Genomic DNA, 57,671 nt, shown 5'->3' with positions numbered 1-57,671 from the left:
TTACTCAATATTACTGACCGACCTCAGTGGTACACTATCAAAGGTGGCTCTAGTCAATACATCCCTCCACTCGTTGCACCATTTGAGTCTAAAATTAAGTTATCTACCGCGGTAGTTTCTGTCGCTAAAAGTGATGACATGTGGGAAGTTACCGATTCATCCGGTGCGGTTGCAGCCTTTGATCATGTAGTGTTTGCTTGCCACAGCGACCAAGCGCTAAAAATGATTCATTCCCCTACATCACTACACAAAGATATCCTTGGCAATATTCCTTATGCAGAAAATGATGTAGTGATGCACAAAGACACAAGCCAATTGCCTAAAAGGAAGTTGGCGTGGGCAAGTTGGAACTACAGCTTAAAAGAGGATGTGAGCGAGGAAGCCCGCCCTGCCACTGTTACCTACAATATGAACATTCTGCAACGATTAGAAGCAGAAAATACCTATTGTGTTACGCTGAATAATACGCCTGAAATCAACGAAGACAGTATTTTACGCAGCTATCAATACGCTCACCCTCAGTACAGTGCCGACATGGTTGAAGCACAATCACGAAGAAGCGAGATTTGTGGTGTAGACAACCTACATTTCTGCGGCGCTTATTGGTACAACGGCTTTCATGAAGACGGCGTTACCAGTGCACTAGACGTTTGCGCTCGTTTTGGTGAAGCCCTGTGATAGAAAGCGCGATATATAGAGGCAAGGTATACCATCAACGTTTCAAGCCTACCCAACACAAGTTTGACTACGACATTTATTTGTTTTGGCTAAAACTAGAAAGCGACGAACTGAACGCGCTATCTGGTACGTTGAAGCATTTTAGCGCGCATAACAAAGCCAGAGTTCGCTTCAAACGAGAAGACTATTTAGGCGACGCTTCCATTTCGTTGGAGCAAGCTGTGTTAGAAAGGATGACTGAGCTAAATGATGGTAAAGCCTTAGGCGGCGACGTTTTTATGCTAGGTCAATTACGCATGTGGGGACTCTATTTCAGCCCAGTGAATTTTTATTACCTTCGCAATACTGAGGGTAAATATACTCACATGCTTGCCGAGGTTAGCAATACGCCTTGGAATGAGCGCCATCATTATCTTGTAAATTTGGATACCCAAGCCGATACGCCTAAGGCTTTTCACGTGTCGCCTTTTAACCCCATGGATATGACCTATAAATGGTCGATTTCTCAACCTTCGTCTAGACTTTCTTTAGCGATGGATTGCGTAAGAGAAGATAAAGAGTTCAGCGCAGGAATCAATTTAACTAAATTTACTTTAGATAATGCGAATCTATCTAACGCACTTAAACGTATACCCAATATGACAATAAAAACCGTGGCCGGAATTTATTGGCACGCGCTTAAGCTATTGCTGAAACGAACGCCACTATATACACACCCAGAAAAGAGTCAGGAATAATAACAATGTCTTTCGGTGAATCTGTACTACTGACCACCTCAGAGGTCTCTTTTGTAGATAAAACTTGTAGAACACTATTTTTGAAGTGTTTAAATCAGCTTCCATTTGGCCGCTTAACTATTCAAGAAAACGGCGATGTCGTTGCGCGTTTCGGCTCAGACGAAAGCGACTTACGCGCCACGGTAAATATCAAAGATGTGCAGGCCTACCGTCGATTATTACTAGGTGGTAGCGTGGGTGCTGGCGAGGCCTATATGGATGGCTTATGGGACAGTGACGATGTAACAGCTGTAGTCAGGGTCTTCGCAAGGAACTTACCAACCCTTGATGAGTGGGAAAATAAGTTTAAGTGGCTAACCATGCCCATCAATAAAATTCAGCATTTTGCGCGTCGAAACACTAAAGACCAAGCTAAGAAGAATATTGAGGCGCACTATGACTTAGGCAACAAGCTTTATACCCGCTTTCTTGATCCCACAATGATGTACTCATCAGCAATATACCCTGATTCGAATGCAACGCTAAACGATGCGCAGAATTACAAACTAAAAGCCATTTGTGACAAACTACAGCTGACCGATTCAGACCACCTACTAGAGATAGGCACTGGTTGGGGCGGTCTTGCAGTTTTTGCTGCAAAAAATTATGGCTGTAACGTTACAACTACCACCATTTCGGAAGAACAGCACGCCTGGGCAAAAGAGTGGATTGAACGTGAAGGGCTAGAAAGTAAAATTAGGCTACTTAAAAAAGACTATCGTTTACTTGATGGTAAATACGACAAGTTAGTTTCCATTGAAATGATTGAAGCGGTTGGCAAAGAGTATTTAGGTAACTTTTTCGAAAAATGTGCTTCTCTTTTAAAAGACGACGGTCTTATGTTACTTCAGTCCATAACCATTGACGACAGACGTTATGACAGCTATTCAAACAGCGTAGACTTTATCCAGAAGTACATTTTTCCTGGTGGTTTTTTACCGTCACAATACCAGTTAAATGCTCATCTTAAAAAGTACACGAACATGATGATCCGTGATTTACACGATATTGGCGTAGACTATGCGAAAACCCTAAACCATTGGTATGAAGCGTTTATCTCGGCGAAAGATGAATTATTAAATGATGGTTATGACGAACGCTTTATGCGTATGTGGACCTATTACCTCAAATATTGCGAAGGTGGCTTTCTAGAAAGAACCATTAGCACTGTACAACTTGTTATATCTAAACCTCAGTACAGAGAAGAACTAGCCAGAGTTTGATGAACCTATTTGATTTGTAAACAAGTAAAAACTAGGGTTTTAAAACCAAAAAGCGGTGCTCATTAAGAAGGCACCGCTTTTTTATGCGCACTTAGTTTAAAAAGTTGACGCTTAATCGTCTACCACTGAAATGGGTTTGGATATCATTGGTTTGCCTTGGTTAATATTAATTTCTACTCGGCGATTCTTGGCTCTATCACTCGCTGTCGTGGCATTCTCAACGATAGGATTAGTATCAGCTTTGCCAACCACGGACATACGGCTTTCATCAAAACCAGGCGCTGTCCGCATGGCTTCAGCCACCGCCACGGCGCGTTGTGACGATAAATCCCAGTTTGAGCGATATAATTCGTTTGCAATATGTTGTCCATCACTGTGACCAGAAATTTCAATTTCACCAGGCACATCTGCTAAAAGCACACCAATTTTCCTTAATACGGGCTGAAATTGTGGCTGCAAGAAAGCAGAGCCGGCGGAAAACGAGCCATTTTCTCTAATCCGAATGGTAAGTTGCTGTCCTAGCGACTCCATCTCTACAGACCCATCTAAAATTTGCTTTTCTAATTGTTGGGCTACTTTTTTCATTAATTCGGCCATTTGAGACTGGTCAGTACTTTGCTCAGCGGATGAAGATGACTCAGTAGCCGTTTGTTGAGACTGACCGCCCCGCTGTTCGCCGCGCTGCTTTTGCCTGCCGCCGGCCGAGTCCTCATTTCCCGCCTGAAACTCTAGCATTTGTTGAGTCATTTCGTTGGTTTGCTGCTGGATAGACTCAATTGGCGTTGGGTCAGGTTTACCCGGGCGAAACTCCATGGCAATAACACTGGTACCTTTAGGAATGTCTTTTACTTCAATTTTGTTTTGCACACCGAATGCAAACTTCATTGAGCCCGCTATTTGCTTAAATTTGAGTACGTCCATTTCGGAGAATGAAAGCAAAAGTACAAAGAAGCACATAAGCAGTGACATTAAGTCTGCGAAGGTTCCCATCCAAGCTGGAAGCCCCTCGGGGGGGCATTTTGGGCATTCTTCTTCGGCCATTACTCTTCCTCTGCGCTTCCACGCTTACTTGCAGCAAGGTAGTTTTTCAGTACACCCTCAATAACTCGAGGGTTTTGACCGTCAGCGATACCGACAATACCGTCAAGAACAAGGCTTTGATTGAGCTTTTCTTCCCCTGCTCGCACTGAAAGTTTGAATGCTATAGGCAAACAGATGACGTTAGCGAAAAAAGCGCCATAAAGGGTGGTAAGTAGTGCTACCGCCATTGCAGGGCCAATAGCTTTCGGGTCATCCATGTTTGATAGCATGGCAACCAAACCAATCAAGGTACCGATCATGCCCATGGCGGGTGCTATATCGCCCATACCTTTAAAAAACGACGCACCAAAATCGTGTCGCTCAGACGTCATAGAAATATCTTTAGCAAGTGTCTCTCTGACCACCTCAATATCGTGGCCGTCAACCAGCATATCTACGCCTTTTTGCATAAACTCATTAGAGATTTCTGCTTCTTCTAAAGCTAGAAACCCGCCTTTTCGCGCAGCATCCGCCATCTCTACAATCTTCTCAATAAGCTCTTCTGGCGACTCAATTTTGAACATGAAGGCTTTGCCAGCAATCTTACCAGCACCGAAAAACTGACCTAGCGTAAACTGTGACAAGACAACAAACAAAGTCCCACCAAATACAATTAATATCGACTGGACGTCTATGAACATGCCTAAGCTGCCGCCTAGTATCATAGCCATAACTATGAAACCAATGGCGCCCAACATACCTATGACGGTTGCTAAATCCACTCACTCTTCCCCATTTATGCGCAGTCAGTGCTGTTAATGTACAAATATTCTATCGGCAACGGATAAAAATACTAAAACGACATTATTGAAAAATATCATATTTATTTGTTTTTTATTAAGTGTGAGGCTAAAAATACGTCGTTCGCGGGTTTTCTAAACACTAATATTGCGTAAAGCGTTCGCTTACCTGTCAGAACACGCATACACTCCCTTAATTAGAGTAATGTAGCCACTTATACCGAATATAGCACAATATCTTTTTATTCAACGTGGTCAACTGCATGAAAAAAAAGCTATATTGTTGTGATATAGGCGATATACGGACAAACCATTTGACCCTTGTGCGACCCTCAGTTAATGTGCGCGGTACACGTATTTTGGCCAATATATTGAGTGTTTTTATGACGACAGAAAAAGCATCAGCGTCTTTTGAAGAAGCTTTAACAGAACTAGAAGCTATCGTTAACGAAATGGAAAACGGTGATCTGCCTCTTAATAAAGCACTGGAAAAATTTGAACGAGGCATAGCATTATCTCGTCAAGGCCAACAATCACTCGAAAACGCCGAGCAAAAGGTAAAAATATTGCTTAGTGAACAAGGCGAAGAAACGCTTCAGACTCTTCCTGAAAGTGAACAGCCGTAAAACGTTCATTTTTAAATTACAGGCGACCTATGAATTTTTCTGCATTGCATCAGCAAGTGAAACAGCAAACTGATGCATCTCTTCTTACATTAATTGATGATTTACCCGATTACGCACCGCGCCTTAAAGATGCCATGCGTCACGCATTGCTTGCGGGCGGTAAGCGCATGCGCCCTCTACTAGTGCAGGTTGTAGGAAACACACTAGACGTGCCTAAAAAAGACCAGATGGCTATAAGCATGGCTATTGAGTGCGTACACGCCTACTCGTTGGTTCATGACGATTTGCCAGCCATGGACGACGATGACCTGCGTCGCGGAATGCCAACTTGTCATATCGCCTTTGATGAAGCTACGGCTATTTTAGCGGGAGATGCCCTGCAATCTCTTGCTTTTACTGTACTAGCTGATGCCCCTTTAAGCGTATTTGCCGAAACCAAGCGCGGACAACTGTTGTCTGTACTCGCTAAAAGTGCAGGTTACGTAGGAATGTGTGGTGGACAGGCAATTGACTTGGCCAGTACAGGTAAATCCATCTCGTTAGAAGAACTAAAACAGCTCCATAGATTAAAAACCGGGGCCTTGTTAAAGGCCTGTGTTGAAATGGTCGCTATTGTCAGTGAAGGCTTATTGCCACAAACCAAAACTGACTTAATGGCTTATGCGGCCGATATCGGGCTAGCCTTTCAAGTACAGGACGACATTCTAGACGTTGAAGGCAGCAGCGAGAAATTAGGTAAACCGGCAGGGTCAGACGAAGCATTAGGAAAAAACACGTTTCCCGCCAAGCTTGGAATGGCTGGCGCTAAACAAGAATTAGAAATGCTTCACAATAATGCACTTCAAGCATTGACGCGTTTACCCTACAATACAGACAGTTTAATTGCGTTTAGCGAGCTTTTGGTAAAACGCGACCATTAGCCACGCGCCATGTTGAAAAAGATAATAAGTACATGAGTTTAGATCTCCAACATTACCCAACGCTTGCGCTTGCGCAAACACCTGAAAAATTGAGGCAGCTGCCCCAGGATAAATTACGCGAGCTCGCCGATGAATTGCGTGAGTATTTACTTAATAGTGTCAGCCAAACGAGCGGTCACTTCGCTTCAGGCCTTGGCACGGTAGAGCTTACGGTCGCGTTACATTATGTGTACAACACACCTTTTGACCGCTTATTGTGGGACGTGGGGCACCAGGCTTATCCTCATAAAATCCTTACTGGCCGTGCAGAGCGCATGAGTACCATTCGTCAAAAGAATGGCCTACATCCCTTTCCTTGGCCGCCAGAGAGCGACTATGACACCTTTGCTGTGGGTCATTCTTCCACATCGATTAGCGCCGCGCTGGGTATGGCCGTAGCGGCAGAAAAAGAAGGTGAAGACCGCAAAGTGGTGGCCGTTATCGGCGACGGTGCAATGACCGCAGGTATGGCGTTTGAAGCCCTTAACCATGCAGGTGACATCAAAAAAGACATGGTGGTTGTACTTAACGACAACGAAATGTCCATATCTGAAAACGTTGGGGCGTTAAACAGCCACCTTGCCCGCTTGCTCACAGGTAACTTCTTTAACTCAATACGGGATGGCGGCAAAAAGCTGCTAAGCAATGTACCACCTATTAAAGAGTTCGCTAGCCGTGCAGAAGAGCACCTTAAAGGTATGGTTGTGCCCGGTACTATCTTTGAAGAGTTGGGCTTTAATTACATTGGTCCTATCGACGGTCACGATGTGAATGCTGTAGTAGATACCCTTCGCAATATGCGTAACTTTGAAGGGCCTCAGCTTTTACATGTTGTCACTAAAAAAGGTAAGGGCTACGCCGTTGCTGAAGAAGATCCGATCAAATTTCACGCGGTGCCAAAATTTAATCCGGCGGATAACGCGCTGCCAAAGTCGAAGCCTTCTGCTCCTACCTACTCTGCTATTTTTGGAAAATGGCTATGTGATATGGCCGCGCAAGACCCAAAACTAATGGCCGTAACACCTGCAATGCGTGAAGGTTCTGGCATGGTTGAGTTTTCTCAACGCTTTCCTGAACAATACTTCGATGTTGCCATTGCCGAACAGCATGCCGTGACCTTTGGTGCCGGTCTTGCCAAAGACGGTATGAACGCGGTTGTTGCGATTTATTCGTCGTTCCTTCAGCGAGCTTATGATCAGCTTATTCACGATGTGGCAATTCAAGACTTACCGGTATTATTTGCAATAGACAGAGCGGGTATTGTGGGCGCCGATGGCCCTACTCACCAAGGCGCGTTTGATATTGCTTTCCTTCGCTGCATTCCAAATATGGTCGTTATGGCACCTTCAGACGAAAATGAATGCCGTCAAATGCTCTACACAGGCCATAAGCTACAAAAGCCAGCTGCGGTTCGCTACCCTCGTGGTGCAGGCATGGGGATTACACCAGATGAGGCGATGACGGAACTTGAAATAGGTAAATCGCGTACCTGTCGAGAAACTTCAAAAGATAGAGGTGAAAGCGTTGCTATTTTGAACTTCGGCTGTTTATTGCCCTACGCACTTAAAGCTGCAGAAGCTATCGATGCTACGGTTATCGACATGCGCTTTATAAAACCATTAGATGGCGATGCTGTTTTAAAAGCAGCCAGTGAACACAGCGCACTTATTACGTTAGAAGATGGCTGTATCATGGGCGGCGCTGGTAGTGCCGTACTAGAACACTTGCAGCAAAACGGCGTGTTAAAGGCAGTAAAAATGTTGGGGCTACCTGATAGTTTCATCCTGCAAGGAACACAACAGGAAATGTACAGAGAGCACGGCTTAGATGCTGAAGGTATTATTGCTGCGGCAAATAGTTTTACAGCTGGCTAATTATCTATGCGGACTGGTATAAAACTAGATTTGTAAAAGCAACTATTATGTTTTTCATTTAAACGCAAAGATTAAAAAGCCCGCAAACTGCGGGCTTTTTCGTGATGCTTTTTTGCTTTTGCCTGAATTTTTATTGCCTAATTTTTCTCTGCAGCTAATCTATCAGAGCGGCCTTGAATCTTCCCTTTCAGCTAGAACAACGCCAACGCTGCTGGCCAGAACACCATTAATAAATGTAAACAGCCACAAGCCATAGCTCCAGCGAGAAGATCGTCAAGCATAATGCCTGTACCGCCGTGTAAGCGTTTGTCAATAATACCTATTGGCCACGGCTTTAGGATGTCGAAAAGTCTGAACAGAACAAAGCCCACGAGTAAAGATGACGCTGAGATAGGTACAAGTAGAAAGGTAATATACATGCCCGCTATTTCATCCCACACAATAGAGCCGTGATCGTGAACCTGCATATCGTCTGCAGTCTTGCCGCAAAGATAAACACCTACCACAGAAAATATCAGCGTAAGCGCGATGAAAGAAACCACGGAGAGTTGGCTGCACGCCACAAGTAGCGGTAAAGCAGCAAGAGAGCCAAATGTACCCGGCATAAAAGGAACAAGGCCACTGCCAAAGCCAAGCGCAAGGAAATGAACTGGATTTTTCATACTCACTCTAGCGCGATATTCCGCCTGCATGCTTCTTCCTTTATTTGCTATTGTAAGATGTAGGTTGCCTAAAAGGCATGCTCGTAACCTGATTCATTTGAGGGCGTGTACTTTTCATTGTCTTTCAGCAACGAAAACGTGCCGCTATGACCCGTTAATTGTCCTATACACGTTGCTTTTACATTCGTGCTCGCCAATGAAGTTTCAAGGCTTCCTCGCTGCTCTTCACTTACGGTAAAAATAAGTTCGTAGTCATCGCCAGCGGACAAAGCGTATTCAATGGCTTGCTCAGGTGGGACAGCACTTGTTAACGCTCGAGACAGTGGTAAACGCTCTACATGTACGTTGGCACCGCAATTAGAAGCTTTTAGAATGTGCCCCAAGTCTGAAAGTAAACCATCAGAGATATCAATGCACGATGTTGCGATACGACGTATTGCCGTACCCACAGCAACCCGGGGGGTTGGGAAGTAATGGCGATTGACTAATACGTCTTTCGCTTCGCCACTTACGCGCAGCTTATTTTGCAGAATATCTAAACCGGCACCTGCATCACCTAGTGTTCCGGTAACATAAACCCAGTCTCCCGGATTCGCGCCGCTGCGGGTTAGTTCGGAACCAGGCGGAATAAAACCTTGTGCAGTAATAGTAAACGCCATAGGGCCTTTTACTGTATCGCCACCGATAAGCTGAACAGAATAGTACTGAGTGAGTTCGTATAAACCAGACACAAAGTCGTCTAACCAGGCTTCGTCTACTTCAGGCAGTGACAAAGACAAGCTGATCCATGCGGGCTCAGCCCCCATAGCGGCAAGGTCACTTAAGTTAACAGCAACTGTTTTGTATGCTACAGACTTGGCTGGTGCATCTTTTAAAAAGTGCACTCCTGCAACAAGAGTATCTGTGGTAACGGCGAGCTGTTGGTTTTCAGGAACCGTTGTTATAGCACAGTCATCACCAATACCAATAACAACGTCTTTGCGTTTGTGGCCGCTGTTTGAAAAATAGCGGCCGATAAGATCAAATTCTTTCACGGTAATTTTAAAACCCTTTTAGCGGCAATCCATGCCGCCACGGTAAGGTTAGTCGCGCTCGTCTTTACGCAACGTGCGCACTGCTTTATCCAGTGCACCATTAATGAATTTATGGCTCTCTTCAGCACCAAATGCCTTAGCAAGCTCAATCGCTTCATTAATAATTACGCGGTAAGGTACGTCGATGCGCTCAGTGAGTTCCAGTGTCGCAATGCGCAGAATGGCTTTTTCGATAGCGTCTAACTCTTCTGGCAAACGGCCAAGGTAAGGCTTAATGGTCGCATCAAGGTTGCTTGCGTTGTGTGCAACACCGCGAAGCAAGGCTTGAAAATACGCCATGTCTACCTTTTGCATGTCGTTACTGGTGGCTAGCGCCAGTTCAACCTGCTGAATATCGTTGTGACTCATTTGCCATGAATACACACCTTGAAGGGCGAGTTCACGGGCTTTACGACGAGCTGAAACTTTCACTTAATGTTTACCTTAAAGCTTTTCAACAGCATCGATAACGTTAACCATTTCTAGCGCGCCTAGAGCAGCTTCTGCACCCTTGTTGCCCGCTTTGGTTCCCGAACGCTCGATAGCTTGTTCAATTGAATCTGTTGTAATTACGCCAAATGATACGGGTACGCCGTATTCAAGTGATACTTGCGCAAGACCTTTGTTGCTCTCGCCTGCTACAAAATCAAAGTGTGGCGTGCCGCCACGAATAACAGCACCAAGAGCGATGATGGCGTCAAATGACTTTTTCTCAGCCAATTTCTTAGCAATTACAGGTAACTCGTAAGCACCAGGTACACGTACTACCGTGATATCGTCATCGCTTACTTCACCGTGACGCTCTAGCGTGTCTAACGCACCTTCTAGTAAGCTTTCAACAACAAAGCTATTAAAGCGTGATACAACGATAGCAAACTTCTTACCGGTTGCTCTGATATTGCCTTCAATTACCTGCATGGATTCATTCCTCGAGAAAAAACGGCGCGAAGTATACCACAACTGCGCCCAAACTAAATCGATTGTTTCTTTAACTTCAACTATTCGTAAACGGCCACTTTTACTGTTGCCTAAACCCCAGAGCTAGTCGTGCACGTACTCTACAACTTCGAGGCCGTAGCCTGAAAGTGCATGATATTTAATTGGCTTACTAAGAAGGCGCATTTTATGTACGCCCATAGAGGCAAGAATTTGGCTGCCTACACCGATGGTGCGTGATGAGCCCTGCCAGTCAGCGCCCGCGGGGCGTTCGCCTCTGTCTTCTGCTGCAAAGCGGCGTACCTGGCTTTCAATGTGCTCTTCTTTGCCCAACAGCACCAATACACCGCCTTCTTCTGAAATTTTGCGCATGCCATCTGCTAGCGTCATAGAGCGATGAATACCGCGCGTCGAGCCAAGAAGATCACTAAAGGTATTGTGAAGGTGAACGCGAACAAGTGTCGGATCATCTTCTTTAATTTCGCCTTTTTTAAGCGCATAGTGTAACTGGTTGTCGATGCTGTCTTTGAACGTGTGCAGCTCAAAATCGCCGTATTCTGTCGGCATATTGCACTGGGCGACCTTTTGAATAGTGGTTTCGTTTAAATTGCGATATTCAATTAAATCAGCAATGGTGCCAATTTTAAGGTTATGTTTTTCAGCAAACTTTTCTAGCTCTGGACGACGAGCCATAGTGCCGTCTTCATTAAGAATTTCTACAATAACTCCAGCTGGCTCTAAGCCGGCCAAACGGGGTAAATCTACACCCGCTTCAGTGTGACCTGCGCGGTTCAGTACACCACCGTCTTTAGCAATTAAGGGAAAAATATGCCCTGGCTGAACGATGTCTGTGGCTTTGGCATCTGGGGCCACAGCCGCTTTAATGGTTGTTGCGCGATCTGCCGCTGAGATTCCAGTTGTCACGCCGGTTGCTGCTTCAATAGACACCGTGAAGTTGGTAGAAAACTGCGCTTCGTTTTTATCAACCATTAAGGGAAGATTTAGCGTGCGGCAGCGCTCTTGAGTCATTGGCAAACACACCAAGCCACGAGCGTGAGTAACCATAAAGTTAATGGCTTCTGGTGTGACATGCTCCGCCGCCATGATTAAATCACCTTCGTTTTCCCTATCTTCATCATCCATCAAGATAACCATTTTACCTTGGCGAATGTCTTCAATTATTTCTTGTGTAGTGTTAAATGCCATGTTGTGTGCTTCTTGTAGGGTTATTTTCTTAAAAATCCGTTCTCGGCAAGGAATGCCATGTCGATGCCTTTACTTGTTGGCTCAGCAGCTTTATCGCCTAACATTAATCGCTCTAAATAGCGCGCAATAACATCAACCTCTAGGTTTACCGCTGTGCCCACTTTATAGCTTCCCATAATTGTTTCTTGCAACGTATGAGGAATTATCCAAAGCATGAATTCCGCGCCATTGACTTCGTTCACGGTCAAACTGATACCGTCAACGGTGATGCTGCCTTTGTGCGCAATGTATTTCGCTAGTGCTTCAGGCGCCTTTACCCAGAACTCGACATAATCTGAGTGCTTGATAATTTGCGTAACCTCGCCCACGCCGTCCACGTGACCTGACACGATATGACCGCCTAAACGGTCGCTAGGACGCATCGCTTTTTCAAGATTAACGGTTGAGCCTGCACTGTAATGTGCAAACCCGGTTAGTTTGATAGTTTCGGCAGACACGTCTGCGCAGTAATAATCGGGCCCCATATCAGTTACGGTTAAGCAAACACCATTGGTCGCGATACTGTCGCCAAGGGCGACATCAGACATATCAAGCGTAGGTGACGCAACGGTTAGGCGAATATCGTTGCCACGGTTATCAAGCTTTTTAATAGTACCTAGCGCTTGAATAATTCCAGTAAACATAAAGTTCCTCTTTGATCGCGTTAACCACGAGTGTTGCTAACATCAGGGCGATAGATAAGCTTAATATCGTTCCCCACCTGACGATTTTCAATAAGCGAAAGCGAAATACATGTATTTAAAGACGTAAACGCTGGCAAGTTAACCATACTTATTCCCTTATCACCTAAAAGCTTAGGCGCTTGGTAGCAAATTAGCTCATCCACCAGCCCTTCGCACAACAATGCACCGGCTAAGCCTGGGCCCGCTTCCACCCATACTTCATTATATTGCTTATCGCCTAATGCAGACATTAGTGCATGTAAGTTGAGCTTACCGTCTTTTTCATCCACCACTAGGTAGTGCTGTGTTGCCGTATCTGGGTGAGCTTGCGACGTGGCAGTTAAGGTCAGGTTGCCGTCGTTAAACAATGCGTAGCCTCGACTAAGCGTGCTTTTGCCATCGACAACGACACGGGCAGGTTGACGAATGTGTTCTAGAGGATAATCAGTTAACTGTGCCTCTTGTTCTCTAACTAACAAACTAGGGTTATCGGCTTTTACCGTACCTGAGCCTGTAAGTACAACGCAACTTTGCGCGCGATACTGTTGCACATCCCGTCTTGCCTCTGCACCAGTAATCCACTGACTTACGCCGTTTTGAAGGGCTATTTTCCCGTCCAGGCTAATGCCTAATTTTACGCGAACAAAGGGCTTACCGGTAAGCATACGCTTGATAAACCCCGGGTTTAGCGCTGCGGCCTCCGCAGCCATCACGTCGCTAACCACCTCAATACCGGCTTCCTGCAAGATACTAATACCGTTACCACAGACGTTTGGATTAGGGTCGGTCATAGCAATAACAACACGCGCCACCTTCGCTTCGACTAAAGCCGCCGCACATGGCGGAGTGCGTCCAAAATGACTGCATGGCTCAAGGGTAACGTAAGCTGTTCCGCCTTTTGCGCCTTGCGCTCGTGCGTTAGATGCTTGTCTTAATGCGTGTACTTCGGCGTGAGGAGTGCCTGCTTGGATATGGTACCCTTGACCTAATAGCTGATTGTTTTCATCAACAATTACGCAACCAACGCGAGGGTTAGGAGAAGTGGTATAGCGCCCTTGTTGGGCAAGTTGAATGGCTTTTGCCATCCAATGATAATCGTTTTTAACCGTTTCGTGGTTCACTTGGATTCCTGTTGTAGCCCTAAGTGCCTGAGATTTTGGGTATGTCCGACCTAATCCCCTAATCGTGCAATTTCTTCTCCAAATTCACGAATGTCTTCGAAGGAACGATAAACGGAGGCGAACCTGACATAGGCAACTTTGTCGAGTTCTTTTAGGGCTTTCATTATAAGGTTGCCAAGCAGTTCGCTACTCACCTCACGTTCACCCGTTGCACGCAACTGTGACTTCAGTGAAAGGACACACTGTTCAACCTTTTCAGTGCTAACAGGGCGCTTTTCGAGTGCGCGTTGCAAGCCTGCGCGAAGTTTGTCTTCGTTAAACGGTTCACGAGAGCCATCGCGCTTTATCACGCGGGGCATGACAAGTTCGGCACTTTCAAAGGTCGTGAAGCGCTCGTGACACACCATGCATTCGCGGCGTCTACGCACTTGTTGCCCTTCTGCAACCAAACGAGAATCAATGACTTTTGTTTCTTGTTCTGAACAAAAAGGGCAAAACATAAATATTCCTTAAATATTGCGTACTTAGTCTAATCAATCGAACCTAGACTAGTTAGTCCAGCATTAGTACCAAAGTACGCAATAAAACACAATCCTATTTATTTATAAACAGGGAATTGTGCGCAAAGAGCAACCACTTCGTCTTGAACACGCTTAATAACTGACTCATCGCCCATGTTATCTAGAATGTCGCAAATCCAAGTAGCAACTTGCTTAGCTTGTTCTTCTTTAAAACCACGGCGAGTAATCGCTGGGCTACCGATACGAAGACCACTGGTTACAAACGGTGAACGCGGGTCATTTGGAACCGAATTTTTGTTAACGGTGATGTTTGCTGCGCCTAAGGCCGCGTCTGCATCTTTACCCGTAATGTCCTTATCGATGAGGTCAAGAAGGAACAAGTGGTTGTCAGTACCGCCAGAAACGATGTTATAACCGCGCTCTTGCATTACAGAAACCATAGCTTTCGCATTAGCAACAACCTGCTGCTGATACACTTTAAATTCTGGCTGTAATGCTTCTTTGAAAGCAACCGCTTTAGCCGCGATTACGTGGCAAAGAGGGCCACCTTGGTTACCTGGGAATACCGAGCTATTAAGCTTTTTGTAAATTGCTTCGTCGCCACATGCTGACAAGATTAGACCACTACGCGGGCCTGCAAGGGTTTTGTGCGTTGTTGTTGTCACCACATGTGCGTGAGGAAGTGGATTAGGATAAACGCCAGCCGCTACAAGACCTGCTACGTGTGCCATATCTACAAGCAAGTATGCGCCCACGCTATCTGCGATTTCGCGGAATTTGGCCCAGTCTACAACCCCTGAATACGCAGAAAAACCGCCGATAATCATTTTAGGTTTGTGCTCTTTAGCCAGCGCTTCTACCTGCGCGTAATCGATTTCACCGGTTTCTTTGTTCAAACCATACTGTACAGCGTTGTAGGTTTTACCAGAGAAGTTTACATGTGAACCGTGAGTTAGGTGACCACCTTCAGAAAGGCTCATTCCCAATACCGTATCGCCGGCGTCAAGTAGCGCCATGAATACAGCAGAGTTTGCTTGTGAACCAGCGTGTGGCTGAACGTTTGCATAGTCTGCACCAAATAGCGCTTTTGCACGGTCAATGGCGAGTTGTTCAACAACGTCTACATGCTCACAACCACCGTAGTAACGCTTGCCAGGATAACCTTCAGCATACTTATTCGTAAGCTGCGAACCCTGTGCTTCCATTACACGTGGACTACAGTAGTTCTCAGAGGCTATTAGCTCAATGTGATGTTCTTGACGCTCAACCTCTTTAGACATTGCATCGGCTAATTCAGGATCGAAGTCGGCTATATTCATTTCGCGAGAAAACATGGGGGCTCCTTAACTGCGGTTTTTATATGGCGTTACGCACTGATTGCTCAAATTCGAGCCATATTCTAGTCATTTTCGGTTACTTGTATACCGCTTTATGACCAAATTAATATAAATGGCACAGGTTTAACGTAATACCTGCGCCAGAGCGAGATCAGACCTGTTTTTCAAGGGCTTTAACACGGTCAAATAAACTACCAATTTTGGCTAGGCGAACTGTATTTTTACGCCAGTCGCGGTTAGTTTGTGCTGGCTGACCAGAAGAATAAACACCCGGTTCAGTAATATCTTGTACAATCATGGTATAGCCAGTTACCTGAACATTGTCGCAGATGCTGATATGACCGTTGATGCCGACTCCACCGCCAATAATCACGTGTTTGCCAATGTGACAACTGCCGGCAATACCGGTCGCGCCGCAAATGCAAGAATGATCGCCAATAATGCAGTTATGGCCAATTTGTACTTGATTGTCGATAATAACGTTGGTGCCTAACACCGTATCTTCCATAGCACCGCGATCAATACTGCTGCTCGCACCAATTTGACTGTCGTCACCAATACGGACTGATCCAGTTTGCGGAATAGGTATCCAAACACCCTTGTCGTTTGCATAACCAAAACCCGCAGCTCCAATTACCGTTTGACTGTGAATTGTCACGCGCTTACCAATAACTACGTCATGATAGATAGTTACGTTAGGATGAATAGTACAGCCTTCACCAATGTGGGTGCCTCTGCGGATAACGGTATTCGCGCCAACCGTAACTCTATCGCCCAGCACCACGTTATCTTCAATAATCACGTTATGCCCTAGCGATACGTCACTGCCGATACGTGCAGACGGCGCAATAACCGCTGACTCAGCAATGCCTGTCGCAACCGCTGGCGTGGTATCGAATAGTTGAGCGATAAGCGCAAAGGCAGCATGAGGATTTGCTACAACTAATGCTGGAACCGGGCTGTCACCTTTTAGACTCTCGTGCAGAATTACCGCACCAGCATTAGTATCTTTCAACTGTGGTTTATATTTAGGGTTGGTCAGAAACGAAATTTGGTGCGATGCTGCACCAGATAGCGTTCCCACCGCAGAAATAGTGATATTGCCATCGCCCTGCACTTCCCCACCTACATGTTTGGCGAGCTCATCCAGACTGTATATGCGTTTATTCATAGCGGTCATCTTAATTGCCTGTTCAGAAATATGAATAGTATTGAGTCTATCGCTTTGGGTTCTTTTTCACTGCCTGATAGCTCACCCAAAAGCCCATGTTTACTCATGCTTATAAAAACCAAGTTTACCTTAAATCAACTCGCCAACCGATGCATAAATCGATATTTTTAACTTGAGCGTTCAAAATATCACCAAGAGGGACAACGCCTAGCGTTAGTGACAAGGGGCCGTTGACCTTTGCTGTACATCAAAGGTAAACAGCCTCTAGCATAAACTACCCGGTTACGAGTAGAATACGCCACAATGAATTTTTTATTTTTCACCGCTTATTCAGCGAGGATAGAGCATGGCGCAATACGTTTACAGTATGCATCGCGTGGGCAAAATCGTCCCACCTAATAGACACATTCTAAAAAATATCTCACTTAGCTTTTTCCCAGGCGCCAAAATTGGTGTGCTAGGTCTAAACGGTGCAGGTAAATCTACCCTGCTTCGTATTATGGCTGGCGTAGATACCGACATTGAAGGTGAAGCACGGCCACAGCCGGGGCTGAAAGTTGGCTACCTACCCCAGGAACCTCAACTCGATGAAACCAAAGACGTTCGTGGCAATATTGAAGAAGCCGTAGCCGATGTTAAACACGCGCTGACCCGCCTAGATGAAGTCTATGCTGCTTATGCAGAAGCAGACGCTGATTTCGACGCCCTTGCTAAAGAGCAAGGCGAGCTAGAAGCTATCATTCAAGCGAAAGATGGTCACAACTTAGACAATGCCCTAGAGCGTGCTGCAGATGCCCTTCGCTTGCCAGCTTGGGATGCGGACGTAAGCAAACTATCAGGTGGTGAGCGTCGCCGTGTTGCGCTTTGTCGCTTGCTTTTAGAAAAGCCTGAAATGTTGCTTCTTGACGAACCGACCAACCACTTGGACGCAGAATCAGTAGCATGGCTAGAGCGCTTCCTTCACGATTATGAAGGTACAGTGGTCGCTATCACCCACGATAGATACTTCCTTGATAACGTTGCGGGTTGGATTTTAGAACTTGACCGTGGTGAAGGTATTCCATGGGAAGGTAATTACTCTTCTTGGTTGGAGCAAAAAGAAAACAGACTCGAGCAAGAAGAGCGCACCGAGACGGCCCGTATGAAGAGCATGAAACAGGAACTTGAGTGGGTACGCTCAAATCCGAAAGGTCGTCATGCTAAAAGTAAAGCCCGTATGGCGCGTTTTGAAGAGCTATCGACTAGCGATTACCAAAAGCGTAACGAAACTAATGAACTCTTCATCCCACCAGGTGAGCGCTTGGGTGATAAGGTTATTGAAGTAAGCAACCTTAAAAAGTCCTATGGCGATCGCGTACTTATCGATGACTTAACATTTAAAGTGCCAAAAGGTGCAATCGTAGGTATTGTCGGCCCTAACGGCGCGGGTAAATCGACCTTATTCAGAATGCTTACCGGCGCTGAGCAACCTGATTCAGGTACCATAGATTTAGGTGATACCGTTCAGATTGCTGCGGTAGAACAGTTCCGCGACCACATGAATGAAGACAATACCGTGTGGAAAGAAATTTCTGACGAGCAAGATATTATTCGCATTGGTAACTTTGAAATTAACAGCCGCGCCTATTGCAGCCGCTTTAACTTCAAAGGCACCGATCAGCAGAAGTTTATTAAAGACTTGTCGGGTGGTGAACGTAATCGTGTACACCTTGCGAAACTGCTTAAAGCAGGCGGCAACGTGTTGTTGCTGGATGAGCCAACTAACGACCTAGACGTCGAAACCCTTCGCGCACTAGAGAATGCGCTGTTGGAATTCCCTGGCTGCGCCATGGTTATCTCGCACGATCGTTGGTTCCTAGACCGCGTGGCGACGCACATCATGGATTATCGCGATGAAGGTAACATTAACTTCTTCGAAGGCAACTATTCAGACTACGAAAGCTGGTTGAAGCAGGAGTTTGGACAGGATGTGGTTGAACCCCATCGCCTTAAATATAAGCGTATGTCGAAATAAGGGAAATGTAGTGTAGGCATTTCCTTACCTTTAAAGTCCTAGAGCCGCTGTCTTCGATAGCGGCTTTTTTAATTGCCTGCTTTTCGTTGCGAACGGGAGAAAATTAGCCAATACTGAGGTCGTCAATGATAACTAGGTATTTGAGTAATGACAGATAAGCGTCAATTCCAACGAGTCTCGCTGAATGTAAAAGGCAAACTGGCACATAACGACATCAGTATTGATGTGGTAGTTAGCGACGTGTCTCTACAGGGCATAAAACTTCAGGCAGCGGAGACTGCATTATCGAACCTGCCGTTCGACAGCCATGAACCGTATGTTGCAACCTTCCAAGCAAACGAAGATAGTCCAGTCATTACTCTTTCAATTTCGCAGTTGTATCGCCACGCGGACAGCAGACGAGAGCTTGTTTCTTTAGGGTGCAAAGTAGAGCGTATGGATGTAGAGAGTATAAGCGCCTTACGCCGTTTAATTACCCTAAACAGCGATGACGTAAATATTGAAGAAAAAGATCTTAACGCATTGGTTAATGCGGTTTATCAAGCGCCAATTTAGAACCCAAAGATGCAACAAGTACTCAAGACGCTTCAGAAAAACCTGTACGCTTTAAACTGCACAAGAAGAAACATTCGGTAACCCTTCTTGCGCGTTTCAACCCGCTTTAAAATTAACGCCTTTCGCCTTATTCTAAGGCATCTAATGCTTCAGAAAGCCGAGCTACTGGCACCACTTTCATGCCGTTAATGGCTTGCTTGGGCGCGTTGGCTTTGGGCACGATAGCTCGTTTAAAGCCATGTTTCGCCGCTTCAATAATGCGCTCTGTTCCATTGGGAACCGGACGAATTTCACCCGCAAGGCCTACTTCACCAAACACAATTAGTTCTCGCGGTAACGAACGGTTTCTAAAGCTAGAAATCATTGCCAGTAATAACGCCAAGTCAGCACTGGTTTCAGAGACTCGTACACCACCCACCACGTTTACAAACACATCTTGATCATTCATTTGCACGTTACCGTGCCTGTGAAGAACCGCTAATAGCATGGACAAACGGTTTTGATCTAGGCCCACAGCTATCCGTCTAGGGTTAGACATCTGCGAATAATCAACCAGCGCCTGTATTTCCACAAGTAACGGCCGAGTGCCCTCCCAAATGACCATTACACTCGACCCTGGCGTTTCGTTTTCGCCTCGACTTAAGAAAATAGCTGAAGGGTTGCTTACTTCTTTCAAACCTTTTTCTGTCATTGCAAATACACCTAACTCGTTGACGGCTCCGAAACGATTTTTGTGGCTTCGCAGGGTACGGTAGCGACCGTCACTTTCTCCTTCCAGCATCATAGAGCTGTCGATACAGTGCTCAAGTACTTTTGGGCCCGCTAAGTTACCGTCTTTCGTTACATGGCCAACAATAAACATGGCAATGTGATTTTGTTTGGCAAAGCGCGTTAAATACGCCGCGCTTTCTCTCACTTGAGATACGCTGCCCGGCGCAGATTGAACATCGGACACATGCATAACCTGAATAGAGTCGATAACCATAATTTTAGGCTTTTTGGTTAGCGCCAGATCGCAGATGGTTTCCACATTCGTTTCAGCCAGCATCATTAGCTTGTCGTCAGGAAGGTTTAAACGTTTAGCACGCATAGCCACCTGCTGGAGAGATTCCTCCCCTGTAACATAAAGGGCTGTTTCACTTTTTGCCATCTGACACATAACCTGCAGCAAAAGCGTACTTTTGCCCGCGCCGGGTGAACCGCCAATTAACATGGCTGCTCCTGGGACTATACCACCGCCTAATACTCTATCTAGCTCTTTAAACGTTGAGGAAAATCGCGGCAGTGATTCTAAATCTATTGCGTTTAGCGTCTCGATTTTGGCAGCGGTTTGCCCTGCATATCCTGAGGTAGTTTGACGAGCTACGCTTTTAGCACTCGCTACCACAAACTCACTTATCGTGTTCCACGCTTTACACTCAGAGCATTGCCCTTGCCACCGGGGGAACTCTGCCCCGCAGTCAGAACACACATAAGCAGTTTTACGTTTTGCCATATTCCAGTTTTATCCATTGCTTAAAAAGAGTATTCTAACACTTAACAAGAGTGAATTAAGCACAAACCTACGGTCAGTTTTTGTTAAAAGACATGCCTCCTAAAGTATAAAAAACTTACGTATTAAGAAGTTTTGCTGATTTGCCGATAACAACTAAAATAATGATACTTAACAACAAAGTTGCGCATTCATGAGTCAAGATTTAAAGCAATATGCTGATATTATTGAACAGCTAAAGCCCATGGTTAATGAGCCTGAATTTAACCAGGTATTGCTTCAAACTGCTTCTGACGTACCTAAAGAAAAACGTTTTCTCATTAAAATGGAAGTGAAGCGTTTAGCCAAACCTTGCATGCGCACTATAGATTTGCGCGGTCACGTAGACGGCAAGTGCAAAAAATACGTCCACGATGGGCGTAGCCACTACATGGACGACGTGGCTGTTGATAAGTTCGAAGAACAACTGCGTGTATTTGGTCGATACACTTACGGTGTATACGAAGCCGTCCAAAATACTGAAAACAACTTTCGCTTAATGCGCGAAAAAGAACTCGCTCAAGAAAGAGCTGATAAAGAAAATCCAGAACTGAAAAAGCGTTCAGCGATTTTAGAACAGTTCAAAGTTCCTACGGTGAACCTTCTTGATTACAGGCAGCGCAATACAGAGCGCATGAACTTTGCGGTTGCCGTAGAAATATTTAACGCTGAGAACCGCTCTGTGCGAGGCTTAAGCGTAGATATTTCTCTTGAGGGCCTGCAGATAAAACTATCAAAAGACTCTTTTTTTGAAAAAGGTGAGACCCTTTTTATCTACTTTAGGGGGCTTGAAAGCGAATTTGCCATGGATAAGAAAAATGGCATCGCTTATAAACTAGTAAAAATCATTACGAAAAATGACGTTAACTATTTAGCCTTACAGCGCGACAAGACTCATCCAAGTCCAGCATTCGATAAGTTTTTAGAAACCTTTATACACGGCAATAAACGCCGCTATAAAGTGAACATGACGAACACCATCGAAGCGATAACCAGTAAGACTTGTGAACAATATTTTTCTCCACGCAGCCCTACGCTCCCCGTTTTTATTGACGTTGTCAACGAAACTTTGGTGCCACGCTATGCAATGGTAAATGAAGTTAATCGGGAAACCGTTCAATATTGGAAAGATGAAGAGGACAACTGTCGTCTAAACTTCTTACTGACGCAAGAAAGACTTACTCGACTGCTTAATAAATCTGATGAAGTTCGTGAGATTTTTGTTTTCAGCTTCACCCATTTGCACACAGATAAAGTTTATTTCTATTCAGCATCCTATGAAGAGCTACTTCAAAAAGAGGTCTTATTTCGCGTATTTTTAGGCTTTGGCTCAAGAAAAGCAAGTTGGCGAGTTTTTAAAATTACCCTGACAGACATGGACCCTGAACAAGCGCATATTCCGCTTTCAATCCCAGATTCTGTTGGCAATAAAGTTAAAAAGCTTAATACACCGCCTTCTGCTCGTTTAATGTCAAAACTTAAAAACCTGCGTTATCTCGCTCATATTACAGACGTGACCTCAGTAACAGGGCAAGAGACGTATAACGAGCTTAAATTTAATCGCGACAACCTTTCGCATTTAAGAATTTTCGGCCACCCAAGGAATCGTGCAGCTTCTAACATTCATATTGTACGCTTTAAATACGAAGAGCAGCGCATTGAAAGCCGTTACCAGCTAAGAACGCAAATTGAAGCAAGATTTAATGGCGAATCAACGGTTCATCGAGGTATCAGCGAAGACATTTCAGTTCACGGATTAGGCCTTCGAGTTGAGCTGGCAAAAGATTATAAAGGTAGTTTGGAAGGAAGAGTAGAAGTTGCCTTTCCTCGGCTTCAGGAAATAGCGAACAACTTTGACGTAATGCACCTTCAGTATGAAATTATCTATCATAATGTCGAGAAAAATATACTTCACCTGAAGACAGCTACTGGCGATGAGGGCAAAAGCGCCCGCAACTTTTTTGAAGAATTAATTAAAAAGAACAAAGCCAACCTTAAAATCGACAACGATGAAGAAGAAGTTCCGGGAATGGGGCAAGCACTTCGTTGTATAAATGCAAGAAACGCGACCTCCTTGTCTTTCCTTATGAGTAAAGAAGGTGTTCGCTATACACCGCAGGCGTGTATCGTTGGAAAACAAGACGAGCGCATAACTACGCTTACCACACAATACGCAGAGCGCGGTAAAGTAAATTTAGAGTTTTTGTTTAGGGATAGAAAGCAAGACTCCCCTTTCGTACAAAGTGGTATCAAAGCGGTTAAGCTTGAAAACATGCCCTTACGACAAGAGTTATTCATATCATTTGATGCATCTCAAAAAGAGCCGCGAATGGCTATCATTCCTCGTTACTCGCATAAGTTTGAAAGCAATGAACAACGCCGTGCGTTTATCAGAGAAGCCATGGTGCGCGGTCAGTTTGTCGCTATACACGTTATGCTAACCACGACGGGCAAGCCTGACTTGACCATGCTGCAAACAGAGATTAACTATGTCACCATGTACGCGATGCACCGAGCTCGTGAATTAGAAAAGAAAATGTGGAGTATTGCGGCCTGTTCCCACCTTGTCGATGTCACCGACGAGGTTCTCATAAGATACGGTTTTACTATGCAAGACATTACGGCGAATAAAACGCTAAAAAGTGCTGTACAACCTAAAGCCGTGGTTAACAACGCTTAAGTAAGCCCCAGTATTTTAACGTACATATTCAGACCTGCGCTTAGAAAAAACTAAGCGCAGACGTCTGATTTATGTAACCGCCAATTATTTTAATAACTAGCGTCTATTTATCTAAGAAATAAAGAAGACTGTGCAGACTACCAACGCGTACGGCTACGTCCGCTTTTTCATTCACCAAAGGTTTGCCGTGACATGCAACACCTAAGGCTGATTCAGCCATCATGATCAAGTCGTTCGCCCCATCGCCCATGGCAACGGTTTGGCTCGATGGTATTTGCCACTTTTCAGACAACGCTTTTACCGTGCGAGCTTTTACATCAGCATTAATAATTTCGCCTTCTACTTTCCCCGTTAAATGCCCATCTTTTACCGAGAGCGTGTTTGATATTGCATAGTCCAGACCGAGCCTCGCTTTTAAATGATCTGCAAAGAAAGTAAAGCCTCCCGATGCGATAGCAAGTTTCCACCTATGCTTTTTTAAGTGGCTAAGCAATGTCTGAATACCAGGCATAATAGGAATGCCGTCACGTATTTGATTAAGGTGGTCAATGGGCACCCCCTCTAAACATGCCACCCTATGCGTCAAGCTATCATTGAAGGCAATTTCTCCGCGCATTGCTCTTGCAGTCACTTCGGCGACCTGTTCACCCACACCTGCAAGTTTTGCTATTTCGTCAATACATTCTATGGCAATAACGGTACTGTCCATATCCATGACCAGCAGTCCAGGTTCAGACAAAGAAGGGCGGGAGGCTTGCAAACCAACATCAAGGTGGTAAGCATCACTGACATCGCCAAGTAGCGACTTTATATGCTCTGGCTTTGCGTTAATTACCTGGCCTCTTATCTCGATAGCATCATCTCCCATTTGCTGATGCAAATGGTGAAACGCAGCACTCACTGGCGAAAACACGTTTTTGAGTTTGTCTAAAACGCCTTTTAATAAATAAGGGGTTATAGCTTGCCCGATTACGGTTAGCGTATGCGAATACGCTTGGGTATTGTGCTCGATGCTGACAATGTTCGCCAGGCATGAAGCTAGATGAATATCGTCATTGTTGATTTTGATGTTGAATGTGTCTTTCATAACGCACACAGAAACTGTGGAGATTGGCAAATGATGCTCTAATGCTAACCAATTAGGCTAACTAATAAAATATCCCCTTTAAAATTATTTAGATTTCACCTACTGTTAGGCAACTCATAGCAATTATGGAACTACGCATTGTTAAACGTGCTGAGCAAGGCCCCTTCACAATCAAAAAGCAATTCGCACTCGCTTTACACGGCGTTGAAAAGATTATTCCATACGCTGATTGTAAGTACGGTGTTTGCGCTGGTGATTGTATTGATACTCTTGCTGCAGCAATACCAAAGCGACTGGCTAGCGGTTCAAACTCGTTTCTCTGGGGAGAGCATAGCAAGGCAGTACGCTAAACTACTTCGACCTGCATTTGACGCTGACCTAGCTTCGAATCAAAAAAAGGAAGTAAGTACTGACTCTGCATTATTTAGCTCGCTGGCCCAACGAGACTACATCGAAAATGTTGCCGCTGTTTTAGTTAACGAGCCCCATATTCTCGCCCTATCAGTATTCGATAAAGACGGAAGGTACATTGCGCCTTTGCCACAAACTGATAGCATAGTGTCGATGAGCCAAACACAAAGTGTGACGCCGCTTACCTATGTTGGCGTTATCACCGACAACAATGCGGATGTGTTAGGCTATGTGAATATTCATGTGGATACGCAAACGATATTAGAAAGCCCCCTTGCCCTGCGTTATCAACTTGCGTTTATTGCGTGTATTTTGGTGTTTTTGGCCCTAATGCTAGGCATATATCTTACGCGGGCGTTTTATAAATCTCGACCTTGGTTTATTCAAACCATCGAATCAATAAGAAAACAAAACATTACGTAGTGGGTACCTAGGTTTCTTTGTACTAAAACGCGGTTTTAATATTTTGCGATTTTAAACAAACGGAAATAGTTCTCTGTTGTGACGGATGTTGTTTGTTTAGGCGATATAGCGAAAAGCTCGTGCATAACATTAACAACATCGGATAGATACTGAGACTCATTGGGTGCGCCCTGTCTACCGTACATTGGCATATCAGGTGCATCAGTCTCTAATAAAATTTTATCGAAATGGTGCTCTAGCAGATACTTGAGGGTATCTCGCGTTTTGTGTGCTCTTTCATAGGTAATGGTGCCACCTATTCCTAAGTAAAAGCCTCGCTCAATATAGGCTTTAGCTGCCTCCACACTTCCCGAAAAAGCATGGACTACCCCCACACCTTGATACTTAGCTTGCTTAAAGGCTTCAAGTAGCAAATGATGGCTTTTTCGGTGATGCAAAATAACAGGGAGAGACACTGTATCGGCGAGCTTTAAATGGGCGTGTAACACTTCCTTTTGAAGCGTTAATGGCACATTTATATGCCCATCAATACCGGTTTCTCCCACAGCTTTTACCGAAGGGTGAAGAGTGGCAGCAGCGGCTTTAAGCTGCTCAAGATTATCATAAATTGCCTGCTCATGAATGTCAGTGGTCGAAGCTGTATTATCTTGATTACTATCGGTCAAAAAATAGGGATGGAGACCAATCGCGGTATCGATAGGCAAAAGGCTGCTGTATTGTTCACTAAGCGCTTGAAGCGCTTCCCAGGACTGTAGGTTAATACTTGGCGCCATTATGCGAGTAAGCCCAGCGGCTGTGGCCCTTTCCAGCGAAGTACGAAGGTCTACTTTTGACGCAAGTAAGTCGAGGTGGCAATGACTATCAATCATGGCGTTTCTCCCTTCTCGCTTTACACTCAATCACACACTAAGTACTTAAATTGCCTAGTCACTGTAAAAGACTAGCTACCCGAAGCACTCAAAATGAGCTTTTACGGCATTAAGCGCTGTGTTGCCCATGCACCATCTTCGGTTTTGTTATACTCAAAACGGTCGTGAAGCCTATCTTCTCCGCCCTGCCAAAATTCAATTTGATGAGGCACTATGCGAAAGCCTCCCCAAAAGTCCGGTACAGGTAGTTCTTTGTTCTCAAACTTATCTTTTAGTTGCTTAAATTGGGTAAGCAAAAGCTCTCTACTGCCAATTGGCTTGCTTTGTTTAGACGCATACGCCGCCAATTGACTGTCTTTGGGGCGAGAAAAGAAATAGGCTGCATTTTCAGAAACAGAGAGTTTTTCTACGCTGCCACATACGCGGACCTGGCGTTCCATAAAAAACCACGGGAAGTGACAGGATACTTTAGGGTTAACTGAGAGTTCCTGCGCTTTTCGACTGCCAAGATTTGTGAAAAATACAAAGCCTTTTTCACTGACATCTTTTAACAAAACGATACGTTGAGAAGGCTGCCCATTAGCGTCAACAGTGGCAACCGTCATAGCGGTAGGATCAGGTATACCAGCATCAATGGCATCTTTTAGCCATTTATCAAACAAGTTAAATGGACTTGAAGTAATATCTGACTCACTCAAACTGCCCTTTGAGTACTGCCTGCGCATATCTGAAATTGCCATATACCGCTCCTGAAAAGAGGTTACTATACTTGCCGCTGCTTATTGTAGCTGCCTGTGAAAACCTTTATGAATATGGTCCTAACTTCACGTTTACCACGGACACTTGCGAATGTAGCGCTAGTGAGGTTTTAACGAGGCTCATTACTTCAGCGCCAACTAAAACTTAACTTAAAAGTTGCTGTCGTCACCATAGCCTAATGAACGCAAAGCACGTTCATCGTCTGCCCATCCCTGTTTCACTTTAACCCACAGTTCCAAAAACACCTTATTGTCGAACAAGTTTTCCATATCTTTACGCGCTTGTTCGCCAATGGTTTTCAAATGCTTACCACCCTTACCGATGATCATGCGCTTTTGCGTTTCACGCTCTACTAAAATTAAGCCGCTAATACGATAAATACCGTTGTCAGCCATTTTGAACTGTTCAATTTCCACTGTGGTAGAGTAAGGCAACTCATCGCCAGTGAAGCGCATCAGCTTTTCGCGAATGATTTCTGCAGCCATAAAACGACTTGAACGGTCAGTGATATAGTCTTCCGGAAAGAAAAATTCACTTTTAGGAAGCGACTTAGCGACTAGGTCTCTAATGTCGTCAACCATTCTGCCCTGTTTAGCGCTAATAGGGATCATATGCTCAAACGGGTGTTTTTCTCCAAGCTTTTGAAGGTGAAGCATAAAGTTTTCTTTATCTTCCACCTTATCCATCTTGTTTATGACAAGATAGCAAGGAAGGTTTGCCTGCTTAACTTTACTCAATACCATTTCATCTTCGGCGTTAAAGCGATCGCCTTCTACGACAAATAGCACAAGACCAACTTCAGCAAGCGAACTCGATGCGGCGCGGTTCATGTAGCGATTGATCGCGCGCTTTTCATCTTGGTGAAGCCCTGGCGTATCTACGTAAATCGCTTGATAGTCACCGTCAGTATCTATACCTAGAATACGATGACGCGTGGTCTGAGGCTTACGTGAGGTAATGCTTACCTTTTGACCCAGTAAACGATTGAGTAGCGTTGACTTGCCCACGTTAGGGCGCCCGACTATGGCAACTAAGCCACAGCGAGTTTGTAAGTCAGGCATTTCCGGCAAATTTGACTCATCATGCGTTGTCATCAAGCTTCTCCAATGTTAAACGAGCAGCTTCTTGTTCTGCTTTACGACGGCTATTGCCAGACGCCACTACTGCTTTTGGTAGACTTTCTACTTTGCAGCTTACTTCAAAAGTTTGCGCATGGTCTTTACCTGAAATAGAAAGTACCTCATACGTTGGTAGCGGCAGCTTGCGACCTTGTAAGAATTCCTGAAGACGCGTTTTACTATCTTTAGGGTGAGCATTAGGGTCGAGCTTGTTTATGCGCGTCTCCCACAAACGGTCGATAACGCTACGGACTTCTTCCATGCCAGAGTCAAGATAGATAGCACCTAGGATAGCTTCAACTGCGTCGGCCAAAATTGAACTTCTGCGATGACCGCCACTTTTTAGCTCACCAGGCCCCAAGTTGAGTAACTCACCCACACTGGCTTCCTTAGCGAGCTCAGCTAACGTCTCGCCTTTTACCAATGTAGAGCGCATGCGGGTAAGCTTGCCTTCAGGTACTGTAGGAAAACGCTTAAACAGTGTTTCCCCCACAATCATGCCTAAAATAGCGTCGCCCAAAAACTCTAAGCGTTCATTGTGCTGTTTGGCTGCACTGCGATGAGTGAGCGCTTGTTCCAATAACGCCTCATTGGTAAATGTGTAACCTATCGCCTTGTAAAGACGACGATATTTATCAATTCCCTGCATTAATGAATGCCACCTGCTCGCTCAAATCGAATACCTGTTGGAACCCACGTAGGTAGAAAGTCTGAAGGGCTGCGCTCAAACTCAAAAGAAATCCAAATTGCTACGGCTTTTCCAACTAGGTTTGCATCCGGAACAAAACCCCAGAAACGGCTGTCGCGGCTGTTATCACGGTTATCGCCTAACACGAAATACTGACCTTCTGGTACTATCCACTCGTTGCTTCGCGTTCCTGGTTGAGTATAGAAGTTAACCGGCGATATTTCGCGAACAGGGTGTCGTAGGATATCGTGCTCTACTGTGCCGAGATCTTCTGTGTAACGCATAAGTTGCGCCATATCTTGCACAAACTCACCACGTTCTTGAAATGTTAGCGGCACGGCTTTTAATTTTGGACAATCGCTGCCAGATTCACATTTAGGCTTGATGTAAACCTGCTTATTTTGATAAACCACTGTATCACCAGGTAAACCAATTACGCGCTTGATGTAGTCTATTGACGGTTCTTCAGGGTATTTAAAAACCACCACATCACCGCGTTCTGGCACACCAGTCTCAATTAGCTTACTTCTGAAGACAGGGTCTTTTACACCGTACGCAAACTTCTCAACTAAAATGAAGTCGCCAACCAATAACGTGGGCATCATTGAACCTGATGGAATCTGGAAGGGCTCATATAAAAAAGAGCGCAATACCAAAACGAAAGCAATAACAGGGAATATCTGTTGTGAGGTGTCAACCAAGTATGGCAGCTGAGGGTCTTCTCCATAGCCCGCCCCTTCTGCAGTCGCTGCAGCCTGTAAACGCGCTTTCCGCTTCGGGGCAAACACCAGGCTATCCACTAGCCAAACTAGTCCTGTTATTAAGGTGAGTGCCACCAAAATTAAGGAGAAATAATTTGCCATTATTTGCCCACCTTAAGTACTGCAAGGAACGCATCTTGTGGCAATTCAACATTACCCACTTGCTTCATTCGCTTTTTACCTTCTTTTTGCTTTTGAAGTAGTTTCTTCTTACGACTTACGTCACCGCCGTAACACTTAGCGATTACGTTTTTACGCAGCTGCTTAACCGTACTTCTTGCAACAATATGGTTACCGATAGCCGCCTGAATAGCGATATCAAACATTTGGCGTGGGATAAGTTCGCGAAGCTTCTCTACCAATTCACGACCACGTCCTTGAGAGTTTTCTCTGTGCGTAATGACCGCCAATGCGTCTACACGCTCACCGTTAATAAGAATATCTACACGCACCATGTCTGAAGTCTGGAAACGCTTAAAGTTGTAGTCAAGAGACGCAAACCCACGACTGGTAGATTTCAGACGGTCGAAGAAATCAAGTACCACTTCAGCCATTGGCAGTTCGTAGGTTACCGCCACTTGCTTACCATGGTATGTCATGTTGGTTTGCATACCGCGCTTCTCAACGCAGAGTGTAATTACGTTACCCAAGTATTCTTGTGGCACAAGGATGTTGGCCTCAACCATAGGTTCACGAATTTCAGCAATATCGTTTACCGGAGGCAATTTAGCTGGGCTATCTACGGTAAGAATTTCGCCCTTGGTAGTCTCTACTTCGTAAATTACGGTAGGCGCGGTAGTGATAAGACCCAGGTCATATTCACGTTCTAAACGCTCTTGAATAATCTCCATGTGCAGCATGCCAAGGAAGCCAATACGGAAACCAAAACCTAGCGCTGCAGAACTTTCTGGCTCATAAAACAATGATGCGTCGTTCAGGCTTAGTTTCGCAAGGGCATCACGGAAATCTTCGTAGTCATCTGAACTTATTGGGAAAATACCGGCATAAACCTGAGGTTTAACCTTTTTAAAGCCCGGCAGCATAGCTTCCGCTGGTTCACGAGCTAGCGTTATAGTATCGCCTACTGGTGCACCCTGAATATCTTTAATACCGGCAATGATAAAACCAACTTCACCAGCTCTAAGTGTACCCGTATCTAATGGCTTAGGCGTAAACACACCAATTTTATCCACTTGGTGGGTTTGTCCATTAGACATTATCTGAATTTTGTCTTTCTTGCTAAGCTGACCTTCCACGATTCGTACCAGTGAAACAACACCTTGATAATTATCGAACCACGAATCGATGATCAATGCTTTAAGTGGCGCCTCACGGTCGCCTTCTGGTGGTGGAATCTTGTTTACAATAACTTCAAGCACATCTTCAATACCAATACCTGTTTTCGCTGAGCAGCGCACAGCGTCAAGTGCATCAATACCAACTATATCTTCAATTTCTTCTGCAACACGGTCGGGCTCAGCCTGCGGCAAATCGATTTTATTTAAAACCGGCACCACTTCCATATCCATCTCGATAGCGGTGTAGCAGTTTGCTAGCGTCTGTGCTTCAACGCCCTGACCTGCATCAACAACAAGTAGTGCACCTTCACAGGCTGCCAATGAACGGGATACCTCGTAAGTGAAGTCAACGTGTCCTGGCGTATCGATGAAATTAAGCTGATACGTTTCACCGTCGCGCGCTTCGTAGTTCAGTGTCACGCTTTGCGCTTTGATGGTAATACCGCGCTCTTTTTCTAGGTCCATTGAGTCGAGAACCTGCTCAGCCATTTCGCGATCGGTTAGCCCTCCACAGTGCTGGATTAGACGGTCTGATAACGTAGACTTACCGTGGTCAATGTGGGCGATAATACTGAAATTACGAATGTGCGATTGTTGCATAATGCTGGAAATTACCTGCAGAAAAATTCATTAAACAAAATATGCTGCTTGCCTTGAGTTCAGGCTTATACGCAGCGCGAGCGGATTTTACCCATTTCTGGCACGAAAAGCGAATTGGCACTGAGGAAATTTTAATACCTATAGCGAGCAATGCGTATAAAAGTGGCAACCTGGCGTGACTTTTCTCTCTTGCCCGAAGGTTTGAAGCGCCTAAAGCACTGTTGGTTCAGGGCGCTACAGCATATATGCAAATCAAAAGGACTAAACCTATTTATATGAAAGTACTTCACTCAGTTTACATCTTGCTGACCTAATAAAACAGGTTGGTATTTCGTGCGCTCAACTCGCTGTAACTTGTAAGCAATGAGCTTATATGTCAGGAAAGTAACCAAAGTACTTGGTCCCAGAGCCCACAATTCATGGCTAAAACCTGTTGAGCTAAGCAATGATATAAAAACTAAATACGCGCCAATAAAAGCAATAAGCGGTAACAAATATAAGAAAGCCGATGCGCTTAAAATACCTGCTTCAGGTATACCCACAGTCACCTGCTGACCGACTCGTACAGGCATAGGTGTGCGTAGCGTCAACTGCTGGGTTTTCGGTGCAATAGCGCGAGAAATAACACCGGTGCCACAGTCACTCTGGGCCTGGCATGCATTACAGGTGGACTTAATTGCCGCTTCAACTGTTACCGTATCGCCGTTAACGGCAACGACAGTGGCGGTTTCTCTAATCATATTTGCTCTTTTTACCGTGTTAAAGCGCTGCTAAACCTTAGCTCTCTATTGCCCTGTATCGGCAACAGGTCGTAAGGACGTAGCGATAGCGTTTGCAGTCTGTAGTGGTATTTCTCCCACTACCGTCACTTGGGCTTTCCCGTCGGTCAGCGTCAAAAAGGTACTGACTTCGTTTCGTAACGCAAGGGTTTCGCCGAGCGCATCTTCAGCTGGCTGAACGTAAACAGATACGTCCACTAGGCCATCTGAAAAAAGTTTATACTCTACGACCTGCCCTGTTAATGCCAAGCGTCTTGTATCTTGCTTTATTTCTCGCATTCCCGCCGGCAAATATGTGACATCCCATTTATGTGCTCGACTTGGTGTATTACTCAAAGCCATAGGTGCTGGTAGTGATGCTGAGTTTATTCGTGAGAAGTATTCAGCTGGCTCAGGTGATATGGCAAAGGCAGTAACTTGAATTTGCTCTAATAACGCACCTTGCAAATCTAGCATGTTTAGCTTCAGTAACATGCCAGAGGACTCATCTAGCCACAGTTGATAGCCAAACCTTGTGTTATCGCGGCTAACTATTCGAATCTGCTGTGCCGAACGCCCTGCCACTCGCGCTCTTCCCACGGCGACAAACTCATAGGCTGAACTGAGCTGTTCTGGGTGGTATAGCAATGCGCTAGGAATTGGGCCATTAATATGCTTAGACCTTAAGCTGTACGGTTGAACGTCAGGTTCAAACACGCTCACTACATCATTAACGCGAATAAGTTCGCGACCAGGTCCATTTTGAAGGTTTAATTGCTCCAGTTCAGAACCATCCTCCATTATCCCATGCCGCCATAGGTAAGGAACGGTTTCCTTTCCTGCGATAGTTTGCACAAAAGACACTTGGAAATTGGCATTGGTAATAATATTTTGAAGTTCGGCCAGCCACTGATTTGCCGACTGAAGCTGCAGCGTAGGTGAAGCAGTCGCGTTTTTCTCGTTGCGACTTTGGTCAGTTTGTCCTTGAGGGCTTTCTTCCTGCTCACCCCTCTCTTCTTGAGTAGCGTTCGTGCCGGTACTAGAGTTGTCTTCTGATTTAGCATCGCTATTCGCTTGAACTCTTGTACCAGAAGAACTTGTCACTTCGCTAGGTGTCATTGCATGAGCAAACGTGGGATTGATAGCCCCGCCCGAAATGAAAAAAAGTGCAAGGATAGAACTACAGCGCATTATTCCCGCCTTAAAACAAACATACCAGCAGTATATGCTGGTATGGTTAAAATATGAAATGCATCTTCATCGCACTTAGAAGAGGAGGCGCATTTCAACTCATTTTGACTAGCTCAACGAAAGTCTATGGGCGCTCTGGTCCACTTGTGTCGTTTTCACTGTCTTCTTCCTGCGCTTGCTTGAGTTTTATTTGCTGCTCATGGTCAGCAATTAGCGCATTGATCTTACGCTTTTTCTCAAGCATTTCGTTCATATCATTACGCGGCAAGGTTCGGGTTTGCTCCAAGCTTACTGGAGACAATCCGCCCTGAGGTGCAATCGTTGGCGCTGTCATAAATGGTTCGGTTGGCGCTTCTTGGTTGGTGTATTGAACACCGAAGATAACTGCCACCGCCACAGATGCAGCCACTGCAAACTGACCTGACTGCTTAGCAAAAGGAACGACACTGCCAATTAGTGGAATTGACTGCCAACGCGAGCGTTTAGGTGCGACTATTGCCGGTTCATCTTCAAGCGCAGCTGCTACGCTTGCTGTTATGTCCAACTGAGGGGCAACGCTTGCCTCTTTACGCATTGCACCGCGATACACGTGGTAACGTTGCCATTTGGCTTGAAGCGCTTCATCTTGCTTAATAGCATCGATGATGTCATTGCCTTCTATCTCACCATCCATGAATGCGGACAATTTTTCTTGCTGTTGCGTCATATATTCATTTCCAGATCAAAGTGATCATTAACTACCCTAACACAGCTGTTAGTCATCGCGGAAAAAAGAAAGTTCATCTTTTTTTGATTTTATTTCTTTTTAATTTTCTAACAACGGTTGAATAACTTTATCAATCGCCTCTCGAGCCCTAAAAATACGGGATCTTACCGTACCAACAGGACAAGACATTACGTTCGCTATTTCTTCATAGCTCAACCCTTCAATTTCGCGCAGCGTAATTGCCATACGCAAATCGTCTGGTAGCTTTTCAACCACCTTGAACAGGGTTTCTTCAATTTCTTCAGATAGCAGGCTTCGCTCAGGTGTGGATTGCTCTTTGAGCGCATCACTTCCTTCGTAAAAATCCGCTTCATCGGCATCTACATCGCTAGCTGGTGGTTTGCGACCTTGAGATACAAGATAGTTCTTGGCACTATTTACCGCAATGCGATAAAGCCAAGTATAAAATGCACTGTCGCCACGAAAATTAGGTAAGGCACGGTATGCTTTAATAAACGCTTCTTGCGTTACATCAGCAACGTCACCGGTGTTTTTCACATAGCGAGAAACGAGATGCATTACTTTGTGTTGATAACGAGTTACCAACAAATTGAACGCATTTTTATCGCCACGCTGTACTTTTTCGACCAATTGTTGGTCGGTTATCTGCTCGCTCATTCGAGCCATTACTCCCTACTTCAACTACACAATAGCTCTAACAAGCATGTGTATAGACGCGTTCTTTTTACAAAAGTTCTGTAAAAGCATTAAATTTTTTAAAAAATGCTTAGGTCAGCAGCCAAGAATGATTGTGTTTTGCTACTCATCCTTTAGACTTGCCGGACCTTTGCTCGTTTGAATTGATATAAAAATACATGAAATCTGCATCGTCTTCACTAACTTCCACTTCAAATGCAATAGAACACCGTTGTGATGTATTGATTATTGGTAGTGGCGCGGCTGGATTAAGCTTGGCGCTTAAGCTCGCCGACCATTGTCAAGTTATTGTGCTAAGCAAAAGTGATCGCAATGAAGGCTCGACCCGCTATGCACAAGGGGGTATTGCTGCCGTATTTGATGAGCAAGACTCAATAGACGCTCACGTAACCGATACGTTAGCAGCAGGCGCAGGGCTATGTGAAGAGCCAGCTGTGAGGTTTACTGCGGAGCGAGCAAAGGCATGCCTTGAATGGCTTATCGGCTACGGCGTACCCTTTGATACAGAAAAAAGCGAATCTGGCGAGGAGCGCTTTCACCTTACCCGCGAAGGTGGGCACAGCCATCGCCGCATTCTTCATGCCGCTGACGCCACAGGTGAGGCACTTCAGATTACATTAAATGACGCGGTATCGACACATCCGAACATCCACGTTTTCGAGCGCTACAATGCTATTGACCTTATCCCTTCAAAAGAAGAGAAAAACAGTGTTGTAGGTGCCTACGTGTGGAATAGACAACAAGAACACGTGGAAGTTATACGCGCGCCTTTCGTAGCGCTGGCCACTGGCGGTGGCAGCAAAGTCTATCAATATACATCTAACCCTGACGTATCAAGCGGTGACGGCATTGCTATGGCATGGCGCGCAGGTTGCCGTGTAGCGAATATGGAGTTTAACCAATTCCACCCTACCTGTTTATTCCACCCGCAGGCGCGTAATTTCTTAATTACTGAAGCGCTACGGGGAGAAGGCGCCAACCTCTGCCACGCCGATGGCACCCGCTTTATGCACAAATTTGATGAGCGAGGCGATTTGGCCCCCCGTGACGTAGTAGCACGGGCTATTGACTATGAAATGAAGCGTTTGGGCGCTGACTGTATGTATTTAGATATTAGTCACAAGCCTGCTGATTTTATCGTTAAACACTTCCCCAATATTTATCGCAAATGCCGTTCTCTTGGTATAGATATTACCCGCGAGCCTATTCCAGTAGTACCGGCTGCGCATTACAGCTGTGGCGGGGTAATGACCGACTTTAATGCTAAAACCGATTTGAATAATGTATACGCAATCGGTGAAGTTGCCTACACAGGTCTACACGGCGCTAACCGTATGGCTTCCAACTCTCTACTTGAATGCGTAGTGTTCGCCAGTGCCGCTGCAGACGATATAATTAAAAACCTTAACAGTGCCGACTGTGAAGAGGCTATAGCGCCGTGGGATGAAAGCCAGGTATCGAACTCAGATGAAGAAGTTATCATTCAGCATAACTGGCACGAACTAAGGTTATTTATGTGGGATTACGTGGGTATTGTGCGCACGGATAAGCGCCTCGAACGGGCCATGCGCCGTATTAAACTATTAGAGCAAGAGATTACTGAGTATTACTCACACTTCAGAGTGAGCAACAACTTGCTAGAGCTTCGAAACTTGGTAACTGTTGCCGAGCTAATTGTGCGATGTGCGATGGAGCGAAAGGAAAGCAGAGGCCTACATTTTAATTTGGACCACCCTGAACAGTTAGACAATCCGGTCCCAACAATTCTTACTCCAAGAAAACAATTGTCGGGTTCTGACGTTGGTTTATTAATCACCCAAGACAGTTTTTCTGGCGCCGACTAGCAGCTAGCGACACATATTTGCTAATGAAAAGCTGGCGTTTAGACCAAAACGCCAGCTACAGTGAACGCGTGCGGTATGAATGCAGCACTTGCAAACAAACAGGGCTGTCACCTTTAAAAGCTATTCTTGATTAAATGTCACACTAGCTGATAAATGTACAAGGCCGTCATCGCTATCGGTAACGTCTAATAGCACACTAGTAGCAGTTTTACAGTGTTGTTGAATATGAATGTCATTGGGCAAGAAAACCGGCTTTTTAAAACGACAGTTTACTTCTTTCACGGTTATGGATTGTCTGTCCTCTTGGTGACTTACAAACGCTGACACTGCACGAGATAAGGTCCACATTCCGTGAGCTATGGGCTGTTTGAACCCAAAGGCTTTGGCAGATATGGCAGACAAGTGAATGGGGTTATAATCGCCCGAAAGCTTAGCATAGCGTCGCCCCGTATTTGCCGACGCATTAATTTCAGCAATTGGCGCCCTATCTTCTAGGCTACACTCATCGTTTAGGTCAGTTTTCGGCCCAAGTGGAGCTACATGTACGGCTTTGACCTTCACCAAATAGCTGCTTATCGCTCTATAGACTAGGTTCCCCGACTGAAGCGCCTCTAACATAACATCCACTTCCCAACCGCGGCTATGCGGCCTGACGTCGTGAAAGCGCACGCGACATTCAAATGGCTCGCTTAAATTACAGTGCTCTAGTACAAACACTTTGTTCGCAGCGTGAATAAGACCGAGTAAAGGAAATGGGCTTTGTTTGTCGAGCAAGCACTGCATCTGTAAAGGTAGCGAAAGCATTTGCAAATAGAGAGGATGAGCATGCTCATTCGCCGGCCAATCAACTTCCTGGCAGAAAGAAGCATAGTGCACGTTATCGACATTGAGCGTTTTTGTATATATGCGCTGTGGCAACGTCGGTGGCTTAAACTGCATAAGTTGCCTAGCGTCAACGCGCTTAAACAACGCTTTAGTATACTCACGAAACATCTGTTAAATTCCTTTAAGGCGTCGCTTTTCTTGCGAAAATAATGGCTCTTGCCAACCGGCGGTAGTCTGCCTCACAGCACTCACCTTTTAAAACCCACGTTAAATGGTTATGGTCATTTTGAAACCACCTGCGTTTATGGCGCAGTACATTAATGCACATCCCCCAAGTAAATAGCTGGGAAGATTGATGAATTTTCATCGCTGTACCATCGGATAAAACGTCGGCTAGCACACTTGGAGTAACCATACTTGATGAATCCGGTAGAAGCGCACTGTCGTCAATAGCGCGAATAATACCATCGCTTGTCAAAGAGAGTGCGTATTGAGTTGCAGAAATATTGTTACTAAACACGTCATAAAGACGCCAGCCTATCAATGACGTTGCTACGGCTACAACGCACGCTAACGCTGTGCTAAAGCTAAGCCAAGACCAAAAGTACGAAGGAAGGCTGTATAGTGCTGCAATAAGGCAAACTACTACGCATATTTCCCCGAATACTTTTCTAAACCTATTGTGCTTTATGCTAACTCTATACTTTGACACGATTAACGATAGTCGCCACCATAGCGGCTAATTCAGGGTCTTCACATTTTTGATGTCCCATTATCCAAGCAAACAAATCAGGGTCATCACTTGTAAGTAAACGCTCAAATGTTTCTTGTTCTTCGTAACTTAGTGAGTCAAAAGCCTCTTCCACAAAAGGAAGCAATAGTACGTCTAACTCTAACATGCCTCTTCGGCACGCCCACTTTAATCGGGCTAATCTTTTTGGTTCAAACATATGTCTTTAATACCGTTTTTTATTCGCTAACCATAATACCATGCCCTGCGGTTGGGGATCACTGCTCTTTTGGACGGATAAGCAAACTAAATAGAACTTAATCTACACACATTAGTGTGTATTGCCCTTGAATATTGCTCGATTTACCATACCTTGAATAGATATAGCGAACTTTACAGTGGTGAATATGACATCTATCGCAGCATTACAAAACCTTCCCCATGAGTTTATGGTCAAGCTTTCAAATAGCATGATTATTTCGTTGCAGGGAGAACAGGCTGACAGCTACCTTCAAGGGCAAATCACGGTCAATATCAATAAACTTGACGAAAAAACGGCAAGGCATTTTGCGCATTGTGATAACAAAGGCAAAACGTGGTCTACGGGGTACGTAACCCGACATTTAAGCAAATTATTGCTGATTACAAATGATGATGCTGGCAGCCATTCTTTAGCCCAGCTAAATAAGTATGGTGTGTTTTCTAAGGTCGATATTGTCGACGACACGCAGGCTTACGGCGCTTACTTCATATCACTTGATGCTGCAAAGACTGATAAGGTGAACGTCCTATTAGGACAACTGTTTTCAAGCGATGAAGTCGCACAACTTGTTGAAGGAGATATCGCTGAAAAAGGTATGCTGCCGAAAATAGAAAGCGAGCATGGCGTAGCATTTTTAGCCAACACTACTCGCAAAGGCATTGTTGTTCTTTTAGATGAAATCGGCACAAAGCAATTAAACACGTTAATTGAGACAAAAACTGTAGCTTGTTATTCCCACGTCGTGTTTGATGCCATACAAATAGAAAGCGTACATGCCTTAGTTCAGGGCGAAGCGGTGGCGGAATATGTACCACAAATGATTAATGTGCATGGGCTTCACGGTATCGACTTTGATAAAGGCTGTTACATGGGGCAAGAAGTAGTTGCACGAACACGCTTTTTAGGCAAAAACAAACGTGCCGCCTACAGCTTTAAGCTTGAAGAAAAAGTAGATATTAAACCTGGCGACAGCCTTGAAAAGCAATTAGGTGAAAATTGGCGTATAGCGGGCAAAGTACTGAATGTTGCGTCGCTCGACAACGAAACCTGGTTTATTGCCGTGTTGAATAACGACACTACCACCGAAGATTTACACAGACTGGCTGATAACAACGCCATTACCTGTTACCCTAATAGCTTGCCGTACAGTATTGAGCAACAAGCAAGCAATATTGTGAAAAAACGTCGATAAGCAGTTTACTGCTGCATTAAATTTATTGCCCTTTTTTTATCATAGGGCCAAGATAGGATTTGTTATGACAATTACTTCTGACAGCGTTGTAACGCTACACTACACCGTATCTACCGAAGACGGCACAACGCTAGACTCTTCAGAAGGTAAATCGCCGCTAGTTGTACTTTTAGGCCGTCGCTTCTTAATTGAAGGACTAGAAGATGCTCTTATCGGTAAATCGAAAGATGATAGCTTCAACGTTTCTGTAAACCCTGAGAAGGCTTATGGTGAACGTTCTGATGAACTTGTTCAAACCGTACCTCGCTCTATGTTCGACGGTATGGATGTTGAAGTTGGTATGTCTTTCCGCGCCACTACCCCACAGGGTGAGCAGTCTGTAATCATCATAGAAACAACTGACGAAGAAGTTGTTGTTGATGGTAACCACCCGCTAGCAGGCATTCCTTTAACGTTCGATGTTACGGTTGTTGACGTACGTGAAGCAACGAAAGAAGAGCTTGAGCACGGTCATGTTCATCAGGAAGAAAGCAGCTGTTGCGATCCGAAAACAGGCGAGTGCTCAGAAGATAAGCACTAAATTGTGTTGAACGTATCAAAAAGGGAGCCAATGGCTCCCTTTTTTATGTTCGATAGACACCGTCTGGTTAGATAGCATCTTCGTTTTGTTCACCGGTACGAATACGCACTGCGTTTTCAACACTGTATACGAAGATTTTGCCGTCGCCTATTTTGCCTGTTTTAGCTGATGATTGAATAGCTTCTACCGCTTGTTCAACACGGTCATCATCCAGCACAAGCTCAATTTTGATCTTGGGTAGAAAGTCAACTTGGTATTCAGCACCGCGATAAAGCTCAGTATGACCTTTCTGGCGACCGAACCCTTTCACTTCTGATACTGTCATCCCTGCGATACCGACTTCAGCTAGCGCTTCCCTAACGTCGTCCATTTTGAACGGTTTAATGATAGCTTCAATTTTTTTCATGACTACAACTCATCGTAAATTGTTGGAATTGGTACACGTTTATGTTGTGTACGCTCATAAATATAGAGCAATTTCTCTTCCACTTCTGCAGAAACAGACTTACCTTCCAAAAAGTCATCAATTTGGTCGTAAGACATACCTAGCGCTTGCTCATCGGCTTTTTGTGGCGACAGGCTTTCTAAATCAGCGGTTGGCGCCTTAGTGATTACATTATGCGGTGCACCTAAATGGGCTGCCACTGCACGTACTTGGCGCTTACTAAGACCAAATAATGGCGCTAAATCACAGGCTCCATCACCGTATTTAGTATAAAACCCTGTAATATTTTCAGCCGAATGGTCTGTACCAAGAACAAGTCCATCGACCATACCTGCAATTTCATACTGTATCACCATACGAGTACGCGCTTTGACATTGCCTTTGACGAAGTCCTGCTTCGCATCGCTTTCAGGAAGAAGGTTGGCATTAGCAAGCGCTTGTGAAGTAGAGGCATGAATTGCGTCTGCGCCTGGCTTGACGTTCACCGCTAGCGAATGGGAGGGCTGAATAAATTCAATAGATTTTTGCGCATCTTCTTCGTCAGCTTGGGTGTCATAAGGCAAGCGAACTGCAATGAACTGATAGTTTTCATGGTGTTCGTCATTCAGTTCGTTCACTGCTAACTGTGCTAACCGACCCAAAGTACATGAATCAATTCCCCCACTAATACCTAGTACCAGCGAATTCAAACCTGAAGTAAGCAACTGCTTTTTGATAAAAGATACTCGACGTGCAACTTCATATTCGACGTCAATTTCAGGCAGCACTTTCATTTCATCAATAACTGCTTGTTTTTGCATTGTAATATCCACGTATTTTTGAGGCGTCCTGGAACTCGATTCTACGACAATATCACTTCAGATGTTAGTGGTATCCTCGCATCTATTTGATTTACCTTACACTTACTGTGCAAAAGAAAGTGCAACGGATCTTAATTTTATTGTTTTTTAGCGTAGGCATTGGTTTTGCGAAATAGTTAACCGTAAGGCGTATGGTCAACTATGCGATATCACGGTAAAACATACCTTTGCTACTGTATTTTAGTTTACCCTAAAAGATAGGCGAGTAATGCATATTTATCGCTTAGTATCATTACATCGAAGATAGAATAAAGAAGTAAATTGGAGGTGAGCAAGTTTTTTGCTCAAGACAGCCCCCCCGTAGCCTCAGCCACCTTGAAAGCAATTGGCTTACCTGCGGTTTGTTCCGCGCAACGCATTAGTTCAGATTTAGTAAAGTTAGGAAAAATAGCAGTCTCACAATGATAAGAACAAGATTAAAAAAATATCCAAAAGCCTTTGTTAACCAAAAAGGACTTACACTGCTGGAAATGCTGGTCGCCGTTGCAGTGTTGGCGATTATCCTTACTACTGTCGCGCCTAGTATACAAAGCATTCTTATCAAAAATAGAATCACATCAGATATAAATAATTTAAGTGCCGTGGTACAGCGGGCTAGGTTTACCGCGGTAGACGAACAAGCAAGTGTTGTTTTGTGTCCAACAGAAAATTACACAGCCTGCACAAGCAGCTGGAAAAAAGCGAAAATGGTATTTGTGGACACAAACGGCAATGGTAGTCGTGACAATAGCGAAGCGCTTATTGTCGCAAGCGATCCGCTTAACTCCGCAAACGCTATCTACGGTGTGACAGGAAGCTTAACCTTTGATGAGCAAGGCGCAATCGATACGGCAGCAACAATTACGCTATGCCCCAAGGATAACGATGCTGACTATGCCTCAGCCCTGTTACTTTCGCTATACGGACGAATTTCAATAGCTGTAGACAGTGACGACGATGGTAAAAAAGAAGATTTAGATGGCGATGCGCTATCTTGTAGTTAGTAGCCGTAGTTAATTCCCGCATTTACCAGCCGAAGTTAGTTTACGGAGTTGATAAACTGGGTTGGTAACGCTATTACCAGCATTCTTTTGGGGCCAACGAGGTTTCACTTATTTTTATAACCCTACAACTGTCATCTTGCTTTTTAAAAAATAGCGTAGCTGCCACTTCATATTCACCACTTTGGCTCATCGTCTGTGCAATGCTGACTTTGGCGATATTGGCTTGAGGCAGAGCAGTCAACGGTAGGTAAACACCTGACTCTAACCAACTTCTTGACTGCATTGACTGTATTGATAACAAGTACGCTTTAACTTGATTTACTTGGCTTAATTGCCAACTTGATATTATCGCTGTTGTAGTTGCTAAACTTAATATACTGACGATAGCCAGTACAGCTAATGCCTCGACAAGTGTAAACCCATCCTTAAATATTTGGCTTTCATTCGCGATATCATTCCCTTCCATGGTACAGCTTTCTCTAAGTGAATTTTCCAGTACATTAAGCCTATCAATTTAGCACTGGCACTATTACTGGACTTACGGATGGCTTTTCCTGAAGGAAGAAATAAAAAAAGAGAATATAGTGGGTTCAAGCGCACAATAGGCATGTCGCTCATTGAATTACTTATCGTAATAAGTATTACAAGTATATTGTCGGTAAGCACGGTTCCGTCATTTCGAACGTGGCTAGAACGAAACGATTTTAAACATTTCGCGTCGCAATTAGCCAACTCTGCTAAGCAAGCTCGTATCTATGCGCTTACCCAAAAAAAGCCCTATTACCTAATCGCAAAATTCGAAAATGCGAACTGCGTGATAATAAGTGACAATGAAAACTGCACGTGTTCAACAAACCAGCACTGTGCGCTTAACGACGCCGCGTTTTGGGAACTTCCAGCTAAATGGAATGCAAAGCTAACAACATTAAACGCAGAAGACAAAACCGTAGTCTTCAATCAACACGGTACACTTAATTTCGGCAGCGCCACCACATTTAAGCTCTCCAGTGACCATTTTGCTGCCAAAGTCACTATTAGCCCGTTGGGTCGAGTGAAGCTATGTAGCGAACAGCCCATTACAGGTATTACGCTATGCTAACTTTCCCGAAGACCTTAAACGGCTTAAATACATATAAAACAGTCGGCTATAGTATGACAGAACTTATGGTGGCCTGCGCTTTATCAGGCATACTGATAACAGCAATAACGACCTATAGCGTACAGTCTCACATTAGCTTATCGACGCTACAACACGCCACCGCTATTGAAGAAGACGCCCGTGCATTACAAGATACTATTTCACGGCATTTAAGCAGAGCAGGTTTCATTGAGAACGTCACTATGCTTACGCCTTTTTCAACCCTTGCGAACACCAACCATACTGTGTCAAACGTGGCACTCGGCTACCGAGCTGGTGAAACACTAAATAGTTGTATCACGTTTTCCTATGACAGAGATAGTAGCGGAGCCATTACAGAATCACAGGACGAGTTGTTTGGATATCGATTACACGATAAGTCAATTGAATACAGAGTTGGAGGAAAGACCTGTACGCAAGGGGGATGGTTTGACTTGACCGACCCAAACACTGTCGAGGTAACACAGTTTGCCATAAGCAATTTACACAAAGGTAGTTGGGGCTCAGCCTATGAAATTAACATAAGCCTACGGAGTGTAATAAACCCAAACGTTGTAACGAGCAACACCTTCGTGGTGGAGGCGCTAAATGAGAGATAAAGAAATTGTAGAGTGGAGAAATAACGTCCCTTATACACAAAACTTAAAGTTTAAGCGTTACTTTTCTCAAGCGAAGCAACAAGGTATAGCGGTCCTCGCTATTGTAGCAATGCTCCTAAGTGTAGTGACTTTTGCTACCATAACTACATCGCAAAACGTTCAGCAGTATTATGCCATACAAAAAATCAGGCAAGACTCAGAAAGCTTCCAGGCAATATTAAAAAAACACCTTAAAGATTTAGCGATGGCGCTTCGCACGCAAAGCGTTTCAGCAGCATTAAACACGACAAATAAGCCTTTTCTATCAACCACAGTACATCAAGAAAGCCTAAAAGGTGTTGGAGAGCAGTCCCTCACCCACTACGAAATAAGCGTTTCTCACAATGCAGAAAACATCAAATATAAAGCTAACTTTCTTCGTTACCCAGCCCTTCTTAGGCTACCCACTGCAGCTCAGCTATTGTCATGGGATAACCAGCTTACTCACTGGTTGTTCAATCGAAGTGAGGCCGAGCTAAGTGCAGCATTCTTTCCCAATAGCATAACAACTTCTCATTGCTACAACTTAGCGGATGCCACCGTCTATTGGATAAATGGTGACTGCGTTTTAACCCATAGTGACTTAACTCATACATCGAGTTCAGCGCCAGTCTTGTTACTTGTGGTAGATGGAGACCTTACTATAAGTGCAAATACGCATTTCTTTGGGCTGATCATCATGCTCTCCACCACCACTGCTACTCATGAACTCAATCTTGCACATTCAAGTTCAATTAAAGGCGCGTTTGTATCTAATACTCAGTTACAAAAGCAGATAAATGGTCTATTGATGCCTTCAGCGCAAGTACTTAGCAACTTACAGGCTAGCGCTAATATAGCGAAAATAATCCCCGTTCCTGGAACCTGGTATGACATCAATTAAAAAGCCCCAACAAAGAGAATTCAAAAGCGTATTGGCAGTAAAGCGTCGAATCACGCCTGATGATAATAGTTTTGACTCAAATTGTAGTGGTGAAAACAAAGGAGGGGTGTTAATAGAGGTACTCATAGCGCTTTTAATTTTTATGACCTCTAGTGCTTACCTACTTTCAAGCGAAATTAAAACGCGGGTGCTTTGGCAGGCAACGTTAAAATCACAAGACGAACAAATACAACTGTCAAATACTACGAGATTGGCGTATACGCAAGATGCAGTAGACCAACACTGGGAGGATATAGCCGTGTTTGGTATACCGACAATTACACCCTAGTAGATTAAATTTACTAGGGTGTAAAAGCTGAGAGAATGAATTGGGTTTTAACAGGACCAGCAATATTCAGCGGTTTCAAGTGAGCCATTATTGTTTTTGTCCCACCCTTTCCTTCCATCGCTGAAGTAGTAAAGGGTACCGTCTGCTCCTTGGCCAGTGCCCGATACTGGGGTTGCTCTCAATTCATAACTGGTCACACTTGCAGATTGAATAGTTAGATTATAACGCTTGTTAGCCGCTGGCTCTGATGAAGGTGAATGTGTTGCAAAAATAGAAGGCGTTCCTGTATCGCCTCCACTCGCACCAGCACCTTTGTAACTAAAGGAGCCACTATGATGACGCTCCATCGCTGACGCTAGGCCTAACAAATCAGCCTGACCGGTACCTCGATATCCATCAGCAATAACCCCCTGATATGATGGGTAGGCTATGGCCGCAATTATGCCGACGATAGCTACTACTATCATGAGTTCAATAAGCGAAAAGCCCTGAGCGTGTTTTTTTGCTTCCATAATCATTCTCTTTCAGTTTCTGAATGCCAGCTGCCGCGCTGAATACGTTCAAATCGCCCGTAAATATTTTCAGCTAAGCACTCAAACGCGCTAGTACAAGCTTCGTCATTACCGTCCTCATCGACTTCAATTACCGCAGACACACACTCTGTACCTACACATGCAACTGGACTGACAATATCTTCAATAAGTATTTTGGTTTCAGGTGCAATACCGGTTTGCTTCAACTCAGCAACGCGATCATCACCATTCACATCACCGTCATTATTCACATCTGTGACAGCATTGCCATTAAACATACTAACAAGATATGCACGACTGTTTCCGGTAGGCGGTGCACAGGCGCTGGTGCTGCTTACAGCCGGAACATAGGTGGTAAAAAATACTTTGTAATCGATGATAAGCGGGGAAGACAGCACTTTCTCGCCATTCGTCGTTAAGTTCAAATACCAGCCATCTTTATTAGCGAACTCTGCCGCCGCCAGTGTACGTTCGTTTTCATCACTGCTATTTAGCGCATGACTGGTAGCGTTATACATTTTATTTTCGGTCACCGTGGTCATGTATGTGTATTTACCGCTCTCATCACGTTTGAATACCCCGCTATCTTTAAGCATGTAGAAGTTATCTTCCACTACTGTATCAAGTGGAGATGCACGCCAACCGCTACCCAGCGCAACGGCATAATATAATTCATCACCTAATGCGATTTCAGTAACATCCGGCCCATAATAAAAACGACGGTTGGTTTCTTCAGTATCACCACCAAAATCGGCAATACGTGCACCTTTTATAAAATCAGAACCAGACTCCCCATTATAGATGTCCAGACGAAATAGTTGCCCCCCTGTATCAGCAACATACATGTGGTCGGCTTCACCATCATTATCCCTATCGATAACAGAAATGCGTCCCGGAATACTGTAAGTCATATGGGTTAAATCAAGATCAGAATCTTCATTACTGGCGTGCCAAAGCAGGCTTCCAGTATCTGCATCAAACATATAGACGGCGTTGCCAACTACGTCGTTAGCCCTTATCGAACGATCATCTTGAGCGTCATCATAACCGCCCCCAACAATCATTACGTTTTTCACTTCGCCGCCCATATTGACCTTCGTGATGGTGGGTCTTGACCACGTTTGCCCCAATTTAGTTAACTCACCTTCACCACCAGTAAGTTGATACTTAAGCTTAGGCGAGTTTTTCGTCGTAATGTCAAAGACATAATAGTTACGGCCCCCTCTACGCATGCCAACATAAAGATACATTTTATTATCCACAGTTCGCAGAACCATATCGCCATCTAGTCCATACTCATGGTTCAACGACGGGGTGTCTTTGTAGAAGTGATGTAAATTTTGTAACAGCTCTTTTGGCATGATGGCGAAGTTTTCTTCGCCTGTTTCTGTATCAAATGAATGAAGCATGCCTTGATTAGTCGCTACAAAAATGGACGAATCGTCTGTACCGTAATTCACAATGATAGGTTGTGAATGAATGGGGTCACCCATTTGGGTTCTGTAGTCACTTGTACTGCCGTTACCATTAGTGTCTTTTACGTCGACACCTCGTGCCCATTTTAGAATCGCATCTCTTAGGTCTGCAGCGTCGGTCTCATTTTGGATAGCGAGATCTTCAGTCGTAATAGAAGAGTTATCTTCATGTAGTGCGTTGTCCTCATCCACAATAGCGCCCGTTCCGTCAAACACATAAATGTTGCGGTTTCCCCCCATACGACTTGCGGCACCACCCTCGCTCACCTCACTGCCGTCAGCAAGTGTTGACCAATAGCTATGAGAATTTTCAGCGAAGAATCCGGTTTCGCTATCCACCGCACTGTGACTGTTTTTATCAAGAATTTCGTCTCCACTTAATCTGTAGCGCTTTAAATTACCAGGCCAAATTGCTCCTTCGCTAGGCTTAAACAGTGCGAAATAAAGCTCATCTCTGTGGGTAAGACGGTTTAACTGGTTTACTGCAACACCGGGGGAAACAAACGTGGCGTTTACGTCTTTTACAGAACGCAAAATAGTATTGAAAGCTTCAAGTAAATCAGTGCTGTTATCCGCTTGATAGAAACCACCACCACTTTGCAGCGCAAGTTGGTTAAGAAAGTTATTAGCAGTATTATTCGCCGCGAAACCTATCGTGTGCGTTATTACTCTAGGCCCAATTACCGATGTAGAGGTATCGCTAATGTTTCTTACCAAATCTAAACCGCATTTTTCGCCACCACTACCCGTACAGCTTTCACCTAGTAGGGCCTGAATTTTAGAAACACTATGGTTGTTATTCGCTTCACCATCAGAAAGCAATACTATGTGATTGTTGGTTTGACACTGTAGGTCAGATACTGGCGAAATGTAGGTAGCGGGAGTAGGAATCTGCTCTGTAACGCAATCGGTGTCAGATAGATTATCTTCTGTACATCCAGACGGTAAAATAGAGTCTTCACCAATATAGGAACTACGATGACTTACCCTAGTGCTTTTTCTAACAGAGTTGTTTACTCCGCTCTCACCACGTTTGCGGCCATAATCTACACTTCGACCACCATAGTAATTTGTGGCTTCTAATAAGGTATCTACGATAGGCGTAAAGCCGTTAGCACTTAGCTCATCAATCTTGCTTATTAAATGCTCACGGACTGATGCTGTTGCGCCCGGGGTGGCGGCGCCATTATATTTAACAATTAATCTGGGTGCTTTAGACGGTGAGTTATAGGTGTGTGCTCCTCGGTATGACACAAAATCATCCATCACAAACGCCATATCATTACCTGATTCCCAACCTGAGCGGTCGACGATTTGTTTGACGATACTGCTTATATCAGGTGTCCTATAACTATTGTTATTATAGAAGGCTGGCATTGACCACGTAATGCCTGAGGTTTTTGGCAGATTTCGTAAGCGGTAGCGCTGATTTGGATGAAAGTCTGATGCATCATCGTCGGCGACACCGCGTATACGCATGCTAGGATTGCCATAAGTTACGGTGCTGTAGGCCGTAAATTCAAGGTACGCCTCTGCTATTTCAGCACCCTGCGGAATATTTATATTTCTAAATCTTACGCCAATGTAGTCGTTGTACGATGGATGAAATGTGAGCTCACTTCCCGTGTTAGGGTTACCATTGGTCGCTTCTTCAGAGTTATCTCTGGAGCTACCAACCTGATAAATGCCCTCACCTTGCACGCACCCCGTCGCTGTAGAGTCGTCGTATGACACGACTAATTGCGGCGCACCGCTTTGCCCTACATCACTCGCCCTTGCCTCTCGACCGCTAGCGTTATCCGAACTTGAACCTTCTATTAAAATGTTTAAACTTTTTCCGCCACACCAAGCAGACAAGTCCACGACTTCCTGTATTACAGCACTAATGTCTGGCGTGGTAATGACTTCGCCTGAGGCAGGAAAGTCATTGTCAGTCAACCATTCGACATTGGCGGCTGTTTTGGTCCGTTCACTAAGATTGTTTCTGCTTGAGGAAAACTCGGTACTGGAAGCAGATGCTTCTGCCGAAATGACAAGAGAAGTGCCTGCAATATTAAACCTCTCAGAGGTAAGGCGAATATTAGCACTAACGATCGTAGCCCCCTGCGGTATGTTTAAATCGGTAAAGCGCAGGCCAGAAGTTACCGTTTTGGTGCCACTACTTAATATCAAGTCGTTGCTGTCTGTAGTCACAGTCCCATTTATTTCATGCGCATCATGATTATCGTCGTTAGTTGACACGATAATTTCAGGGCGCACAGCTTCATCAATATTACGAATCGGATAAAGGATTGGCCCGCCATAATCGGAAAAACGCATCAGCCCGGCATTAATGTTTGTGGCAGAGCTCAGCGCGTCTTTTAGCGCGTTTTGTACTCGGAGCATTCTGGTTTGGCTAGTGTTATCGTAAGACGCCATACTCCCAGATGAGTCCATAATAAAAAGCACATTTGGGTTATAGGTAACTGCACTACTTGCATTCCCTAAATAAATATCAAGGTCGTCGCCGAAGGCGGAAAAGCCAATACAGCTAAACAGCGTAATTGAAGCAAGGTAATTTGTTATTTTTTTCATCATAATACCTATTGTGAAGCCGGGCCAAAGACGGATGCAGCTAAGCTGTTAGCTACCACTGTGGACTTACCCGCAACTTTTCCGCAGCCTCTAATAATAAATACGTGGCAGTTAACATTACTTCCACCGATTACATTGCTAGACCCTCTGCAAGCTTGTTCACGAATAAATGCCGTGCGCGACCAGCTTTTTGAAGACGCCTCATTTTGATATGTACCATCTGTAATGTGCCTATCACCAATGGTTAAACCGCCCTCAGTCATGTACCTATCAGTCCATTGGTTTTCATCGAAACAACTCATGGAGTCTGCTTCTGGATTGAAAATAGTGCCTTGCCTTGCTTCTGAAAGTGGATCTGTTTTGGCTGGGTCAGTGAGCAAGGTTTCATCTTCGGATTCGAAAAAAACACCCGCAATTGCGGCTTCAGCCGCGTCGAACGCTAATCCACTTTGCTGCATAGACACGGCCATCTTTGATTGAGACAAACTGCTAGTTACAGCGCTTACGCCTAGAACCGTAATAGACAGCAAAACAAGTAGCGCAAAAACCATTACTAAGCCTTGCTGTTTCATTGCGAACTCCTGACAAAATTCTTCATATTTCTTAGGGCTAAGGTCTTTGAAAAGACTTGATAATAATGGTCGGTCGCCATTGTTTGTGACGCTTCATTTAAGAGCGCATATTGTTGTGCTTGGGTTTGCCGAACCTCATTTTGATAGCTTTTAAGCATAATGGCCCATCGTAATGACACCACTTGTTGGTTAAGGGCCCTTAAGTTGTCGATATCATCGGCAGTTACGTAAGTGACGGCCTGTCCATTAGAACTCGTGATCACATCTGACACGCCAAACTGTACTTGAAAGCTTTCCACATTATCCAGCAATGTTATTGTGACAGGATCAATCGATTGCGATTTAAGGCCAAGTAAAACGCGCCCATCGTAACCGGTACATTTTAGTGAGCTGCCACTCACAAAATAATGATTAACGACGTGAAATTCTCGACCAGCATAGCCATGTGCGTTACCTGTACAATCTTCGTAATTCAAAAGACTCACTACGAGTTTATCGCTGCCACCGCTGGTGGTCTGTACGCTACCTAATGTGGTATTAGTGGAAAAGTCACCGGGCAAGGCAACTGGATGATTTTCGACGTAAGCAGCTTCAGCAACAATATCTACAGATGTATCGACATCTGCGACAATTTGGTCGTAACGACCAACTTCGTAAAATTCTGCTGACAAGCGGGCCATAATAAAGCGCCCAGACTCTTGAACTTGGGCCACCGCTTGATTAACTTTATTGGTAACACTTGAACTGACTAGAACCTGAATAACCGCACCTGAAATAATTAGGCCTAGAGTTAAAGTAATCATTAACTCTACCAGTGAAAACCCGTATTGGGCTCGATGACGATAGCTATTCATAGCGTGACGTCCTTAAACACACATCCATTGCTATCCCCTTCGGCTTCGTTGCATCGCGAATTCAAATTATATTGCTGGTTGCCGGAGGATGACACGGGCCACATGAGCAAAATTTCCACACGAGAGCCCGGGCTACAACTATAAGTGTCAGCAGCGTTATTGTCCTCACAGGTTACTGAAACTGTAGTTTGTGGATTTGTTTGCACTGCAGAGCAAGAAAGCGCCCACCCATCATACTTGGCCATTTGCACTTCACTACAGGCTTGCCCTTCACAGTTAGGAATGTTGGCGGGTCTTGTTAGGCAGCAGCCATAATAGGGCTGAGAGGAATTTGAACAACTCAAACCTGAAAAATTATAGGTTGTGTCTGTGAAATAGTCGTTGTTTGCTACCATGCCATCGCCCACCGTTGCTGGACGTGCGGCGGCGCGTAATCGCTCTGCTACTTGTGCGGCAACCATTTCCGCTTGCGTCCGGCTTATGGCATCTTTATTGGCAAAAGAACCGGTAAACTGGAGTGCAGCAACGCCCAGTAATCCTACCGCCAATATAAATAGAGTAATCAAAATCTCTATTAAACCTACACCGCGTTGGGTGCAGATTGTGCTTCCTTTCACTTGGTTTTTCGCCACCTTTTTAACTCTCATCACTTTTGCCAAATTTGAAACGTAAGAACGGGTGTTATCACCAATTTAGTATAGTAAGACAAAAGCGCATTACGCTGGGTATTATTGGTTATCAAAACGTATAATTTTTAGCTACCTAAAAGGTCACAAGCTGGCTATTAAGGTTACGCTGACTTCCTAGGCCCTGCCGCACGAATACTTCACAGTATCGTAATTAAAGTCTCTGACTTAACACGCCCAGCGTGTATGCTACTGTAGTATTGAGGCTTCACTTCCAAAAAAATAAAACTGACTTGTTACCTTGTACAAGTAGCTAATTTTTTTAGTCGCTAAACCTCATTTTGATTTAAGGTATTATTATCTATCCGCAAGTCATTGAATTTCCAGTAGACAAAAGCATAAAAAAACACCGCAACAAAGTGCGGTGTTTTTTTGTTTTGAAAATGTAGCGAGCTTAAACGACTTGCTTAACTCTCAATTCTTTAGGAACAGCAAATTCCACATTCTCTTCGCGACCGGAACGCTCAGAAGCTGAAGCCGCTCCCCATGCTTTAAGCTTATTTACTACACCTTGCACCAAAACTTCAGGAGCTGATGCACCAGCAGTAACACCAATATGTTCTACGCCTTCTAGCCATTCTTCCTGGATGCAATTAGCGTCGGCAATCAAATAGGCTTTAGCGCCAATTTTTTCAGCCAGTTCGCGAAGACGGTTCGAGTTTGAGCTATTCTGTGCGCCAACCACCAACAGGACCTGGCAGTCTTGCGATAAGTCGCGCACTGCGTCCTGGCGATTCTGTGTTGCATAGCAAATATCGTCTTTTCTAGGGCCGTTGATTTCAGGAAACTTAGCGCGAAGGGCATCAATTACATCGGCGGTGTCATCAACAGATAACGTAGTTTGGCTGCAATAATAAAGGTTGGCTGGATCTTTAACTTCAAGCGTTGCAACATCAGCTTCAGACTCTACTAAATAAATACCACCTTCTTCATTGCTGTACTGACCCATGGTGCCCTCTACTTCAGGGTGACCAGCATGACCAATCAAGATACATTCAGTACCAGTTTTGCTAGCACGAGTAACTTCCATATGTACTTTAGTAACCAGCGGGCAGGTTGCATCAAACACTTTAAGACCGCGATTATCTGCTTCTTTTCTTACCGCTTGCGATACGCCGTGGGCAGAAAATATTACTATGCTGTCGTCTGGTACTTCATGAAGTTCATCCACAAACAATGCACCGCGCTCCCGTAGCCCGTCTACAACGAACTTATTGTGTACTACTTCGTGGCGCACATAAATTGGCGGTTCGAACATTTCGAGCGCGCGTTCGACTATGGTAATCGCTCTGTCTACACCCGCACAGAACCCGCGAGGATTAGCTAAGTGAATTTGCATATCTAATTTCCACCTTGTGCTGAAGCGCCAGGTTTAACATCAATAATTTCTACATCAAAAATAACCGTCTGCCCCGCTAAAGGATGGTTGAAGTCTACCGTTACAGAATCGCCGGCAGCACTTCGAATAATCCCTGGAATTTCCGAGCCATCCGGCTGCGCAAACGCTAGAATCATGCCTTCTACCACTTGTAAGTCAGCACCAAAGCGACTTCTATCCATGTAGTGAATATTGTTCGGATCTGACTGACCAAACGCATCATCAGGACCTAATGTGAAAGACTTTTTGTCACCCTTCGCGAGTCCAAGTAAACAGGCTTCAAAATTCGGTGTTAGGCTGCCATCACCCATAACCATTTTTGCAGGTTTGTTGTTTACACGAGTGCTGTCAGCAGCAGAGCCGTCTTCAAGCTTTAAATCGAAGTGAAGAATAACTTCGCTATCTGCGCCTATTACTAAAGAATCTGTCATAACCTTTCCGAATACTACTTAATGGTTTCGCTACTTTTCGCGCCACTTACTCGCGCGTCGGCACCTTCTTCTTCACTTTTTTTATCGCCATTTTTAAACATGTCGATGATGAGTAAAGCCGCACCTATAAATATGGCGCTGTCGGCAATATTAAATGCCGGCCAGTGATAATTGTTTACGTAAAAATCTAAAAAGTCGATGACATAACCGTGAACTAAACGGTCGTAAACGTTTCCTAGTGCACCACCTAAGATGAAGGCAAACGCAACGGGCAGCATTTTTTGCGAACGGGGTGACTGCTTCAGCCACCACAAAATTACTACACTTACTACAACAGCAATGGCGGTGAAGAACCAACGCTGCCAGCCACCGGCATTTTCTAGAAAGCTAAATGCGGCGCCGTAATTGTGCACGTAAGTAAAGTTAAAAAACGGTAGCACCTGTATAGACTGATACAACGACATGCTATCGATAACCGTATACTTACTCCATTGGTCGAGGATAAACGCAACTGCGCTTATCCATAAAAAACGCAAACCAGTTTCGCGAAAAAGCTTAAGCATAGTGGCGTTCTTCTCCGTCACCATCAATGTTTGTCACACAGCGACCACATAGCTCTTCGTGACCTTCATGTGAACCAACGTCTTCACGGTGATGCCAGCAGCGAACACACTTTTCGCCGCTTGCTTTATTAACGCTTAGCCATAAACCTTCAACGTCTGTAGCTTTCGCGTCGGACGGAGCTTCGTCGACTTTGGTTAGTGAAACACCTGACGTAATAAGCACAAAGCGCAGTTCGTCTTCTAGTTTAGCGAGTACGTTATAAAGTGACTCAGTAGCGTAAAGTGAGATGCTCGCTTCAAGTGAACCACCCAGTTCGCCATCTTTACGCGCCTGCTCCATTGCTTGGTTCGCCGCGTCTTTTACGCTTAGCACCTGATGCCATAGGGCATCGTTAAATGTATCGCTTTGGGTAAAGTTATTGAAGCCTTCGTACCAGGTTTCAGTAAATACAAACTCACTACGCTCACCCGGTAGCGTTTCCCAAATTTCTTGAGCAGTGAAGCTGGTGATAGGCGCCATCCAACGAACCAACGCTTCAATGATGTGGTACATGGCCGTTTGGCATGATCGACGGGCCAAGCCGTCTGCTTTGGCAGTATATTGACGGTCTTTAATCACGTCTAAATAGAATGAACCCAGTTCGATTGAACAAAAGTGTGTAAGCTTCTGCGACACGACTAGTAAATCGTAATTATCATACGCTTCGATAAGTTCTTCTTGAAGTGCCTTGGCGCGAGCAACAATCCAGCGATCAAGGGCGACCATATCGTCTTCTGCAACCGCGTCTTTAACGTCAAAACCGTTAAGGTTAGCAAGCAGGAAGCGAGCGGTATTCCGCACGCGGCGGTAGCCATCTGCAGCACGCTTTAAGATTTCGTCGGATACTGCAATTTCACCGCGATAGTCAGTAGACGCAACCCATAAACGAAGGATATCAGCGCCTAACTTGTTAGTGACTTCCTGAGGTGCTACAACGTTACCTACTGACTTCGACATTTTTCTGCCGTGGGCGTCTACCGTGAAACCGTGGGTTAGCACTTCTTTATATGGTGCGTGACCATGCATGGCAGTTGATGACATAAGCGAAGACATAAACCAACCACGATGTTGGTCAGAACCTTCAAGGTATAAATCGGCAGAGGCAGGGATGTCGTCGCGACGGTCTACAACAAAGTAGTGAGTGACACCTGAGTCAAACCATACATCTAGGGTATCGGTCACTTTCTCGTAGTTGTCTAGTTCACTACCAAGTAGTGCTGCATCATCTAGATCCCACCAGGCTTGAATGCCTTTAGCTTCAACTTCTTGCGCCACCTTTTCCATTAATGCCGCAGACTCGGGGTGAATTTCACCGGTAAGTTTGTGTACATATAAAGGGATAGGCACGCCCCACGTACGTTGACGTGAGATACACCAATCTGGGCGACCTTCCACCATTTTTTCAATGCGGTTTTGGCCCCAATCAGGGATCCATTTGGTTTGTTTAATTTGTTCAAGAGATTCCGCACGAAGGCCCTTCTTATCCATGCTAACAAACCATTGAGGAGTAGCGCGGAAGATAATTGGCGTTTTGTGACGCCAGCAATGCGGATAGCTATGCTCGTATTTTACGTTTAAGACAAGGTTACCCTTCTCTTTCACCGTTTCGATGATTTCATCGTTAGCTTTAAATACAAACTTGCCTGCAAATAGCGGTGTGTTTTCAAGGTACACGCCGTTGTTACCTACCGGATTATAAACTTCGATATCGTATTGTTTGCCAACATTAAAATCGTCAACACCGTGGGCGGGCGCTGTATGAACGCAGCCTGTACCAGACTCTGTAGTAACGTGATCGCCGAGAATTAGCGGTACTTCAAGGTCTAAGAATGGGTGATTCACTTTAAGCTTATCAAGTGCCTCACCGGTACAGGTTGCCACTTCACGGAAATCTTCAACGCCGTAACGACTCATACAGCTTTCAAGCAGATCCTGCGCTACTACTAACCATTCGCTTGATGGCTGAACTTCAACAATGGCGTAAGTAAGTTCAGGGTGTAAGCTAATTGCACGGTTGGCAGGCAGCGTCCACGGTGTGGTAGTCCAAATAACAACGCCAGCTTTGTGTGAGGTTAAATCAGCTTCAGACACACCAAATGCCTCTGCAATAGCTGCCACATCAGCCACTGGGAACTTAACGTCGATAGCAGGTGATACTTTATCTTTGTATTCAACTTCTGCTTCTGCAAGTGCCGAACCACAATCTGTACACCAGTGAACAGGCTTAAAGCCTTTTTCTAAATGGCCAGAATCAACGATTTTACTAAGCGCACGAATGATGTCGGCTTCAGATTTGAAGTCCATGGTTTTATATGGGTTATCCCATTCACCAAATACACCTAAGCGTTTAAAGTCAGCCATTTGCCCGTCGATTTGCTTTTGCGCATATTCGCGACACTTTTGACGAAATTCAGCTGCTGTAACTTTCTTGCCAGGCTTGCCAACTTTCTTTTCTACCATCAATTCAATTGGCAGACCGTGACAATCCCAACCGGGAACGTAAGGAGAATCGAAGTCAGAAAGGTTTTTAGACTTTACAATAATGTCTTTAAGAATTTTATTAACCGCGTGACCAATGTGAATATCGCCATTTGCATATGGAGGACCATCGTGAAGAATAAACGTTTTTTTACCTTTCTTTGCTTCACGAATCTTGCTGTATACCCCTTTTTCCTGCCAGTCTTTAAGCATTTTTGGCTCGCGCTGAGCTAGGTTACCGCGCATCGGGAACGCAGTTTCTGGAAGGTTCAGTGTGGCTTTGTAATCACTCATAAAATTGTATTATCCGGTTACCTTAATTTTCACCCAATGCACTTAAACATTGTGAAGGCGATATTCGTTTTGCGATGTTCAAATTAAAACGCCGAATTTGAAAGATTCAACGTAAAACTCGTTGTCGTTCTCACTAACGCGAGGCCGACGAAATATGTTCTAGCACCATAATGCACTTACACGTTTCACGAACAAAAATCCACGTTTAAGAAAT

At 44.7% G+C, this 57,671-nt stretch carries 57 protein-coding genes (1 of these 57 running past the window's edge); 18 read left to right on the top strand and 39 right to left on the bottom strand.

Features of this window, described 5'->3' with window-relative positions; all coding sequences use genetic code 11:
* The 3 genes in view from D1814_RS14435 to D1814_RS14425 are tightly spaced (at most 5 nt apart) and all read left to right on the top strand, a layout consistent with a single transcriptional unit that may run on beyond the window.
* Positions 1-678, top strand: the 3' portion of a protein-coding gene (locus D1814_RS14435; RefSeq protein ID WP_118493438.1) for an NAD(P)/FAD-dependent oxidoreductase. The gene continues 588 nt to the left of window position 1, outside the view; the window shows 678 of its 1,266 coding nt (coding positions 589-1,266); its start codon lies off the left edge, out of view; it ends in the stop codon at positions 676-678.
* Entirely contained in the window at positions 675-1,415 is a 741-nt protein-coding gene (locus D1814_RS14430; protein WP_118493436.1) for a DUF1365 domain-containing protein, read from the top strand. Before D1814_RS14435 ends, D1814_RS14430 begins: the two co-directional genes overlap by 4 nt.
* A gap of 5 nt (positions 1,416-1,420) precedes the next feature.
* Complete coding sequence (locus tag D1814_RS14425) at positions 1,421-2,677, top strand: SAM-dependent methyltransferase (protein WP_118493434.1); 1,257 nt, start codon at positions 1,421-1,423, stop codon at positions 2,675-2,677.
* Between the two features lie 111 nt (positions 2,678-2,788).
* Here the strand turns inward: D1814_RS14425 and D1814_RS14420 are convergent, their stop codons facing one another.
* Together D1814_RS14420 and pomA are read right to left on the bottom strand one after the other, a co-directional pair.
* Entirely contained in the window at positions 2,789-3,718 is a 930-nt protein-coding gene (locus D1814_RS14420) for a flagellar motor protein MotB (RefSeq protein WP_118493432.1), read from the bottom strand.
* On the bottom strand, positions 3,718-4,479 hold the full coding sequence (gene pomA, locus D1814_RS14415) for a flagellar motor protein PomA (RefSeq protein ID WP_012518934.1): 762 nt from the start codon (positions 4,477-4,479) through the stop codon (positions 3,718-3,720). The genes D1814_RS14420 and pomA overlap by 1 nt, the downstream gene beginning before the upstream one ends.
* Before the next feature lie 401 nt (positions 4,480-4,880).
* Between pomA and D1814_RS14410 the strand changes: the two genes are divergently transcribed.
* Genes D1814_RS14410 through dxs form a run of 3 tightly spaced genes read left to right on the top strand, consistent with a single transcriptional unit; the run spans position 4,881 to position 7,956 of the window.
* Positions 4,881-5,123: an exodeoxyribonuclease VII small subunit gene (locus D1814_RS14410; protein ID WP_118495401.1), complete on the top strand. Its 243-nt coding sequence runs from the start codon at positions 4,881-4,883 to the stop codon at positions 5,121-5,123.
* 29 nt (positions 5,124-5,152) lie between these two features.
* Positions 5,153-6,043 (top strand): farnesyl diphosphate synthase, encoded by an 891-nt coding sequence (locus D1814_RS14405; RefSeq protein ID WP_118493430.1) that lies wholly within the window; start codon positions 5,153-5,155, stop codon positions 6,041-6,043.
* Between the two features lie 32 nt (positions 6,044-6,075).
* Positions 6,076-7,956 (top strand): 1-deoxy-D-xylulose-5-phosphate synthase, encoded by a 1,881-nt coding sequence (gene dxs / locus D1814_RS14400; RefSeq protein WP_118493428.1) that lies wholly within the window; start codon positions 6,076-6,078, stop codon positions 7,954-7,956.
* A gap of 191 nt (positions 7,957-8,147) precedes the next feature.
* On the opposite strand, the gene D1814_RS14395 is transcribed toward dxs, so the two are convergent.
* From D1814_RS14395 to lpxD, 10 genes are all read right to left on the bottom strand, one after another.
* Positions 8,148-8,648 (bottom strand): phosphatidylglycerophosphatase A family protein, encoded by a 501-nt coding sequence (locus tag D1814_RS14395; RefSeq protein ID WP_118493426.1) that lies wholly within the window; start codon positions 8,646-8,648, stop codon positions 8,148-8,150.
* Positions 8,649-8,686: 38 nt separating this feature from the next.
* Positions 8,687-9,652: a thiamine-phosphate kinase gene (thiL, locus tag D1814_RS14390; RefSeq protein ID WP_118493424.1), complete on the bottom strand. Its 966-nt coding sequence runs from the start codon at positions 9,650-9,652 to the stop codon at positions 8,687-8,689.
* Between the two features lie 48 nt (positions 9,653-9,700).
* Positions 9,701-10,123: a transcription antitermination factor NusB gene (gene nusB, locus D1814_RS14385; RefSeq protein WP_014979773.1), complete on the bottom strand. Its 423-nt coding sequence runs from the start codon at positions 10,121-10,123 to the stop codon at positions 9,701-9,703.
* Positions 10,124-10,135: 12 nt separating this feature from the next.
* Positions 10,136-10,609: a 6,7-dimethyl-8-ribityllumazine synthase gene (ribH, locus tag D1814_RS14380; protein ID WP_025255832.1), complete on the bottom strand. Its 474-nt coding sequence runs from the start codon at positions 10,607-10,609 to the stop codon at positions 10,136-10,138.
* A 123-nt stretch (positions 10,610-10,732) separates the two neighbouring features.
* Positions 10,733-11,833, bottom strand: a complete 1,101-nt coding sequence (ribBA, locus tag D1814_RS14375; protein WP_118493422.1) for a bifunctional 3,4-dihydroxy-2-butanone-4-phosphate synthase/GTP cyclohydrolase II — start codon at positions 11,831-11,833, stop codon at positions 10,733-10,735.
* A gap of 20 nt (positions 11,834-11,853) precedes the next feature.
* The gene (locus D1814_RS14370; RefSeq protein WP_025255834.1) at positions 11,854-12,516 is read right to left on the bottom strand and encodes a riboflavin synthase; all 663 of its coding nucleotides are present in this window, start codon (positions 12,514-12,516) and stop codon (positions 11,854-11,856) included.
* 20 nt (positions 12,517-12,536) lie between these two features.
* Entirely contained in the window at positions 12,537-13,676 is a 1,140-nt protein-coding gene (gene ribD, locus D1814_RS14365; protein ID WP_118493420.1) for a bifunctional diaminohydroxyphosphoribosylaminopyrimidine deaminase/5-amino-6-(5-phosphoribosylamino)uracil reductase RibD, read from the bottom strand.
* Positions 13,677-13,726: 50 nt separating this feature from the next.
* Positions 13,727-14,176: a transcriptional regulator NrdR gene (gene nrdR / locus D1814_RS14360; RefSeq protein WP_118493418.1), complete on the bottom strand. Its 450-nt coding sequence runs from the start codon at positions 14,174-14,176 to the stop codon at positions 13,727-13,729.
* 98 nt (positions 14,177-14,274) lie between these two features.
* Entirely contained in the window at positions 14,275-15,531 is a 1,257-nt protein-coding gene (glyA, locus tag D1814_RS14355) for a serine hydroxymethyltransferase (RefSeq protein ID WP_118493416.1), read from the bottom strand.
* 154 nt (positions 15,532-15,685) lie between these two features.
* Positions 15,686-16,714 (bottom strand): UDP-3-O-(3-hydroxymyristoyl)glucosamine N-acyltransferase, encoded by a 1,029-nt coding sequence (lpxD, locus tag D1814_RS14350; RefSeq protein WP_118493414.1) that lies wholly within the window; start codon positions 16,712-16,714, stop codon positions 15,686-15,688.
* Between the two features lie 337 nt (positions 16,715-17,051).
* On the opposite strand from lpxD, the gene ettA reads away from it, so the two are divergent.
* Together ettA and D1814_RS14340 are read left to right on the top strand one after the other, a co-directional pair.
* Positions 17,052-18,719 (top strand): energy-dependent translational throttle protein EttA, encoded by a 1,668-nt coding sequence (gene ettA, locus D1814_RS14345; protein ID WP_118493412.1) that lies wholly within the window; start codon positions 17,052-17,054, stop codon positions 18,717-18,719.
* A gap of 147 nt (positions 18,720-18,866) precedes the next feature.
* Positions 18,867-19,274, top strand: a complete 408-nt coding sequence (locus D1814_RS14340) for a PilZ domain-containing protein (protein WP_118493409.1) — start codon at positions 18,867-18,869, stop codon at positions 19,272-19,274.
* 127 nt (positions 19,275-19,401) lie between these two features.
* Here D1814_RS14340 and radA read toward each other — a convergent pair whose 3' ends face one another.
* Entirely contained in the window at positions 19,402-20,769 is a 1,368-nt protein-coding gene (radA, locus tag D1814_RS14335; RefSeq protein WP_118493407.1) for a DNA repair protein RadA, read from the bottom strand.
* Positions 20,770-20,959: 190 nt separating this feature from the next.
* Between radA and D1814_RS14330 the strand changes: the two genes are divergently transcribed.
* Entirely contained in the window at positions 20,960-23,485 is a 2,526-nt protein-coding gene (locus tag D1814_RS14330) for a PilZ domain-containing protein (RefSeq protein WP_118493405.1), read from the top strand.
* 103 nt (positions 23,486-23,588) lie between these two features.
* Here the strand turns inward: D1814_RS14330 and serB are convergent, their stop codons facing one another.
* Complete coding sequence (gene serB / locus D1814_RS14325) at positions 23,589-24,572, bottom strand: phosphoserine phosphatase SerB (RefSeq protein ID WP_118493403.1); 984 nt, start codon at positions 24,570-24,572, stop codon at positions 23,589-23,591.
* 252 nt (positions 24,573-24,824) lie between these two features.
* On the opposite strand from serB, the gene D1814_RS14320 reads away from it, so the two are divergent.
* Positions 24,825-25,406 carry a hypothetical protein gene (locus D1814_RS14320; RefSeq protein ID WP_232368894.1) on the top strand — a complete coding sequence of 194 codons (582 nt, stop codon included), beginning with the start codon at positions 24,825-24,827 and terminating at the stop codon, positions 25,404-25,406.
* 35 nt (positions 25,407-25,441) lie between these two features.
* Here the strand turns inward: D1814_RS14320 and D1814_RS14315 are convergent, their stop codons facing one another.
* From D1814_RS14315 to rpoE, 10 genes are all read right to left on the bottom strand, one after another.
* Complete coding sequence (locus tag D1814_RS14315; protein ID WP_118493399.1) at positions 25,442-26,275, bottom strand: TatD family hydrolase; 834 nt, start codon at positions 26,273-26,275, stop codon at positions 25,442-25,444.
* A gap of 101 nt (positions 26,276-26,376) precedes the next feature.
* Positions 26,377-27,015, bottom strand: a complete 639-nt coding sequence (gene pdxH / locus D1814_RS14310; protein WP_118493397.1) for a pyridoxamine 5'-phosphate oxidase — start codon at positions 27,013-27,015, stop codon at positions 26,377-26,379.
* Between the two features lie 168 nt (positions 27,016-27,183).
* On the bottom strand, positions 27,184-28,095 hold the full coding sequence (gene era, locus D1814_RS14305) for a GTPase Era (RefSeq protein ID WP_118495400.1): 912 nt from the start codon (positions 28,093-28,095) through the stop codon (positions 27,184-27,186).
* A 19-nt stretch (positions 28,096-28,114) separates the two neighbouring features.
* Positions 28,115-28,801, bottom strand: a complete 687-nt coding sequence (rnc, locus tag D1814_RS14300) for a ribonuclease III (RefSeq protein ID WP_118493394.1) — start codon at positions 28,799-28,801, stop codon at positions 28,115-28,117.
* Entirely contained in the window at positions 28,801-29,703 is a 903-nt protein-coding gene (lepB, locus tag D1814_RS14295) for a signal peptidase I (RefSeq protein ID WP_118493392.1), read from the bottom strand. Before lepB ends, rnc begins: the two co-directional genes overlap by 1 nt.
* The gene (gene lepA, locus D1814_RS14290; RefSeq protein ID WP_118493390.1) at positions 29,703-31,499 is read right to left on the bottom strand and encodes a translation elongation factor 4; all 1,797 of its coding nucleotides are present in this window, start codon (positions 31,497-31,499) and stop codon (positions 29,703-29,705) included. Before lepA ends, lepB begins: the two co-directional genes overlap by 1 nt.
* A 290-nt stretch (positions 31,500-31,789) precedes the next feature.
* Entirely contained in the window at positions 31,790-32,239 is a 450-nt protein-coding gene (locus D1814_RS14285) for a SoxR reducing system RseC family protein (RefSeq protein WP_118493388.1), read from the bottom strand.
* 45 nt (positions 32,240-32,284) lie between these two features.
* Entirely contained in the window at positions 32,285-33,448 is a 1,164-nt protein-coding gene (locus D1814_RS14280; protein WP_118493386.1) for a MucB/RseB C-terminal domain-containing protein, read from the bottom strand.
* A gap of 124 nt (positions 33,449-33,572) precedes the next feature.
* Positions 33,573-34,154 carry a sigma-E factor negative regulatory protein gene (locus tag D1814_RS14275; protein ID WP_118493384.1) on the bottom strand — a complete coding sequence of 194 codons (582 nt, stop codon included), beginning with the start codon at positions 34,152-34,154 and terminating at the stop codon, positions 33,573-33,575.
* A gap of 99 nt (positions 34,155-34,253) precedes the next feature.
* Complete coding sequence (rpoE, locus tag D1814_RS14270; protein ID WP_012518957.1) at positions 34,254-34,832, bottom strand: RNA polymerase sigma factor RpoE; 579 nt, start codon at positions 34,830-34,832, stop codon at positions 34,254-34,256.
* Positions 34,833-35,029: 197 nt separating this feature from the next.
* Here rpoE and nadB point away from each other — a divergent pair, with 197 nt between their 5' ends.
* A complete protein-coding gene (gene nadB / locus D1814_RS14265; protein WP_118493382.1) occupies positions 35,030-36,715 on the top strand; it encodes an L-aspartate oxidase in 1,686 nt (561 codons plus the stop codon).
* 120 nt (positions 36,716-36,835) lie between these two features.
* Here nadB and D1814_RS14260 read toward each other — a convergent pair whose 3' ends face one another.
* From D1814_RS14260 to D1814_RS14250, 3 genes are read right to left on the bottom strand one after another with little or no spacing between them, the layout of a single operon-like run.
* Positions 36,836-37,708, bottom strand: a complete 873-nt coding sequence (locus tag D1814_RS14260) for a MaoC family dehydratase (protein WP_118493380.1) — start codon at positions 37,706-37,708, stop codon at positions 36,836-36,838.
* Between the two features lie 13 nt (positions 37,709-37,721).
* Entirely contained in the window at positions 37,722-38,252 is a 531-nt protein-coding gene (locus D1814_RS14255; protein WP_232368893.1) for a hypothetical protein, read from the bottom strand.
* Positions 38,239-38,490, bottom strand: coding sequence for an FAD assembly factor SdhE (locus D1814_RS14250; RefSeq protein WP_025255855.1), 252 nt, complete (start codon positions 38,488-38,490; stop codon positions 38,239-38,241). The genes D1814_RS14255 and D1814_RS14250 overlap by 14 nt, the downstream gene beginning before the upstream one ends.
* Before the next feature lie 187 nt (positions 38,491-38,677).
* Between D1814_RS14250 and ygfZ the strand changes: the two genes are divergently transcribed.
* Positions 38,678-39,724: a CAF17-like 4Fe-4S cluster assembly/insertion protein YgfZ gene (gene ygfZ, locus D1814_RS14245; protein WP_118493378.1), complete on the top strand. Its 1,047-nt coding sequence runs from the start codon at positions 38,678-38,680 to the stop codon at positions 39,722-39,724.
* A 64-nt stretch (positions 39,725-39,788) separates the two neighbouring features.
* Positions 39,789-40,304 carry an FKBP-type peptidyl-prolyl cis-trans isomerase gene (locus tag D1814_RS14240; protein ID WP_118493376.1) on the top strand — a complete coding sequence of 172 codons (516 nt, stop codon included), beginning with the start codon at positions 39,789-39,791 and terminating at the stop codon, positions 40,302-40,304.
* 67 nt (positions 40,305-40,371) lie between these two features.
* On the opposite strand, the gene D1814_RS14235 is transcribed toward D1814_RS14240, so the two are convergent.
* Positions 40,372-40,710 carry a P-II family nitrogen regulator gene (locus tag D1814_RS14235; protein ID WP_118493373.1) on the bottom strand — a complete coding sequence of 113 codons (339 nt, stop codon included), beginning with the start codon at positions 40,708-40,710 and terminating at the stop codon, positions 40,372-40,374.
* A 2-nt stretch (positions 40,711-40,712) separates the two neighbouring features.
* Complete coding sequence (gene nadE / locus D1814_RS14230; RefSeq protein WP_118493369.1) at positions 40,713-41,549, bottom strand: ammonia-dependent NAD(+) synthetase; 837 nt, start codon at positions 41,547-41,549, stop codon at positions 40,713-40,715.
* 461 nt (positions 41,550-42,010) lie between these two features.
* On the opposite strand from nadE, the gene D1814_RS14225 reads away from it, so the two are divergent.
* Entirely contained in the window at positions 42,011-42,592 is a 582-nt protein-coding gene (locus D1814_RS14225; protein ID WP_118493367.1) for a GspH/FimT family pseudopilin, read from the top strand.
* 73 nt (positions 42,593-42,665) lie between these two features.
* Here D1814_RS14225 and D1814_RS14220 read toward each other — a convergent pair whose 3' ends face one another.
* Complete coding sequence (locus D1814_RS14220) at positions 42,666-43,058, bottom strand: type IV pilin protein (RefSeq protein WP_118493365.1); 393 nt, start codon at positions 43,056-43,058, stop codon at positions 42,666-42,668.
* Positions 43,059-43,136: 78 nt separating this feature from the next.
* Between D1814_RS14220 and D1814_RS14215 the strand changes: the two genes are divergently transcribed.
* Genes D1814_RS14215 through D1814_RS14200 form a run of 4 tightly spaced genes read left to right on the top strand, consistent with a single transcriptional unit; the run spans position 43,137 to position 45,579 of the window.
* Positions 43,137-43,691, top strand: coding sequence for a GspH/FimT family pseudopilin (locus D1814_RS14215; protein ID WP_118493362.1), 555 nt, complete (start codon positions 43,137-43,139; stop codon positions 43,689-43,691).
* Positions 43,692-43,744: 53 nt separating this feature from the next.
* Positions 43,745-44,329: a potassium:proton antiporter gene (locus D1814_RS14210; RefSeq protein ID WP_232368892.1), complete on the top strand. Its 585-nt coding sequence runs from the start codon at positions 43,745-43,747 to the stop codon at positions 44,327-44,329.
* The gene (locus D1814_RS14205; RefSeq protein ID WP_183037592.1) at positions 44,319-45,251 is read left to right on the top strand and encodes a hypothetical protein; all 933 of its coding nucleotides are present in this window, start codon (positions 44,319-44,321) and stop codon (positions 45,249-45,251) included. The genes D1814_RS14210 and D1814_RS14205 overlap by 11 nt, the downstream gene beginning before the upstream one ends.
* Positions 45,238-45,579 carry a hypothetical protein gene (locus tag D1814_RS14200; protein WP_232368891.1) on the top strand — a complete coding sequence of 114 codons (342 nt, stop codon included), beginning with the start codon at positions 45,238-45,240 and terminating at the stop codon, positions 45,577-45,579. The genes D1814_RS14205 and D1814_RS14200 overlap by 14 nt, the downstream gene beginning before the upstream one ends.
* A gap of 47 nt (positions 45,580-45,626) precedes the next feature.
* Here the strand turns inward: D1814_RS14200 and D1814_RS14195 are convergent, their stop codons facing one another.
* The 9 genes from D1814_RS14195 to ileS form a co-directional block, all read right to left on the bottom strand.
* On the bottom strand, positions 45,627-46,091 hold the full coding sequence (locus D1814_RS14195; protein WP_118493358.1) for a type IV pilin protein: 465 nt from the start codon (positions 46,089-46,091) through the stop codon (positions 45,627-45,629).
* A 2-nt stretch (positions 46,092-46,093) separates the two neighbouring features.
* Positions 46,094-50,161 carry a PilC/PilY family type IV pilus protein gene (locus D1814_RS14190; protein WP_118493356.1) on the bottom strand — a complete coding sequence of 1,356 codons (4,068 nt, stop codon included), beginning with the start codon at positions 50,159-50,161 and terminating at the stop codon, positions 46,094-46,096.
* Between the two features lie 8 nt (positions 50,162-50,169).
* Positions 50,170-50,733 (bottom strand): PilX N-terminal domain-containing pilus assembly protein, encoded by a 564-nt coding sequence (locus D1814_RS14185; RefSeq protein ID WP_118493354.1) that lies wholly within the window; start codon positions 50,731-50,733, stop codon positions 50,170-50,172.
* Positions 50,730-51,587: a PilW family protein gene (locus D1814_RS14180; RefSeq protein ID WP_118493352.1), complete on the bottom strand. Its 858-nt coding sequence runs from the start codon at positions 51,585-51,587 to the stop codon at positions 50,730-50,732. Before D1814_RS14180 ends, D1814_RS14185 begins: the two co-directional genes overlap by 4 nt.
* Complete coding sequence (gene pilV / locus D1814_RS14175; protein ID WP_118493350.1) at positions 51,584-52,234, bottom strand: type IV pilus modification protein PilV; 651 nt, start codon at positions 52,232-52,234, stop codon at positions 51,584-51,586. Before pilV ends, D1814_RS14180 begins: the two co-directional genes overlap by 4 nt.
* A 433-nt stretch (positions 52,235-52,667) precedes the next feature.
* Positions 52,668-53,612, bottom strand: coding sequence for a 4-hydroxy-3-methylbut-2-enyl diphosphate reductase (gene ispH, locus D1814_RS14170; RefSeq protein WP_118493348.1), 945 nt, complete (start codon positions 53,610-53,612; stop codon positions 52,668-52,670).
* A gap of 2 nt (positions 53,613-53,614) precedes the next feature.
* Positions 53,615-54,082 (bottom strand): FKBP-type peptidyl-prolyl cis-trans isomerase, encoded by a 468-nt coding sequence (gene fkpB, locus D1814_RS14165; RefSeq protein ID WP_118493346.1) that lies wholly within the window; start codon positions 54,080-54,082, stop codon positions 53,615-53,617.
* Between the two features lie 14 nt (positions 54,083-54,096).
* The gene (gene lspA / locus D1814_RS14160; protein ID WP_118493344.1) at positions 54,097-54,645 is read right to left on the bottom strand and encodes a signal peptidase II; all 549 of its coding nucleotides are present in this window, start codon (positions 54,643-54,645) and stop codon (positions 54,097-54,099) included.
* Positions 54,638-57,457 (bottom strand): isoleucine--tRNA ligase, encoded by a 2,820-nt coding sequence (gene ileS / locus D1814_RS14155; RefSeq protein ID WP_118493342.1) that lies wholly within the window; start codon positions 57,455-57,457, stop codon positions 54,638-54,640. The genes lspA and ileS overlap by 8 nt, the downstream gene beginning before the upstream one ends.
* Between the last annotated feature and the right edge of the window lie 214 nt (positions 57,458-57,671).

This window comes from Alteromonas sp. BL110 (genome assembly GCF_003443615.1).
In the GTDB taxonomy this organism is placed as follows: Bacteria; Pseudomonadota; Gammaproteobacteria; order Enterobacterales; family Alteromonadaceae; genus Alteromonas.
Note: the sequence above shows the minus strand (reverse complement) of the source record. Positions and strands in the feature narration are given on the sequence as shown.

What these genes read in the sequence shown, in the direction of transcription:
- D1814_RS14425 (WP_118493434.1), top strand. Translation starts at nt 1,421, where the DNA reads ATGTCTTTCGGTGAATCTGTACTACTGACCACCTCAGAGGTCTCTTTT.
- D1814_RS14420 (WP_118493432.1), bottom strand. Translation starts at nt 3,718, where the DNA reads ATGGCCGAAGAAGAATGCCCAAAATGCCCCCCCGAGGGGCTTCCAGCT.
- D1814_RS14410 (WP_118495401.1), top strand. Translation starts at nt 4,881, where the DNA reads ATGACGACAGAAAAAGCATCAGCGTCTTTTGAAGAAGCTTTAACAGAA.
- D1814_RS14405 (WP_118493430.1), top strand. Translation starts at nt 5,153, where the DNA reads ATGAATTTTTCTGCATTGCATCAGCAAGTGAAACAGCAAACTGATGCA.
- dxs (WP_118493428.1), top strand. Translation starts at nt 6,076, where the DNA reads ATGAGTTTAGATCTCCAACATTACCCAACGCTTGCGCTTGCGCAAACA.
- D1814_RS14395 (WP_118493426.1), bottom strand. Translation starts at nt 8,648, where the DNA reads ATGCAGGCGGAATATCGCGCTAGAGTGAGTATGAAAAATCCAGTTCAT.
- ribH (WP_025255832.1), bottom strand. Translation starts at nt 10,609, where the DNA reads ATGCAGGTAATTGAAGGCAATATCAGAGCAACCGGTAAGAAGTTTGCT.
- ribBA (WP_118493422.1), bottom strand. Translation starts at nt 11,833, where the DNA reads ATGGCATTTAACACTACACAAGAAATAATTGAAGACATTCGCCAAGGT.
- D1814_RS14370 (WP_025255834.1), bottom strand. Translation starts at nt 12,516, where the DNA reads ATGTTTACTGGAATTATTCAAGCGCTAGGTACTATTAAAAAGCTTGAT.
- nrdR (WP_118493418.1), bottom strand. Translation starts at nt 14,176, where the DNA reads ATGTTTTGCCCTTTTTGTTCAGAACAAGAAACAAAAGTCATTGATTCT.
- glyA (WP_118493416.1), bottom strand. Translation starts at nt 15,531, where the DNA reads ATGTTTTCTCGCGAAATGAATATAGCCGACTTCGATCCTGAATTAGCC.
- lpxD (WP_118493414.1), bottom strand. Translation starts at nt 16,714, where the DNA reads ATGACCGCTATGAATAAACGCATATACAGTCTGGATGAGCTCGCCAAA.
- ettA (WP_118493412.1), top strand. Translation starts at nt 17,052, where the DNA reads ATGGCGCAATACGTTTACAGTATGCATCGCGTGGGCAAAATCGTCCCA.
- D1814_RS14340 (WP_118493409.1), top strand. Translation starts at nt 18,867, where the DNA reads ATGACAGATAAGCGTCAATTCCAACGAGTCTCGCTGAATGTAAAAGGC.
- radA (WP_118493407.1), bottom strand. Translation starts at nt 20,769, where the DNA reads ATGGCAAAACGTAAAACTGCTTATGTGTGTTCTGACTGCGGGGCAGAG.
- D1814_RS14330 (WP_118493405.1), top strand. Translation starts at nt 20,960, where the DNA reads ATGAGTCAAGATTTAAAGCAATATGCTGATATTATTGAACAGCTAAAG.
- serB (WP_118493403.1), bottom strand. Translation starts at nt 24,572, where the DNA reads ATGAAAGACACATTCAACATCAAAATCAACAATGACGATATTCATCTA.
- D1814_RS14315 (WP_118493399.1), bottom strand. Translation starts at nt 26,275, where the DNA reads ATGATTGATAGTCATTGCCACCTCGACTTACTTGCGTCAAAAGTAGAC.
- pdxH (WP_118493397.1), bottom strand. Translation starts at nt 27,015, where the DNA reads ATGGCAATTTCAGATATGCGCAGGCAGTACTCAAAGGGCAGTTTGAGT.
- era (WP_118495400.1), bottom strand. Translation starts at nt 28,095, where the DNA reads ATGCCTGACTTACAAACTCGCTGTGGCTTAGTTGCCATAGTCGGGCGC.
- rnc (WP_118493394.1), bottom strand. Translation starts at nt 28,801, where the DNA reads ATGCAGGGAATTGATAAATATCGTCGTCTTTACAAGGCGATAGGTTAC.
- lepB (WP_118493392.1), bottom strand. Translation starts at nt 29,703, where the DNA reads ATGGCAAATTATTTCTCCTTAATTTTGGTGGCACTCACCTTAATAACA.
- lepA (WP_118493390.1), bottom strand. Translation starts at nt 31,499, where the DNA reads ATGCAACAATCGCACATTCGTAATTTCAGTATTATCGCCCACATTGAC.
- D1814_RS14285 (WP_118493388.1), bottom strand. Translation starts at nt 32,239, where the DNA reads ATGATTAGAGAAACCGCCACTGTCGTTGCCGTTAACGGCGATACGGTA.
- D1814_RS14280 (WP_118493386.1), bottom strand. Translation starts at nt 33,448, where the DNA reads ATGCGCTGTAGTTCTATCCTTGCACTTTTTTTCATTTCGGGCGGGGCT.
- D1814_RS14275 (WP_118493384.1), bottom strand. Translation starts at nt 34,154, where the DNA reads ATGACGCAACAGCAAGAAAAATTGTCCGCATTCATGGATGGTGAGATA.
- rpoE (WP_012518957.1), bottom strand. Translation starts at nt 34,832, where the DNA reads ATGAGCGAGCAGATAACCGACCAACAATTGGTCGAAAAAGTACAGCGT.
- nadB (WP_118493382.1), top strand. Translation starts at nt 35,030, where the DNA reads ATGAAATCTGCATCGTCTTCACTAACTTCCACTTCAAATGCAATAGAA.
- D1814_RS14260 (WP_118493380.1), bottom strand. Translation starts at nt 37,708, where the DNA reads ATGTTTCGTGAGTATACTAAAGCGTTGTTTAAGCGCGTTGACGCTAGG.
- D1814_RS14250 (WP_025255855.1), bottom strand. Translation starts at nt 38,490, where the DNA reads ATGTTTGAACCAAAAAGATTAGCCCGATTAAAGTGGGCGTGCCGAAGA.
- ygfZ (WP_118493378.1), top strand. Translation starts at nt 38,678, where the DNA reads ATGACATCTATCGCAGCATTACAAAACCTTCCCCATGAGTTTATGGTC.
- D1814_RS14240 (WP_118493376.1), top strand. Translation starts at nt 39,789, where the DNA reads ATGACAATTACTTCTGACAGCGTTGTAACGCTACACTACACCGTATCT.
- D1814_RS14235 (WP_118493373.1), bottom strand. Translation starts at nt 40,710, where the DNA reads ATGAAAAAAATTGAAGCTATCATTAAACCGTTCAAAATGGACGACGTT.
- nadE (WP_118493369.1), bottom strand. Translation starts at nt 41,549, where the DNA reads ATGCAAAAACAAGCAGTTATTGATGAAATGAAAGTGCTGCCTGAAATT.
- D1814_RS14225 (WP_118493367.1), top strand. Translation starts at nt 42,011, where the DNA reads ATGATAAGAACAAGATTAAAAAAATATCCAAAAGCCTTTGTTAACCAA.
- D1814_RS14220 (WP_118493365.1), bottom strand. Translation starts at nt 43,058, where the DNA reads ATGGAAGGGAATGATATCGCGAATGAAAGCCAAATATTTAAGGATGGG.
- D1814_RS14215 (WP_118493362.1), top strand. Translation starts at nt 43,137, where the DNA reads ATGGCTTTTCCTGAAGGAAGAAATAAAAAAAGAGAATATAGTGGGTTC.
- D1814_RS14210 (WP_232368892.1), top strand. Translation starts at nt 43,745, where the DNA reads ATGACAGAACTTATGGTGGCCTGCGCTTTATCAGGCATACTGATAACA.
- D1814_RS14205 (WP_183037592.1), top strand. Translation starts at nt 44,319, where the DNA reads ATGAGAGATAAAGAAATTGTAGAGTGGAGAAATAACGTCCCTTATACA.
- D1814_RS14200 (WP_232368891.1), top strand. Translation starts at nt 45,238, where the DNA reads ATGACATCAATTAAAAAGCCCCAACAAAGAGAATTCAAAAGCGTATTG.
- D1814_RS14195 (WP_118493358.1), bottom strand. Translation starts at nt 46,091, where the DNA reads ATGGAAGCAAAAAAACACGCTCAGGGCTTTTCGCTTATTGAACTCATG.
- D1814_RS14190 (WP_118493356.1), bottom strand. Translation starts at nt 50,161, where the DNA reads ATGAAAAAAATAACAAATTACCTTGCTTCAATTACGCTGTTTAGCTGT.
- D1814_RS14185 (WP_118493354.1), bottom strand. Translation starts at nt 50,733, where the DNA reads ATGAAACAGCAAGGCTTAGTAATGGTTTTTGCGCTACTTGTTTTGCTG.
- D1814_RS14180 (WP_118493352.1), bottom strand. Translation starts at nt 51,587, where the DNA reads ATGAATAGCTATCGTCATCGAGCCCAATACGGGTTTTCACTGGTAGAG.
- pilV (WP_118493350.1), bottom strand. Translation starts at nt 52,234, where the DNA reads ATGAGAGTTAAAAAGGTGGCGAAAAACCAAGTGAAAGGAAGCACAATC.
- ispH (WP_118493348.1), bottom strand. Translation starts at nt 53,612, where the DNA reads ATGCAAATTCACTTAGCTAATCCTCGCGGGTTCTGTGCGGGTGTAGAC.
- fkpB (WP_118493346.1), bottom strand. Translation starts at nt 54,082, where the DNA reads ATGACAGATTCTTTAGTAATAGGCGCAGATAGCGAAGTTATTCTTCAC.
- lspA (WP_118493344.1), bottom strand. Translation starts at nt 54,645, where the DNA reads ATGCTTAAGCTTTTTCGCGAAACTGGTTTGCGTTTTTTATGGATAAGC.
- ileS (WP_118493342.1), bottom strand. Translation starts at nt 57,457, where the DNA reads ATGAGTGATTACAAAGCCACACTGAACCTTCCAGAAACTGCGTTCCCG.